The sequence below is a fragment of the Streptomyces tanashiensis genome (assembly GCF_014648895.1).
GTDB classification, from domain to species: domain Bacteria; phylum Actinomycetota; class Actinomycetes; order Streptomycetales; family Streptomycetaceae; genus Streptomyces; species Streptomyces tanashiensis.
In genome coordinates, this window is the sequence record NZ_BMRZ01000006.1 from 57398 (window position 1) to 111244 (window position 53847).

The following is a 53847-nucleotide window of genomic DNA, read 5'->3' on the forward strand; positions in this document are numbered from 1 at the left end:
ACGGGCACGGTGGCGCGGGGGTGACGGTGGCCTGGGGCTGCGCGGCGGCCGCGGCGGATCTGGTCGTCGGCTGACGCCGGAACGACCGCGGGGCGGTCGCCGTCCTTTCGGATGGCAACCGCCCCGCGTGACGTACTACTTCCAGAGCGGCGGCTTGCTGTTGTTGTCCGCGTCGGCGCACGCCTTGGCCTGGCGCTCCAGCGCGTCGGCGCGGGCGAAGGCCTTGCGGGCCTCCGTCGTGGCGCCGAGGCGCTTGAGCTGGTTGCCGCGGTCGCGCTCCTTGTGGGCGTCGGCCCGCAGCTTGCCGACGTTGCAGGTGATCGTCCTGGCGGCGGCCGGCTCGGCCGTCACCGTCTGTCCGAGCAGCACGCCCCCGGCGAGCAGCGTCGTGGCGAGCAGAGCCGTCAGGGTTCGGCGTGCGGGCTTGGTGTGGCGCATGGTGGTTCTCCAACTTCAAGGCCTTGTGGGCCTGTTCGAGGCATGGTCAGTACCAGCAAGTAACTTTACCTCGGCAAACATCGGAATCACGCCACGCCTGGCCGGGAGCACCCGATCGTCAACACCTCTCCACAGGACTCCCACTGACGAGGTGATAGCTCGCACGCGCGTCCAGGAGCAGCGGGACCAGCGCGCGCTGCGACTGGCGCAGCGGCACGAGGGCTCCGGCGCCCTCCGCCCGTACGGTCACGCCGTGCAGGGCGAGTTCGTCGCCCACTTCGGCGTACTGCGCGGCGTCCAGGCGGTAGCCGCAGGGCGGGTCGGCGAGGATCTCCGCCGGCTCGGCCGGGTCGTTGTCGGCGCCGCCGAGGTAGACCGGGCCCCGGTCGGCGAAGCCGGTGCGCCGGGCGAGGGAGGTGGCCGCCGTGAGCGGCCCGCGCCGCTCGTCGAGGTAGGCGAAGGCTCCCTTCAGGGCGGCGTGCTGGGTGGCGACGCGACGCCGGTGGTTGCGGGCCGGGTCGTCCTTCTCGGCCTGGTCGAGGGCGTCCACCCGGGTCTCGACGAGCAGGCCGGCGGAGTGCTTGATGCCGGCCGTGTTGCGCAGGATCCGCTCCTGGCCGTCACCGGCGACCTGCTTGATCGGCTCCCCGGTGAGGGGGTCGGTCCAGATGCCGTAGATGCCGCTGCTGTAGCCGGCGAGCCCGGCGGTGGGCCGGACGTAGGACTCGGAGAGCGTCCGGGACTCGTCGTGGACGTGCGGGTCGGCGTCGAGGCTGCGCGGCCAGAGGGCGAGCAGGTCCTTGTCGTAGTAGCGGGGGGTGGCACCGTACTCGTGGAGGTCGTAGACGAGCGCGGGCCGCCGGTCGCGGACGACGGCGGCGATCGCTCGCGCCTCTGCGGTCCGCAGGGCGAGGTGGTCGCGGTTGACGTCGACGCCGTCGCCGTTGCCCCGGGTGTCGGCCTCCCGGCCGTCGGGGTTCGCGGTGGGGACGACGAGGAGGGTGGTGCGCGCGAGGAAGCGCCGCGTCTCCGCGTCCCGGGCGTACGCGAGGTCGCGCACGGTGCTCAGACAGGCCTCGCGGCCGGCCGGCTCGTCGCCGTGCTGACTGCACACGAGCAGGACGGTCGTGCCGCCGTGGCCCGCGCCGAGCGTGGCGAGCCGCAGCGGGCGGCCCTGCCCGGTGGTGCCGATCTCGCGCAGCGACACCCGGTCGCTCCCCCGGTCGACCGCCGCGAGGAAGTCCCCCTCCTCGGCCTCGGTGGTCCACCGGGCGCCCCCGCTCTCCTCGAAGCCGGTGCGCGGCAGGGGCCGCGCGGGCGCGCTGTCCGCCGCCTTGGCGGGGACGGTGACGAGCGGCAGGGCGAGCGCGGCGGCACCCACCGCGAGGGCGAGTGTCCGCCGGGAACCGCGGCGCACGGTACGGCTGTTCATCGGCGGCTCCCGATCCTGACCGACGGGGTACGGGGGTTCATCGGGCGGCTCCCGGAGGGACGGCGTCCGCCGCGCCGGGCAGGCGCGGTCCGCTGACGGCGACCGGCGGGGCGCTGCCGGTCAGGGACGGGGCGTAGGGGGGCGACGGCACGGCCGGGGCCGGTCCCGTCGTCGCCCGGTCGAAGGCCCCGGCACCGCCGACGAGGGGCAGCCTCGCCCAGGTGCGGGAGAGGTCGAGGATGACGGTCGGGGTGGTCGACGGAGGGTCGAGGAGGTCCTTGTCGGTGCCGCCGACGATCAGGGCGAGCCGGTGACCGGCCGGGACGACGTGGTCGGTCGCGGCGAGGTCGAGGGTGAGGGTGTACGCCCTTCCGGGGGTCAGCGGGCGCTCCTCGCGCGGGTCGGCCCAGGTGCCGAGGTCGGCCCAGCCCCGGCTGACGACCGTGGACGCGACGTCGGTGGTCCGGGCGGCCGTCTCCCTGAAGCAGGCGCTGTCGCCCGGGGTGCTCGCGCCCCAGCAGGTGCGGTCGGTGAGCGTGGTGATGCCCTCGCCGGTCGCGGCGTAGTCCCGGATCGTGTCGGGCCCGAGGTCGACGAGGACGGCGGAGAGGTGCGCGGTGGAGGTGGTGGGGGTCGCGGTGACGGTCACCTTCGAGGAGCCGGAGATCCGCAGGTCCCGGGAGAGCGGCCGGGTGACGAACCCGGCCTTCTCGGGGGTCGGGGCGTCGATCCGCGCGGCCCAGTCCAGCTCGCCCAGGCCCGGGTCGTCGGTGAAGACCGCGGTGGAGCCGGGAGCGGCGGGCGCACGGCCGAGGACGCCCGGACCGGAGACGGCACCGGGGGCGGGGCGCAGGGTCGTGGTCGCGGTGGCGCGCGGCGGCCACTGCCGGTCGGTCGTCCAGACGTCCGGGGCGCGCTCGATGTCGGCGACGGGCTCGCGGTCGATGCCGTTGTCGTAGCCGAGGAGGTAGTGGTCGAACCAGCGGTGCAGGGTGCGGACCCAGTCGGCGCGCCGGAAGTCGAAGGGGTCGACGTGGCCGGTCTGGGAGAGCCAGATCTTCCGCTCGACGCCGTGGGAGGCGAGCGCGTCCCACCAGCGGCCGAACTGGCCGGCGCGGACGTTGAGGTCCTGCTGCCCGTGGACGACGAAGACGCTGGCCCTGACCTTGCCGGCGTCCTTCACGTGGTCGCGCTCGGTCCAGGCCGGGGTCCAGTCGCCGCTGTAGGGGGTGCCTGCGGTGATCCGGTCCTGGACGGCGCCGCAGCGGCCCTGTGCCTCGGGGCTGTTCACGTACTCGGAGAGCCAGCTGGGGTTGGCGTTGTAGAGCGGTGCCCCCTGCGAGTGGAAGTAGTCGTACCAGGAGGAGATGGCCCCGATCGGAACGATCGTTTTCAGCCCTTCCACGCCGGTGGCGGCGACGCCGTTGGCGATGGTGCCGTCCCAGCTCTTGCCGATCATGCCGACGTTCCCGGTGCTCCAGGCGGTGGCGCGGGCCGGCGTCCCTCCGGTGCGGGAGGTGTAGCCGCGGGCGCGGCCGTTCAGCCAGTCGACGACGGCCCTGGCCGACCGGACGTCGGAGCGCCCGCCGACGTCGTCGCAGCCGTCGGAGCGGTTGGTGCCGGCGAGGTCGACGGCGACGAAGGCGTAGCCGCGCGGGACGAAGTAGTTGTCGTAGAAGAGCGGGAGCTGGACGGGGTTCCCGTCGGCGTCGTAGGTCTTCTTCTGGCCCTCGTTGCCCCGTCCGCAGCAGGCGTAGTAGGGGCTGGCGTCCATGATGACCGGGATCTTCCGGCCGGCCGCCGCGGGCTCGCGGGGGCGCACGATGTCGACGGCGACCCGGTCGGCGCGTCCGTCGCCGTCGCCGTCGAGGCCGGTGTCGACCCAGACGGACTCGCGGACGGCGTCGGCGTACGAGTGGACCGGCCGGGACTCGCGCACGAAGGACGCCGCGGGCGCGGTGGGCTCCGGCCGTGCCCCGGCGGGCGTCACCAGGGTCGCGAACAGGGCGGCCGTGGCCGCGGACACGAGGGTTCCGTACGTCAGTCGGGCTCCGCGGGTTCTCCGCTTTCGCATCGGCATGCGCCGGAACGTACCCCGGTCAACTCCCGGGCAAAAGAGTGCCGGAGGGAATCGGACGGGATTCAGGGGCATTCCGGTGACGGACGGGTTCATGTCGGCCGAATGGCGATCGTGTGACGGGGCGTCCTCTGGACGTGACGGTGCGTCGGGGGGCTGAATAAGGTCCGAACTAAGGACCGACGACCACCCGCGCGTCTTACGTTTCTTATGACTTGGGGAGCACCTGTGCACCGCAGAATCATCGTTCCGAGCGCCCTCGCGGCCTCCCTGCTGCTGGCGATCCCGGCATCGGCGGCCGACTTCACGCCTGGCGCCCCGGGCATCGGCGACTCCTACTACCCCGCCAGCGGCAACGGCGGCTACGACGTCTCCCACTACGACCTGCGCCTGACGTACCAGCCCGCCACGGACCTCCTGGAGGGCACGGCGACGATCCTCGCCACCGCCAAGCAGAACCTGTCCCGCTTCAACCTGGACCTCGGTCTGAAGGTCAGTGAGATCCGGGTCAACGGCCGCGTCGCGAAGTTCACCGCCTCGGGCGACCACGAGCTGGAGGTCACCCCGGCGAGCCCGCTGGCGAGGAACACCCCCCTCACGGTGGTCGTCCGCTACGCGGGCAAGCCCTCCGAGTTCAAGATCGACGGCTGGTCCGCCTGGGCCCGCACCCCGGACGGCGGCGTCGCCGCGCAGGAGCCGGACTCGGCCGTCTGGTGGTTCCCGTCCAACGACCACCCGCTGGACAAGGCCACCTTCGACGTGTCGGTCTCGGTGCCGGACGGCACCCAGGCCATCAGCAACGGCGTGCTGCAGTCGCAGTCCTCACGCCTCGGCTGGACCCGCTTCAACTGGCGCTCCAACAAGCCGCAGGCGACCTATCTGGCGACGCTGGCCGTCGGCAAGTTCGACATCACGACGGACAGGACCGCGAACGGGCTGCCCGTCCTCAACGCGTACAGCAAGGACCTCGGCGACAACGCGGGCGCGGCGCGCGCCTCGATCGAGCGCACGACCGAGGTGGCCGAGTGGCTGGAGTCGGTCTTCGGGCCGTACCCCTTCAACTCCCTCGGCGGCTACGTGCCGAACGTGACCAGCGGTTTCGCCCTGGAGACGCAGACCCGCCCGTTCTACAGCCCGCGGCAGTTCGCCAACGGCGCGAACGTCTCGGTGGTCGTCCACGAGCTGGCGCACCAGTGGTACGGCGACAGCGTGTCCGTCCGCGACTGGAAGGACATCTGGGTCAACGAGGGCTTCGCCCGCTACAGCCAGTGGCTGTGGTCGGAGAAGGAGGGCGAGGGCACGGCCCAGGAGCTGGCGGACTACGTGTACGCCACGCGGACGGCCGACGACCCGTTCTGGACGGTGAAGCCCGGCGACCCGGGCGCCGAGAACCAGTTCCACATCGCCGTCTACGACCGGGGCGCGCTGGCGCTCCAGGCGCTGCGCAACGAGATCGGCGACGAGGACTTCTTCGCGATCCTGAAGGGCTGGCCGCAGGAGTTCGCCTACGGCAACGCGCGGGTCGCCGACTTCGTGCGGTACGCGGAGCGGGTCTCCGGCAAGCCGCTGGCCGGGCTCTTCGACACCTGGCTGTACCAGCCGGTGAAGCCTGCCGCTCCGGTGGCGACCGCGGCGGGCCTCTCCGCCCCCGCCGCCGCGCCGTCGGCCCGCTCGGCCGCGAAGCCGGCGAAGCCGGTGCAGCCGAAGTCGTGGAAGAAGATCGCGGCGACGAACACGATCCACGAGAACGAGGCGCACGAGGGCCACGCCGGGCGCTGATCCCGAGCGTCCGGTCCCGCGGGGCCGTCCGTCAGCGCTGCGCGCGGCGGGCGGCCTCGCGGGCCTTTCGGGCGAGCGGCAGATAGCGCAGGCGCTCGGGGAGGACCGGGACCACGGCCCTCACGACCCGGGCGAACCGGCGCAGGGCGCGCTCCTGCGCGTCCGTCCACTCCAGGCCGATGGCCTCCCGGGCGTCCGGCGGCATCAGGCCGACGGTGAGGAAGGCGCGCGCCCGGAGGAAGGGGCGGCGGAGGACGGGCCAGAGGAGGCGGAGGGCGAGCCGGAGCGGCAGCGGGCCCCGGTCGGGGGCGGGCAGCGGCAGGTCGGTGTCGAGCAGCTCGCGTACGACGGCGGTGGCCTCGATCTCCTCGGCGAGGACCTTCCGGTAGTACGGCCAGAACGCCTCGATCGTCTGCGGCATGTCCCGGTCGTGGATGCCGAGGATCCGGCCGACCTGGAGCCACTCGGCGTACAGCTGCCGTTCCTGCGCCTCGGTGAGCGGGCGGGCGAGGAGACGGAGCCCGTGCCGGTAGACGGGGAAGCCGGTCGCGTGCACCCAGGAGTAGTAGGCCGGGGTGAGGGCGTGGTAGCGGCGGCCGTGGGCGTCGGTGCCCTGGATGGTCCGGTGCAGCTCCCGGAGCCGGCGGCCTTCCCTGGCGGCCTCCTCGCCACCGTAGATCCACAGCTGGAGCGAGCGCAGCGAGCGCTCGCCGCGGCCCCAGGGGTCGGTGCGGAAGACGGAGTGGTCGTCGACGCCGGCGCCGATCGCCGGATGGGCGACCTGCAGGGTGAGGGCGGCGGGCAGCATCAGCAGCGCGCGGACGTCTCCCGCGACGCTCCAGAGCACTCCGCCGACGGGCGGCGGCACGGGGTCGTGGCCCGCCGGGGCCCGGTCGAGCGGCTTCACACGGTCCATCGCCTTCTCCTCACGTGTCCAGGCTGCACCCATGACGAAGGGGCCGTCACCCTGGCACTGCGGCCCGGGTGACGGCCCCTTCCGGGGAGTGCGGGGTCAGGCGCGGTCGGCGCCGACCGGCTCGCCGACGATACGGGCGGCGAGGGCGTGGGCCCAGGCGTCGACGTCGGCGTTGAGCTCGCGCTCGGCGGCGGCGCGCTCCTCGGCGATCTTGGCGGTGCCGGCGGCGAGGATCGCGTCGCGCTCGGCGACGCCCTCGGCGCGGGCGGCGGCGATGGCGGCCGAGCCCTGCTCGGTGGCCTGGGAGCGGATCCGCGCGGCCTCGTGGCGGGCCTCGGCGAGCTCCGCCTCGTACTGCTCGCGGATCGCGGTGGCCTCGGAGCGCAGGTCGTCGGCGCGCCCGGTGCCGCCCTCGATGGCGTCGTCACGCTCGTCGAGCGTGCGCTTGATCTTCGGAAGGATGGCCTTCGCCATGATGAGGAAGGTGAGCCCGAACAACACCAGGCCGAGGATGAGCTCGGCCCAGACGGGGTTGAGCGGACCGAGGTCCATCTTGAAGACAGTGGAGTTCGCGAGGGTCATGCGCGCATTCTACCTGCTCCAAAAAGTGACAAATCAGACACCGGGACGAGAGTTGGCGTGATCTTGCGAGCTCGGCAAGATTCCCGGCACCCAGAGGCTACCGGAAGGTAACCACGGCTGATTGTATGTGCGGCGCCAGTCCAACCCCCCACACAATCATGGGAGTTCACGTGTCGTTCGCCGCGCTCCGCCGCGCCCCCGGCGCCGCCCTTTCGCTCGCGCTCGCCGCCGCCACCCTGGCGACGGCCGCCCCGGCCGCGTCCGCCGCCTCCACCGAGGCCCCGCGGCTGAAGGTGCTCACGTACAACACGTTCCTGTTCTCCAAGACCCTGTACCCGAACTGGGGCCAGGACCACCGGGCCAAGGCGATCCCCGCCGCCTCCTTCTTCCAGGGGCAGGACGTCGTCGTGCTCCAGGAGACCTTCGACAACTCCTCCTCGGACGCCCTCAAGGCGAACGCCGCCGCGCAGTACCCGTACCAGACCCCCGTCGTGGGCCGCAGCAAGTCCGGCTGGGACGCCACCGGCGGGTCCTACTCCTCGACCACGCCCGAGGACGGCGGGGTGACGATCCTCAGCAAGTGGCCGATCGTCCGCAAGGAGCAGTACGTCTACAAGGACGCCTGCGGCGCCGACTGGTACTCGAACAAGGGCTTCGCCTACACCGTCCTGAACGTCAACGGCAGCCTCGTCCACGTCGTCGGCACGCACGCCCAGTCGACCGACCCGGGCTGCTCGGCGGGCGAGGCCGCGCAGATGCGCAGCCGCCAGTTCAAGGCGATCGACGCCTTCCTGGACGCCAAGAACATCCCGGCGAACGAGCAGGTGATCGTCGCCGGCGACATGAACGTCGACTCGCACACCCCCGAGTACGGCACGATGCTCGCCGACGCGGGCCTGGCGGGGGCCGACGCCCGCACCGGCCACCCGTACTCCTTCGACACCGAGCTGAACTCGATCGCCTCCGAGCGCTACCCGGACGACCCGCGCGAGGACCTCGACTACGTCCTCTACCGCTCCGGGAACGCCCGGCCCGCCGGCTGGACCAACCACGTGGTCCTGGAGCAGAGCGCGCCGTGGACGGTCTCCAGCTGGGGCAAGCAGTACACCTACTCCAACCTCTCCGACCACTACCCCGTCACCGGCTTCTGACCGGAGCGTCCCCTCAGTAGGGGTAACCGCCGAAGAGGCTGTACAGCCAGGCACCGAGCACCCCGGCGACACACAGCAGGACGAACCAGGAACCGGGACTGGTGTGCCGCTCCCTACGGGGGCGGCGGCCGGGACGGGCGGCACGCGCCGCCCGTCCCGGCTTCTCCTGCTTCCCGGGCCTCCCGGCGCGGGACGGACCCGGAGCGGTCTCGGCGGCCGCGGCGACGTCGGCGAGCAGGCCGCGGCAGACGGCCGCGAGCTCCGCGGTCCCGGCCGTCAGGTCGACCACCACCTCCGTACGGGCCGGGGCGGTCGTCCCGCCGTCCAGGATCCGCCCGGCCCGCAGCAGCGCCCTGTCCTTGCCCCCGGTCGGCGCGAGGCTGATCCAGCGGCGCACGTGCTCGCCCCGGATCACCACACCGCCGCCCCGCTCCCGGTAGACGGTGTGCTCCCGCCACAGGACCCCGGCCAACTCGTCGGCCGTCTCCCTGAGTTGCGCGTACATCTGAACCCCCTGCTTCCGTGCCCCCGATTCGAACAGCCGCCGACTCTAGCCCGCACCGCCGCACGCCCCCACGACACCCCGCCCCCGCGTCCCTTAGGCGCCGAAGTCGTACACGGTGACCGGTATCCCCCGCTCCACGAGCCGCCGGAGCACCAGGGGCTCGACCTTCGCCCAGGAACCACCGGCGAGCCCGCAGCCGATGCGCGGCATGTGCACGGACGCACCGAGCTCGACCGCCTTGTCCGCGAGCGGTCCGAGGGCGGCGTCGATCGCCTCGTACCGCACGGGCGCGCCGGTGCTCCGCGCCGTCCGTATCCCCCGCTGCCCCACCAGGTTGGCCACCCAGACGTACGGCTCGACCTGGACGAACTGGGCCGCGCCGAGTCCGAAGTCGTTGCCCGCCCGCTCGCGGTGCCAGCGCCGGAAGGCCGCCTCCGGCTCCGGCCAGCGCCGCGACAGCGCGAGGACGAAGCCCTTGCCCCAGCCCCCGAGGTCGTTGCAGACGTGCGCCACGATCTTGACGCCCTTGGCCTGGGGCGCGGTGGCGTCCCCCCGTACGTACGCGATCTCGGTCATGGAGTCACCGTAGGAGGCGGCACTGACAGCGGGGGCGGCAGGCAGGGCGTCAACCAAGGTTGACACCCTTCCGTCTGTCAACCTACATTGACAGCATGACCGATGCGACCGATCTCGCCGCACGGGCCGGCGACCGCGACCCCCGGGTCGGACTGCGGGCCGTGTCCGCGCTGCGGCGACTGCTGGAACAGCTGGAGGCCGTCCAGGTGCGCAGCGCGCGCAACCACGGGTGGTCGTGGCAGGAGATCGCGACCGAGCTGGGTGTCAGCCGGCAGGCCGTCCACAAGAAGTACGGGAGGCAGTGATGTTCGAACGGTTCACGAAGGCCGCGCGCGCCACGGTGAAGGGCGCGGCCGCGCACGCGGAGCGCGGCGGCGCGGCCGTCGTCACCCCGGAGCACCTCCTCCTGGCCCTGCTCGACCGCGAGGACACCCGCGCGGCGGCGGTGCTCGGGCGGCTCTGCCCGCCGGAGCGCCGCCCGTCCCTGCTCACCGCGCTCTCCGACGCGCGGCGCCGGGCGGGGCTCTCCCGGGCGGACGCGGAGGCCCTGGCCGGCCTCGGCATCGACGTCGGCGCGATCGTCGAGCGCGTCGAGGAGACCCACGGCGCGGGCGCGCTGGCCGGCGACCGCAAGGACGCCGGGTGGTGGTCGGGCCGCCTCACCTTCTCCCGCGAGGCGAAGACCGTCCTGGAGAAGTCGCTCCGCGTGGCCCTGGCCCGCAAGGACCGCGAGATCGGCGACGAGCACCTCCTGCTGGCCCTCACCGCCCTCGGCGGCGTCGTCGCCGAGGCGCTGGCCGACCACGGCGTCACCTTCGCCTCCGTCGACACGGCACTCTCCTCGCCCGCGCCCCTCTGATCCCCCGAACCCCGCTGAGGGGCCGACCGGTGAGACGAGCCCTTCGGGGGCTTTTACAGCAGTGGTGAGACAGCAATACTGTCCAACATGGAGCAGCTGAGCGACGGACAGGCGCCCGTGTACACCGTGGACGAGCTGGCCGCCCGGGCCGGGGTCACGGTGCGGACCGTACGGTTCTACGGGACCCGGGGGCTGCTGCCGCCGCCCGTCATCGGCGCGCGCCGGGTGGGGCACTACGGGCAGGACCATCTGTCGCGGCTCGCGCTGATCGAGGAGCTCCAGCGGCAGGGGATGACGCTGGCGGCGATCGAGCGGTACCTGGAGCAGCTGCCGCCGGACCTCAGCGCGCAGGACCTCGCGATCCACCGGGCCCTGGTGGCCTCCTGGGCGCCCGAGTCCGCCGAGACGATCACCCGGCGCGAGCTGGAGCGGCGGGCCGGGCGGACGCTCACCGAGCAGGACGTGGACCGGCTGGCCGCGATGGGCGTGCTCGACCGCACCGACGACGCCGACACGTACCGGCTCGACGGGGCGCTGCTGCGCCTCGGTGTGGAACTGCTCGACGTGCCCATCGAGCACGAGACGATCCTCGCCTCCCGGACCGTGCTCCTGGAGCACGCGCGCGCGGCGGCGCAGGAGCTGTCCCGGCTCTTCCGGGACGAGGTGTGGAGCCCGTACCGGGAGAGCGGGGAGGACCCGGACCACCTGAGCGCGATGAAGTCGCTCTCGGCGCACATGCAGCCGATGGTGGTCCAGGCCCTCCTCACCGCTTTTCAGCGCTCACTGAGCGAGGAGCTGCGGAGCGCCTTCAGGAGTCGCTGAAGGTCTCGCCGCGCTCGGCCTTCTCCACCAGGAGGGCCGGCGGGGCGAACCGCTCGCCGTACGTCTCCGCCAGCTCGCGCGCCCGGGCGACGAAGCCCGCGACGCCGCCCTCGTAGCCGTTGATGTACTGGAGGATTCCGCCGGTCCAGGCCGGGAAGCCGATGCCCATGATGGAGCCGATGTTGGCGTCGGCGACCGAGGTCAGGACGCCCTCCTCCAGGAGCCGGACGGTGTCCAGCGCCTCGGAGAACAGCATCCGCTCCTGCATGTCGCGGAACGGGATCTCGTACCCCGGCTTGGCGAAGTGCTCGCGCAGCCCCGGCCAGAGCTTGCCGCGCCTGCCGTCCTCGCCGTACTCGTAGAAGCCGGCGCCGCCGCTGCGGCCGGGGCGGCCGAACTCGTCGACCATGCGGTCGATGACGGCCTCGCCCGGGTGCGTGACCCAGGTCCCGCCGGCCTCCTCGACGGCCTTCCTCGTCTCGTTGCGGATCTTGCGCGGCAGGGTGAGGGTCAGCTCGTCCATGAGGGAGAGGACCTTCGCCGGGTAGCCGGCCTGGGCGGCGGCCTGCTCGATCGAGGCGGGCTCGATGCCCTCGCCGACCATGGCGACGCCCTCGTTGATGAAGTGGCCGATCACCCGGGAGGTGAAGAAGCCGCGCGAGTCGTTGACGACGATCGGCGTCTTGTTGATCTGGCGGACCAGGTCGAAGGCGCGGGCGAGGGCCTCGTCGCCGGTCCGCTCGCCCTTGATGATCTCGACGAGCGGCATCTTGTCGACCGGCGAGAAGAAGTGCAGGCCGATGAAGTCGGTCTGGCGCTCGACGCCCTCGGCGAGGACGGAGATCGGCAGGGTCGAGGTGTTGGAGCAGAGCAGCGCGTCGGGCTCGACGACGTGCTGGATCTCCTGGAAGACCTTGTGCTTGAGCGAGGTGTCCTCGAAGACCGCCTCGATGACCGCGTCGCAGCCGGCCAGGTCCGCCACCTCGGCGGTGGGCGTGATGCGGGCGAGGAGGGCGTCCGCCTTCTCCTGCGTGGTGCGGCCCCGGGAGACGGCCTTGGCGCAGAGCTTCTCGGAGTACGCCTTGCCCTTCGCCGCGGACTCGGCGGAGACGTCCTTGAGGACGACCTCGATGCCGGCGCGGGCGCAGGAGTACGCGATGCCGGCGCCCATCATGCCCGCGCCGAGCACGGCGACCTTGCGGACCTGCCTCTTCGCCACGTCCTTCGGGCGGCTCGCGCCCGAGTTCACGGCCTGGAGGTCGAAGAAGAACGCCTGGATCATGTTCTTCGCGGTCTGGCCGATGACCAGCTCGGTGAAGTAGCGGCTCTCGATGACGAGCGCGGTCTCGAAGTCGACCTGGGAGCCCTCGACGGCGGCGGCCATGATGGCGCGGGGCGCCGGGTAGGGCGCGCCGTTCAGCTGCTTGCGCAGGTTGGCCGGGAAGGCGGGCAGGTTCGCGGCGAACTTCGGGTTCGACGGAGTGCCGCCGGGGATGCGGTGGCCGGGGACGTCCCAGGGCTGGTGGGACTCCGGGTGGGCGTCGATGAAGGCGATGGCCTTGGCCATCATCTCCTCGGGGGTGGCGGCCACCTCGTGGACGAGCCCGCTGTCCAGGGCGCGCTTCGGGGCGTACTGGGTGCCCTGGAGCAGCACCTTGAGGAGGGCGTCGGTGATGCCCATGAGGCGGACGGTGCGGGCGACGCCGCCACCGCCCGGCAGCAGGCCGAGGGTGACCTCGGGCAGGCCGATCTTGGAGCCGGGGGCGTCGAGCGCGACGCGGTGGTGCGAGGCGAGGGCGATCTCGTAGCCGCCGCCGAGCGCGGCGCCGTTGATGGCGGCGACGACGGGCTTGCCGAGGGTCTCGATGCGGCGCAGCGCCGTCTTGATCTCGATGGCCGAGTCGAAGATGTCCTGGGCGTGCTCGGGGCCCGCCTTGACCATGTCCTTGAGGTCTCCGCCCGCGAAGAAGGTCTTCTTCGCGGAGGTGTAGATGATGCCGCGGATGGAGTCCTTCTCGGCCTCCACGCGGTCGGCGATCGCCTTGATCGAGGCCCGGAAGGCCTGGTTCATGGTGTTGGCGGACTGGTTGGGGTCGTCGAGGACGAGGGTGACGATCCCGGTCTCGTCCTGTTCCCAGCGGATGGTGGTGCTCTCGCTCATGACTGCTGCTTCTCCGTAAGAAAAGGGGTGCGGACGGGACGGTCAGACGCGCTCGACGACGGTGGCGATGCCCATGCCGCCGCCCACGCAGAGGGTGGCGAGGCCGTAGCGCTTGTCCTGGCGCTCCAGCTCGTCGACGAGGGTGCCGAGGATCATCGCGCCGGTGGCGCCGAGCGGGTGGCCGAGCGCGATGGCGCCGCCGTTGACGTTGACCTTGTCCAGGGAGACGCCCATGTCCTTGACGAACCGCAGGACGACGGCGGCGAAGGCCTCGTTGATCTCGATGAGGTCGATGTCGTCGATGGTGAGGCCGGCCTTGGCGAGGGCCTTGCGGGTGGCCGGGGCGGGGCCGGTGAGCATGATGGTCGGCTCCGAGCCGGAGACGGCGGCCGAGACGATCCGGGCGCGGGGCCTCAGCCCGTACCGCTCGCCGACCTCCTTGGAGCCGATGGCGACGAGGGAGGCGCCGTCGACGATGCCGGAGGAGTTGCCGGCGTGGTGGACGTGGTTGATCTCCTCGACCCAGTGGTACTTCTGCAGGGCGACCGCGTCGAAGCCGCCGAGCTCGCCGATGTCGGCGAAGGAGGGCTTGAGGCGGGCGAGGGAGTCGGCGGTGGTGCCTGGGCGCAGGAACTCGTCGTGGTCGAGGACGGTGAGCCCGGCGCGGTCCTTGACGGGGACGATCGAGCGGGAGAAGCGGCCGTCCTTGACGGCGGCCGCGGCGCGCTCCTGGGAGAGCGCGGCGTACTCGTCGACGTCGCGGCGGGAGAAGCCCTCGATGGTGGCGATGAGGTCGGCGCCGATGCCCTGGGGGACGAAGTTGGTCTCCAGGTTGGTCATCGGGTCGGCGAACCAGGCGCCGCCGTCGGAGGCCATCGGGACGCGGGACATGGACTCGACGCCGCCGGCGAGGACGAGGTCCTCCCAGCCGGAGCGGACCTTCATCGCGGCCATGTTGACCGCTTCGAGGCCGGAGGCGCAGAAGCGGTTCTCCTGGACGCCGGCGACGGTGTCGGGGAGGCCGGCGGCGATGCCGGCGATCCGGGCGATGTCGGAGCCCTGGTCGCCGACCGGGCCGACGACGCCGAGGACGATGTCGTCGATGGCGGCCGGGTCGAGTTCCGGGTTGCGGGCCTGGATCTCCCGGATGAGGCCGACGACCAGGTCGATGGGCTTGGTGCCGTGCAGGGAGCCGTTGGCCTTGCCGCGTCCGCGCGGGGTGCGGATCGCGTCGTACACGTACGCTTCGGTGCTCACGGAAAGCCTTTCGCGATGAGGGTGGGGAGGAACGGGCGGCGGGAGGTCAGCCGAGGAGGGAACGGCCGATGATCTCCTTCATGATCTCGGTGGTGCCGCCGTAGATGGTCTGGATCCGGCCGTCGGTGAAGGCACGGGCGACCGGGAATTCGCTCATGTAGCCGTACCCGCCGTGCAGTTGCAGGCAGCGGTCGGCGACCCGCTTCTGGAGTTCGGTCGCCCACCACTTGGCCATGGAGGCGTGGACGGCGTCGAGGGCCCCGTTCGCGTGCTCCTCGATGCAGCGGTCGACGAAGGTCCGGGTGACGGCGCACTCGGTGGCCATCTCGGCGATCTCGAAGCGGATGTGCTGGAGCCGGGAGAGCGGGCGGCCGAAGGCCTCGCGCTCCTTGACGTAGGTGGTGGTGAGCTCCAGGAGGTGCTCGGCCCCGGCGATGCCGGCGACGGCGATGGCCAGACGCTCCTGGGCGAGGTTGGTCATGAGGTGGATGAAGGCGCCGTTGAGCTCGCCGAGCAGGTTCTCCTTCGGGACGCGGACGTCGTTGAAGAAGAGTTCCGCGGTGTCCTGGGACTTCTGGCCGATCTTGTCGAGGTTCCGGCCGCGCTCGAAGCCCTCCGCCCCGCGCTCGACCACGAGGAGGGAGAGGCCGTGGGCGCCGCCCTCCGGGGTGGTGCGGGCGACGACGACGACCAGGTCGGCGAGGATGCCGTTGGAGATGAAGGTCTTGGAGCCGTTGAGGATCCAGTGGTCGCCGTGGTCCTCGGCGGTGGTGCGGATGCCCTGGAGGTCGGAGCCGGCGCCGGGTTCCGTCATGGCGATGGCGGTGACGAGCTCGCCGGAGCAGAAGCCGGGCAGCCAGCGCCGCTTCTGCTCCTCGGTGCCGAGCGAGGTCAGGTACGGGCCGATGATGTCGTTGTGCAGGCCGATGGCGAGTCCGGGGGCGCCGGCCCGGGTGAACTCCTCCGCGAGGACGGCGCCGTAGCGGAAGTCGGGGTTGCCGCCGCCTCCGTACTCCTCGTCGACGGCGATCCCGAGCAGCCCCTGCCGTCCGGCGGCGAGCCAGACCTCGCGGGAGACGATGCCGTCCTTCTCCCACTGCGCGTAGTGGGGCAGCACCTCCTTGTCCAGGAAGGTGCGGACGACCGCCCGGAAGGCCTCGTGGTCGGCGGTGTACAGCTGACGCTTCATGCTTCGGGCTCCTGGATCTTCAGGGCGGGGACGGCCCAGTCGCGGGCGACCTCGGCGGTGTCGGCACCGGGCAGGGCGGGGCCCGTGCGGAGGGTGCCGGGGGTGACGGAGAAGCGGGGCGCGGGGGCGGGCTGGGCGATCCCGTCCCGCTCCTCGAAGGTGGCGCGGGCCGCCAGGTGCGGGTGCGAGGGGGCCTCGCGCAGCGAGAGGACGGGGGCGACGCAGGCGTCGGAGCCGTCGAAGACGGCGGTCCATTCTTCGCGGGTACGGCTCCGGAAGCGGTCGGCGACGGCCGTGCGCAGCTCGGGCCAGCGGGCGAGGTCGCGGCGGGCGGGGGCCAGGTCCTCGATGCCGAGGAGGCGGACGAAGTCGGCGTAGAACCGCTCCTCCAGGGCGCCGACCGCCATGTGGCCGCCGTCGGCGGTCTCGTACACGCCGTAGAAGGGGCAGCCCCCGTCGAGCAGGTTGACGCCCCTCCGGTCCTGCCAGCCGCCGGCCGCGAGCATCGCGTGGATCATGGTGGTGAGGTGCGCGGTGCCGTCGACGATGGCGGCGTCGACGACCTGGCCCTCGCCGTGCGTCCGGGCGTGCTGGAGGGCGGCGAGGACGCCGATGACGAGGTAGAGGGAGCCGCCCGCGTAGTCGCCGACGAGGTTGGCGGGGATGGTGGGCGGGCCGTCGGGGTCGGGGCCGATCATGCCGAGGGCGCCGGTGATCGCGATGTACCCGATGTCGTGGCCGGCGGTCGGGGCGAGCGGTCCGTCCTGGCCCCAGCCGGTCATCCGGCCGTAGACGAGGCGCGGGTTGCGGGCGAGGCAGGCCTCGGGGCCGACGCCGAGGCGTTCGGCGACGCCGGGACGGTAGCCCTCGACCAGGATGTCGGCCCGCTCGACGAGGTCGAGCACGGTGGCGGGGCCGTCCTCGGCCTTGAGGTCCACGAGGACGGAGCGCTTGTTGCGGTTGGTGAGGTCGCGGGCGGGGTCGATGCCGAGGCCGGCGCCGCCGGGGCGGTCGACGCGGACGACGTCGGCGCCGAGGTCGGCGAGGAGCATGGTGGCGAACGGGCCGGGTCCGATGCCGGCGAGTTCGACCACGCGCACCCCTGTGAGCGGGCCGTTGCGGGCGGTGTGCGTCGTGCTCATCGAGCCCCCAGGCATGTGTGACACCAATGATGTAACACCGGAGATGCTAGGAACGTGTTCCATTCGGCACAAGCCCCCCGGCCGAGCAAGCGCTTGGAAATTGCGGAGGCCGGGCTCCGGGCGGGAGCGCGCCCGGGGGCGGGGAGGCCGGGGCCGCCGGGGTCCGGGCGGGAGCCCCGCCCGGTTCCGCTATCCTCCGCCGACGACAACCGCGCGCGGCGGCGCGGTACGGCCGAGACGAGGGTCTTGATGGAGACAGGGGCGGGCGTGGGGCGCGAGACCGGAGCCAGACCGTACGACGTGGTCCTCTTCGGGGCGACCGGCTTCGTGGGCGAGCTCACCGCGGAGTATCTGGCCGAGCACGCCCCCGCGGAGTGCCGCTGGGCGCTCGCCGGGCGCAGCCTCGGAAAGCTGGAGGCGCTGCGGGACCGGCTCGCCGCCGGGCGACCCCGACTGGCCGGCCTGCCGCTGGTGGTCGCCGACTCGGCAGACGCGGGCTCGCTGCGGGAACTCGCCGAGTCCGCTCGGGTGGTGGCGACGACGGTCGGCCCGTACGTCTGGTACGGAGAGGGGCTCGTCGCGGCCTGCGCGGAGGCGGGCACGGACTATCTCGACCTGACGGGCGAGTCCGAGTTCGTGGACCTCATGTTCGTACGGCACGACGCGCGGGCCCGGGAGACCGGCGCCCGGATCGTGCACGCCTGCGGTTTCGACTCCGTCCCGCACGACCTGGGCGTGTACTTCACCGTGCGGCAGCTGCCCGAGGACGTGCCCCTGCGGGTCGACGGCTTCGTCCGGGCCGGGGCCACGTTCTCCGGCGGCACCTTCGCCTCGGCGCTGACCGCGTTCGGCCGGGGCCGGGAGATCCTGCGGGCGGCGCACGAACGCCGCCTGCACGAGCCGCGCCTGGTGGGCCGCAGGGCCCGCGCACCGTTGGGCGGACCGCGGTTCAGCCCGCAGACGGGCACCTGGGCGCTGCCGCTGCCGACGCTCGACCCGCAGGTCGTGGCGCGCTCGGCGGCGGCGCTGGAACGCTACGGACCGGACTTCCGCTACCGGCACTACGCCTCCGTGAAGACGCTCCCGATGGCCCTCGGGGGCGCCGCCGTCGTCGGTGCGGGCGTGGCCGCCGCCCAACTCCCGCCGGTCCGCTCCTGGCTGATGGAGCGTTACTCGTCGGGCCAGGGACCTTCGGCCGAGCGGCGCGCCCGCAGCTGGTTCTCGGTCCGGTTCGTCGGCGAGGGCGGCGGACGACGGGTCTTCACCGAGGTCTCGGGCGGCGACCCGGGCTACGACGAGACGGCGCGGATGCTCGCCGAGTCGGCGCTCTGCCTCGCCTTCGACCCCCTGCCGAAGACCGCCGGCCAGGTGACGACGGCGGTGGCGATGGGCGACGCCCTGACCGAGCGCCTGCGGGCGGCGGGCATCCGCTTCCGGGTGGCGCACCGGGGCTGAGACCCGCTGTTCGGGCGTCGTCAGAGCCGTACGAGCCGGAAGGGGTGGCCGGCCGGGTCCGCGTAGACGCGCCAGGGGACGTCGCCGGTCTCCCCGTCGAGCGGCACGGCTCCGAGGGCGAGGACGGCCTCGTGGGCGCCGGACAGGTCGTCGACCCGCACGTCGAGGAGGAACTGCTGCTCGGGCGCCCCCCAGACGGGCGGGCGGTGGTCGGCGACGCCCTGGAAGGCGAGGACCGGGCCGCCGCCGTCGCCGCGCAGGACGGCGGAGCCCTCGCCGACGGCCCACCGCGGATCGGGGCTCTCGACCTCGCCGCCGATCAGCCGCCGGTAGAACTCCGCCAGTTCGAGGGCGTCGGGGCAGTCGAGGACGACGCACCGGAGCCGCCCGATCACCCGAGCGTCCAGCTGGTGAGGACGTACAGGATGGCGCAGGTCCAGGCCAGGGCGAGCACACCGGCGCCGGCGAGGACCAGAGTCAGGCCGCGTCCGGTCGAACGCGGCGGAACGGAAAGGGGAGTTGTCATGAGCCCCACTCTGCCGGGCCGGGCGGCGGACCGGAATCCGTACGCGTACTCAGACCTCCCCGTGGCACCTCACGGCCCGGCCGGGTGTCTTCGCTCAGTCCTCCCCGAGCGCACCTCACGGCCCGGCCGGGTGTCTCCTCTCAGTCCTCCCCGAGCGCTTCCTTCAGGGCCCGGCGGCAGAGCGAGTCCGCGCGGCGCGTGGTCTCGGGGATCCGGTAGCGCGGGGCGAGATGGAGGGTCTGGGCGCAGGCGTTGGCGAGGGAGACGCGGTGGCCCACCGAGACGAACACCGGCTTCACACGGGCCTGGGTGCGCACGGCCCGGCCCACCTCCTCGCCCTCGGCGAGCAGCGGGGCCGCGTCGCCGCGGGCGGGGCCCGGCTCCGCGTAGGTGAAGGTGAACGGGTTCTTGGCGACGCCGATGGACGCCCGCCCGGTGAGCACCCCGAGGTGGCTGGCGAGCCCGAAGCGGCGGGGGTGGGCGAGGCCGTAGCCGTCGCAGACCAGGAGGCCCGGGTCCGCGGTCAGGGCGTCGAGCGCGGCGAGCACGGTCGGGATCTCCCGGAAGGCGAGGAGCCCGGGGACGTACGGGAAGGAGACCCGGCCGACCGCCGTGGCCTCCTCCACCACCTCCAGGGTCCGGGCGTCGAGCACGACGGCCGCCGCGGCGACGAGGTCCCGCTCGTCGTCGTAGGCCACGTCGAGGCCGGTGACGTGGCCCTCACCGACCGCCGGGCCCTCCTCGTCGCGCACCAGCCGTCCGCGCAGCTCCCGCTGGACGGCCCGGGCGGTGGTCTCGTCGGCGGGCCAGCCCGCCGGAATCTCGATGATCGTCATGATGCGGGCCACCCTACGGCCGGCGGGGCGGCCGTTCCGAGGGCTGGGACGTCCCGGCCCCGGCCGGGTGGCGGCCGGTAGCCTGGCGATCATGTTCGTACTGGAATTGACCTACACCGCACCCGTCGAGCGGGTGGACGCGCTGCTCGACGCGCACGTCGAGTGGCTCGACGCGCAGTACGCCGAGGGCGTGTTCCTGGCGTCGGGGCGGAAGAACCCGCGGGACGGCGGGGTGATCCTGGCCGCCGGGGTCGACCGCGCGGAGATCGAGAGGATCGCGGCGGCCGACCCGTTCAGCGTCGAGGGCGTGTGCGCCTACCGGATCACGGAGTTCTACGCGACCAAGACGGCCGACGGGATCGCCGCGTACCGGGAGGAGCTGCCCGCCTAGGGCCTGGTGGCCAGCCGGGCTATGCGGCCCTTCTCGCCCGAGGCCCAGCAGGAGCCGTCCGAGGTGCAGTCGACCGTGTCGTACGAGCCGGTGTCGACCGTGCGCCAGGTGCGTCCGCCGTCCGTCGTGAGGTCGGTGCCGGTCGGGCCGACGGCGAGCGCGGCGGTCCTGCTGTGCGGGAGCCAGGCGACGCCGGAGCGGTAGGCGGGCGGCGGCGTGGCCGAGGGGCGCCAGGTGCGGCCCCCGTCGGTGCTGACCGCGCCGGCCTGCGGGGACGGCTGGTCCTTGCGGTAGTCGCCGCCGACGGCGATGCCGTGCGTCCGGTCGCGGAAGGCGAGCCCGAAGACGCCGCGGGCCGGGTCGCCGGCCGGGACGGGCGTGTCGGTGGCGGTCCAGGTCAGGCCGCGGTCGGCGGAGTGCAGCACGCGCGCGGTGGCCCCGCCGCCCGTGGCGAGCCACACGTCCCGGGGCCCGGCCGAGACCAGGCACTGGCCGCTCGCGGCGAAGCCCGCCTCGCCGGGGAGCGCGTCGGGCATGCCGGCGCTCGGCAGGACCTGCCAGGACCGGCCGCCGTCGCGGGTGGAGAGGATGCGGTACTTGCCGTCGACCGGGTCGCTCATGGCGAGTCCGTGCCGTCGGTCGAAGAAGGTCATGCAGTCGTAGAAGGCCCGCGCGTCGGTGTTGCGGAAGGACTCGGTCCAGGTGGCGCCGCCGTCCTCGGTGCGCAGCACCCGGGAGGCCTCGCCCTCCCCGATGGCGAGGACGACGGCCCGGCGGGCGTCGAAGGCCTCGACATCACGGAACTCCAGGTCGCCCGCGCCGGCCGGCGACACGTTCCGCCAGCTCCGGCCGCCGTCGGTGGTGCGCAGCACCGTGCCCTTCGAACCCGCGGCCCACGCGGTCCCGCGGTCGACCGGGGCGAGCCCCCGGAAGCGGGCGTCGGTGCCGGTCGGTGTCACCTGCCAGCCGGCCGCTGCCGTGGGGGTCTCCCCGGCCCGCGCCGGGGCGGCCAGGGTCAGCGCGAGCGCCGCCCCGATCAGCCCCACCGACATCATTCGTCTCGTCTTCCCCATGGACGTCATGGCGCCGGAAGCTAGTGCCCCGGGCCGCTCCGCGTCCAGGGTGCGTCCCCGGCCGGGCGTTCCTAGGCTGGTCACATGAGCGACCGTGCGACCGACCCGACGAGCGAGCGGGCGGGCGACGAGAAGCCGAGGCTCAAGGAGTACGAGGGCGAGGGCATCACCGTCACCTTCGAGCCGCGCCGTTGTCTGCACGCGGCGGAGTGCGTCCACGGCCTGCCGGAGGTCTTCGACCTGTCCCGGCGCCCGTGGGTGCTGCCCGACGCCGCCGAACCGGCCCGGGTCGCGGAGGTCGTCCGGCGCTGCCCCTCGGGAGCCCTCCAGTACCACCACCGCCCCGAGGACGCCGTGGCCGAGCCCCCGGACTCCCCCACCACGGTGCGCCGCAACCCCGCCGGCCAGCTGGTGGTCCGCGGCGACCTGGTCGTGACGGGCGCGTACGGTGACCGCCACGAGACCCGGGCGATGCTCTGCGGGTGCGGGGCCTCGGGAAATCAGCCGTACTGCGACCACTCCGGCCCCTGCGCGGAACCGGAGGACGACGACGTCCCGGAGCAACGCTGACGCCCGGCTCGGCCGGGTGCGCGCATCGACCCCAGCCGGCCCGCACACACCCGCCCACCCCGGCCACGCGCGCGAGCACGCCCGACGGCATCAGCCCACCACCGCCCTCGCACCGGACGCGCTTCGGGACCCCCGGTGACACAGGTCACGTAGGGGCCGAGTGCACGTTCCCGCCGTCCCGCTCGTCTAGAGGGGTGTCAGGTGCCCTGGTGTCGGGGAGACGCACAGGATCCGAAGCCCGCGTGAGAGGAGCCGGTCTTGTCCGCCGTCATCGAGCAGGCCGTGCAGGCCCGTCTGGTCGCGTCCGCGCCCCGGATGGAGACCGTCCCCGCCACCCTTCGGTACGACCGCGGGGATCCGTACGCCGTGAGCATGGCCTTCCCCCCGCCGGCGACCCTGGAGGGCGTGGAGGTCTCCTGGGCCTTCGCGCGCGAGCTGCTCGTCCAGGGGGTCGAGCGCCCGGCCGGGGTCGGGGACGTGCGGCTGCGTCCGTACGGGTACGACCGCACGGTGGTCGAGTTCCACGCCCCGGAGGGGGTGGCGATGGTCCATGTCCGGACCTCCGAGCTGCGCCGCTTCCTGGAGCGCTCGCAGCACCTCGTCCCGGCGGGGCGCGAGCACCAGTACCTGGACTGGGACCAGGACCTGGCGGAGCTGCTCCGCGACCACCCGTAGGCGGACCGCGTTAAATCGTTTGCCGCCCCTCCGATGCGAGGCGTACGGTCGTTCCTGACCTTGTCGTCACCCGATCGGAGAAGGACGTTGCTCGTCTGAGGTTGCGAGACACCGAGCCGCGCGTGCCCCCTGTGCCGCGTGTGCCGTTCTCGACCTCGGCGTACGAGCCGTTCTCCACACTGCCCGCGCCCCGGTGTCTCTCGCGTTGCTCCCTTTCCACGCTCGCGCGACCCGGAGGCCTGCATGGCGCATCACCCCACTTTCATCACCTGTTCCTCCCTCTCCTTCTCCTGGCCGGACGGCACCACCGTCCTGGACGACTTCCGCCTCTCGGTCGGCCCCGGCCGCACCGGGCTCGTCGGGCTCAACGGCTCCGGCAAGTCCACGCTCCTGAAGCTGATCGCGGGTGAACTGACCCCGCAGGACGGCACGGTCCGGGTCACCGGTGAGCTCGGGTACCTCCCGCAGAACCTGGTCCTGGACACCTCACGGCGGGTGGACGAGATCCTCGGCATCGCCGACGCGCGGGCCGCCCTGCACGCCATCGAGGCGGGCGACCCCTCGGAGGAGCACTTCACCACCATCGGCGACGACTGGGACGTGGAGGAGCGGGCCCGGGCGGTCCTCGACCAGCTCGGCCTCGACCACGTCGGCCTGGACCGGACCGTGGGCGAGATCTCGGGCGGCGAGTCCGTGCTGCTGCGCCTCGCCGCGCTGCTGCTCGCCCGACCTGACGTACTCCTGCTCGACGAGCCCACCAACAATCTGGATCTGCACGCCCGCGCGCGCCTCTACGAAGCGGTGGAGAAGTGGTCCGGCGTCCTGGTCGTCGTCAGCCACGACCGTGAACTCCTGGAGCGGGTCGACCAGATCGCCGACCTGCGCGACGGCGAGGTCGAGTGGTACGGGGGCAACTGGTCCGCGTACGAGACGGCGCTCGCCGCCGAACAGGAGGCCGCCGAGCGGATGGTGCGGGTCGCCGAGGCCGACGTGCAGCGCCAGAAGCGCGAACTCGCCGACACCCAGATGAAGCTGGCGCGCCGCAAGCGCTACGGCCAGAAGAGCTTCGACAACAAGGTCGCCTCCAAGATCGTGGCGAACGGGCGCAAGCGCGACGCGCAGGTCACGGCCGGCAAGCAGCGCACGCTGCACGCGGAGCGCCTCTCGGAGGCCCGGGAGCGGCTCGACGCGGCGGTGGAGGCGGTACGGGACGACGACGAGATCCGCATCGAGCTGCCCCGTACCTCCGTGCCGCCGGGCCGCGAGGTCCTGCACCTGCGGGACCTGGAGCTGCGCCACGGGTCCCGGGTCGACGGCGCCTTCGAGCTGCGCGGCCCGGAGCGGATCGCCCTGGTCGGCCGGAACGGCGCCGGCAAGACGACGCTGCTCCGGACGATCGCCGGGGAGCTGGAGCCGCTGTCGGGCGAGACGGACGCACGGGTGCCGCTGCGCTTCCTGCCGCAGCGGCTCGACGTGCTCGACGACGGGCTGAGCGTGGTGGAGAACGTGGCCCGCTTCGCGCCCACGGCGACGGGCAACGCGATCAGGGCGCGGCTCGCCCGGTTCCTGTTCCGAGGGGCGCGGGCCGATCAGCCCGTCGGGACCCTGTCGGGCGGGGAGCGGTTCCGGGCGACGCTGGCCGCGCTGCTCCTCGCGGAGCCGGCTCCGCAGCTGCTGATGCTGGACGAGCCGACGAACAACCTGGACATGGCGTCGGTACGGAAGCTGACCGCGGCCCTCGACGCCTACGAGGGGGCGCTGATCGTGGCGAGCCACGACGTGACGTTCCTGGAGTCGCTGGGGATCACCCGCTGGCTGCTGCTCGACGGTGAGCTGCGGCCGACGACCGCGGAGGAGGTCAGGGACATGACCCCGAGCCCTCGCCGGAGTGAAGCCGGCATCTAGGCGGAGGGGTCCGGGGTCCGGGCGCCGGAGTTCGGGCCCGGGGTCTGGGCCCGGGAGTCTTGGCACCGAGAAGGGGTCTGGTGCCGGGAGTCCGGCTCCGCGTTCTAGCGGTGGAGTAAGGCCCAGGACTTGGTGCCCCCGCCGGGGGTGAGGACGGGGGCCAGTCCCCAGTCCCCGCCGTGCGCGTCGACCGCCGCGGCCAGCAGCCACATGCTGCGGCTGCGGCGGTCGCGGCATTCCTCGGCCGCGTGGGGCGAGGAATGGGCCGGGTGCTGGTCGTAGAGGACGATCCGCAGGGCCTCGAACTGCCAGCGGACGCGGAGGATCATCTCCTGGTCGGGGGTGAACCGGTAGGCGGCCGAGACGAGTTCGGAGGCGGCGAGCGCGGCGGTCTCGCAGAGGTCGGAGAGGCCGTGCCGGTCGAGGAGCGAGCGGACCGCCTCGCGCGCGAGTCTCGCGCAGTAGGCGCCGCCGGGGAGCAGCATCGAGTAGCTGAGGTTCTCCGCGGCGGGAGGTATGGGCCCGGCCGCGGCGGCGGTCGGGAGGCAACGCAGGGCGCCCTTCATCGGTTTGCTCACATTTCCTGGTGCATGGGGGGGTACCTGCACACGGTCACGGTAGCCCCGTGTGAGACTGGCGCTACCGACCGTAGCGCACGACCGGAGCACAGTGCTACTACTTGCGGGTAGTCATGCCATTCCGGCCAAAACGGCGGCTCACGGGGAGTCGCGGCGTCACGGAGCGAAAGGGAGACAGAGCGTGCCACCCAGGAGCAGCCCGACCGCGCGACAGCAGCGCCTCGGGAGCGAACTGCGCAAACTGCGCGAACAATCGGGGATGTCGGCCCAGCAGGCCGCCGCCCTCCTGGGCGTCGACCGCACCCGCATCCCGAACATCGAGTCGGGCCGCTTCGGGATCAGCGCCGAACGCGTCCGCACCCTCGCGTTCAACTACGGCTGTCCGGACGCCGGACTCGTCGACCTCCTCGCCGGCATGGCCCGGGAGCGGGACCGGGGCTGGTGGGAGGAGCACCGCGGAATGCTGCCGCCCGCGCTCCTCGACATCGCCGAACTGGAGTTCCACGCCACGGAGTTGGAGACCTCCGTGACCACCCACATCCCGGGTCTCCTGCAGACCGAGGAGCACGCCCGGGCGGTCTTCGACACGGCCGTCCCCGCACTGCCCGAACCCGACCTGGAGGCCCGGCTCGCCCTGCGGCTGCGTCGCCGGCAGGTCCTGGAGCGGGAGAGGCCGGTGCGGTACGAGGCGGTGATCCACGAGGCGGCGCTGCGCATGCAGTTCGGCGGACCGAAGGTCGCGCGGGCCCAGCTGGAGCACATCCTGACGCACACCGAGCGGGACACCGTCTCCGTACGCGTGATCCCCTTCGCCGCGGGGGGTTTCCCCGGGGCGGGCCAGTCGTTCACCTATGTGTCCGCGCCGGTGCCGCAGCTCGATACCGTGCAGCTCGATTCCTCACACGGCTCGCTCCTCCTCGACACCGACATGCAACTGCGCCGGTACCGCGGCCTGCTGGACCGGCTGCGGGGGCTCGCCCTGCCGGCGGCCGAATCCCGCGCGTTCGTCCGCGCCATATCCCAGGATCTGTGAAGGACCCCCACCATGAACGTCACGACCGGCGCCCCCGCCGCCCCGTCCGCCCCCGCCGCCGTCGCGATCGACTGGAACGAGGCCTTCTGCAGCGAGGGCGCGAACTGCTTCCGCTTCGGTCTCGACGACGCCGGCCGGGCCTACATCGGCTCGACGCTCTCCCCCGACGTGTACGTCAGCGACTCCGTCGAGGCGCTCCGGGCGCTGATCTCGGCCGTGAAGGCCGGAGCGGCCGATCACCTGCTCTGACTCACCTGCCCTGGATCACCCGCTCCGGTCACCCGCCCCGATCGCCTGCTCCGATCACCCACTCCGAGCCGCCGGGTGTCTCCGCTGCGTAGTCGGCCGCATGGCCGACAACCGCCGCCGAGGACGTGACCTGCGTCTCCGGCACCACGCCGGAGCAGCGCACATAACGGAACGTAACCGGACATCGCCGGGACGGGCTTGGCCGACGCCTTACGGAGCCTTAACCTACGGTTTCGTAACCTACGAATCCGTAGGTATGCCCGTATGCCCTTCTCCGTCCCCAGGAGTTCCCGTGACGCTCACCTCTCCCCACCTCGGCAGCTCGGCGGAGTGGACCGACGCGCGCCTGCTCTACGCGCTGGAAGAGGTCGTCGAGAAGGAGCTCAACCGGCACCTCAAGGTCACCAAGGACTGGATGCCGCACGAGTACGTGCCGTGGTCCGACGGCCGCAACTTCCCCGGCTTCTTCGAGGACGGCGAGGCCTGGGAGCCGTCGCAGTCCAAGGTGACCGACATCGGCAAGATCGCCCTCGTGGTCAACCTGCTCACCGAGGACAACCTCCCGAGCTACCACCACGAGATCGCCAGCCTCTTCGGCCGCGACGGCGCCTGGGGCACCTGGGTGCACCGCTGGACCGCCGAGGAGGGCCGTCACGGCATCGTGATGCGCGACTACCTGCTCGCCTCGCGCGCCGTCGACCCGGACAAGCTGGAGCAGTTCCGGATGGCCCACATGAGCGAGGGCTTCGAGTCCGACAACCGGCACTCGATGCTGCACTCCGTCGCGTACGTGGCCTTCCAGGAGCTCGCCACCCGCATCTCGCACCGCAACACCGGCCACCAGTCCGGCGACCCGGTCTGCGACCGGATGCTGAGCCGCATCGCGCTCGACGAGAACCTCCACATGATCTTCTACCGCAACCTGCTGGGCGCGGCCTTCGAGCTCGCCCCCGACCTGACCATGCAGGCCGTGCGCGACGTGGTGGTCAACTTCCGGATGCCCGGACACGGCATGCCTGGCTTCGAGCGGGCGGCCGCGCAGATGGCGATCGGCGAGATCTACAACATGCGCATCCACCACGACGACGTCCTCCAGCCCGTCCTGCGCTTCCTCAAGGTCCTCCAGATCGAGGGCCTCGGCCCGGACGGCCTGCGCGCCCAGGAGGAGCTGGGGCTCTACATGAACGGCCTGGACAGCGAGGCGAGCAAGTTCGACGAGAAGCTCGCCGCCCGCAAGGCCCGGATGGCCTCCCGCGCGGCCGGCTGACCCACCGACCCGTCGCCGGGCGGCTCAGCGGCTCTGCCGCTTGAGCCGCCCGCGCTCCTTCTCGGAGAGCCCGCCCCACACCCCGAACCTCTCGTCGTGGGTCAGCGCGTACTCGAGGCACGCCACGCGCCCCTCGCACGCCCCGCACAACTGCTTCGCCTCGCGCGTCGACGAGCCGGGCGCCGGGAAGAAGAACTCGGGGCCGGCCTGGGCGCACAGGGCGTTCTCGCGCCAGGAGAGGTCGGGGGCGGTCAGCACGTCGGTATCCGTCTGCATGAAGGACAGCCTGCCGGGGTGCCGTAAACACGCCATCAACGTTCGATCAATGGCGGATACCCAGTGCCGGGAGCACTGTTTCGGCGACCCGGTACGCCTCCTCCAGGAGCGGGTTGCCCGACAGGATGAAGGTGTCCACTCCCAGGTCCTGGTACTCCTTGAGCCGTTCCACGACCTGGGCCGTGGAGCCCACGACGGCCGTGCCGGGGCCGGGCCGGAACAGGCTCATGCCGGGCCAGAGGTTCGGGTGCGTCTCCAGTTCGCGTGCCCGCGCCGGGACCTTGCCGCCGTGCTGGCGGAACTGGCGCTGCCAGCCGACGCCGTCCTCGCCCGCGCGGTCGCCGAGCTGCCGGGCGTACGTCGCCTCGCTGGTGACGTCCAGGAGCCGGTCGGCGGCGGCCCAGGCCTCGTCCTCGGTGTCGCGGACGATCAGGTGGAGCCGCAGCCCGATCCGGAGGGTGCGGCCGTGGGCGGCTGCCCTGGCCCGGACGTGGTCGAGCTTCTCCTTCAGCAGGTGCGGGGGTTCGCCCCAGGTGAGGTAGACGTCGACGTGCTCGGCGGCCATCTCGATGCCGGGCGCCGAGGAGCCGCCGAACCAGAGCGGAACGTGCGGGGCCTGGACGGGGCGCAGGTCGCCGAAGGAGGCGCCGGCGCCCTTGAGGTCGTAGAACTTCCCCTTGTGGTCGAAGACCTCGCCGGCCGTGAGCCGCTTGACGATCGACCAGTACTCGGCGCTCAGCTCGTACCGCTCGTCGTGCTCGACGTGCAGGCCGTACTCCCGCAGGGAGTTCGTCGAGCCGTTGACGACGTTGAACCGGAGCCGGCCGCCGAAGAGGTTGTCGAAGCTGAGCGCCATCTTGGCCAGGAGCGTCGGCGAGATCAGGCCCGGGTGGACGGCGAGCAGCGGCTTGAAGCGCGTGCTGGTGGAGGCGGCGAGCGCGGAGCCGAGCGGCCACACGTCGTAGAGGTCGGTGGCGAGCAGCGCACCGGTGTAGCCGAGGCGTTCGACCGTGCCGGCGAGCTGGGTGAGATAGCCGAGATCGACGGGGCGGCGCCCGTCCGGCTCCCACGGGTAGGCGCCTTCGCGCGGGATCACGTACCAGAGGACTTCGGGGGCCTGGTGCGTCATCGGTTCAGGCCTTCCGGGGCAGGGCGTCGGCGACGGTGATCGCGCGGTCGACGAATCCGGTCCGGTGGAAGATGTCCGCCGCCCGCTGCTGCTCGGCGATGAACTCCTCGGTGACCGCCTCGATGGTCCAGGGCAGGGCGCGCAGGGCCGTCTCCCAGTCCTCGACCGTGCCGCCCTGGTCGGCGGCGGCGATCTCGGCGGCCTCGCGCGGGTGCGCGGCGGCCCACGCGTCGGCCCGCCGCAGCGCACGGGTGAGCGCCTCGACGAGCTCGGGCCGCCGCTCGGCCAGGTCGCGGCGGGTGAAGAAGACGGACCGGTCGCTGATGACGTCGCCGGTGCGGATCAGGGTCCGCAGGCCGCCGGTGCGGCGGGCGGCGGCGAGCTCCGCGCCCTGCGCGACCCAGGCGGTGATCTCGCCGGCGCGGAGCTTCGCCTCGCTGCCGGAGTCCCCGCGTACGGGGGTGATGTCGGTGGCGTACGAGAGGCCGGCGTCGTCGAGCGCCTTGGCGACGAGGTGCGTCTGCCAGGAGCCGACGGCGAGGTGGACGGTGCCGCCCTTGAGGTCGGCGACGGTGCGGACCGGGCTGTCCTCGGGGACGAGGAGGGCGCCGTGGTCGGGGCGGGGCGCGGAGACGGACGTGTAGACGATGTCGTGGCCCGCGGCCTGCGCGGTGACGGGCGGCGTGGAGCCGGTGCCGCCGAAGTCGATGGTGCCGTCGGCGAGGTGGGCGCCGGTGCGGACTCCGTCGGTGTACGGGTGCCAGGTCACGGTCTCGCCGAGGGCGGCGAGCTCCTCCTCCGCGTAGCCGAGGCGGGAGAGGTGGTAGAGGGAGGGGTTGCTGCGGTGGACGCCGATGACGACGGTCATGCCGGGGCTCCTTCGAGAGAGGGGGTCGGGGATGCTTCGGGCGCGTGGACGCCGAGGTCGGCGAGGAGGCGGCGGCGCAGGGCCACGAAGGCCGGGTCGCCGGGGTCGCGGGGACGGGCGACGGTCACGGGTTCGTCGGTGACGAGCCGGCCGTCGCGCAGCACGGCGACCCGGTCGGCGAGGCGCACGGCCTCGTCGACGTCGTGGGTGACGAGCAGGACGGCGGGCCGGTGGATCCGGCGCAGTTCGCCCACCAGGTCCTGCATGCGGAGCCGGGTCAGCGCGTCGAGCGCGGCGAACGGTTCGTCGAGCAGGAGGAGTTCGGGCTCGCGGACCAGGGCCCGGGCCAGTGCGACGCGCTGGGCCTCGCCGCCGGAGAGCGTGGCGGGCCAGGCCTCGGCGTGCCGCTCCAGGCCGACCTCGGCGAGCGCCCGCAGCCCGGTCGCCCGCGTCGCCGCGCCGCGCGGCAGTCCGACGGTGACGTTGGCGAGGACCTTCTTGGAGGGGATGAGCCGGGGCTCCTGGAAGACGACGGTGCGGGCGGCGGGGACGAGGGCCTCTCCCCCGTCGGCCCCGTCGAGGGCGCCGAGGATGCGCAGCAGGGTGGTCTTGCCGCTGCCGCTGGCGCCGAGCAGGGCGACGAACTCGCCGCGCCCGATGGTCAGGTCGAGGCCGTCGAGGACGGCGCGGTCGCCGAAGACCCGGCGCAGTCCCCTGACCCGTACGGCGGTCATGTCGTGCCTCCCGGTCCGGCGGTGCGCCAGGGCATGAGGATCCGCTCCAGGCCGCGGACGAGGACGTCGGCGGTGAGGCCGAGGAGTCCGTAGACGAGGATGCAGACGGCGAGGATGTCGGTGCGGGCGTAGCTCTGGGCCTGGGACATCAGATAGCCGATGCCCTCGGTGGCGTTGATCTCCTCGGCGGCGATCAGCGCGATGACGCTGAGCGTCATGGAGAGCCGCAGTCCGGCGAGGAGCGAGGGAAGGGCGCCGGGCAGGACGACCTGGCGGACGATCGCGAGCCGGCCGAGCCCGAAACTGCGCATGGCCTCGACGAGTTTGCGGTCGGTGTTGCGGACGCCCCCGGTGGTGGAGACGTACATCGGGAAGGTGGTGGCGACCGCGATGAGCAGGATCTTCGCGGCCTCGTTGATCCCGAACCAGACCATGAAGAGGGGGACGAGGGAGAGGAAGGGGATGGTGCGCAGGGTCTGGAGGGAGGAGTCGAGGAGTTCGTCGCCGAGGCGGGTGAAGCCGGTGGTGATGCCCAGGGCGAGTCCGGCGGCGAGGCCGATGACGAGGCCGAGTCCGGAGCGGGTGAGGGAGGTGGCGAGCGCGTCGGGCAGTTGCCCGTTGCCCCACAACTCGCCCACCGCGTCGATCACTTGGGTGGGTGAGGCGAGGACATCGGGGGTGAGGAGACCGGTGGCCGAGGAGGTCCACCACAGGGCGAGCAGGGCGACCGGGCCGAGGGCGCGGACGGTGACGGCGTACGGACGGGAACGGGCGCGGCGGACCGGTGGGCGCGGCGCGACGAGCCCGTCCGGGTGCGTCTCCTCCGTACCGGCGGCCGTCATGACAGCTTCTCGACGTCGAGGAGGTGGGCGGTGATGTCGACCTTGCCCGGGGTGACCTTCTGGTCGGCGTAGAACCGGGCGACGGTCTCGAAGCGCTCGATGTCCTCGGGGCCGATGGGGTCGACGGTGCCTCCCTTGCCGGTGAAGGCGATCTGGACGTCCTTGGCCTTGCCGTTGACGGCGGTCGGGCCGGCGTCCGTGAAGACGTTGAGGTAGGCGGCCGGGTCCTTCCTCTCCTTGGCGCTGTGCTCGTGGAGGTAGGCGTAGAGCGCCTTGACGATCTCGGGGTGCTCCTTCGCGAAGTCCGAACGGACGGCGTTGAGGCTGTAGTTGTCGGAGCCGATGGCGGCTCCGTCGGCGACGAAGCGGGCCTTGCCCGTGCCGATCTCGGCGACGGCGTAGGTGGACCAGACGGCCCAGGCGTCGACCTGTCCCGCGTTGAAGACGGCGGCGGTCTGGTCGGGGCGCAGATAGACGCGCTCGACCTTGTCGGCGGGGATCCCGGCCTTCGCGAGGGCCTTGAGGAGCAGGTACTCGCCGGTGCCGCCCTTGTTGACGGCGACCTTGCGGCCGACGAGGTCCTGGACGGAGGTGATGTCCGAGCCCTCGCGGACGAGGATGCCCTCGCCGACGGGGTCGGGATCGGTGGCGGTGAAGAAGGCGAAGCCGGGGCTCTGGGAGAGGGAGGTGATGCCGGAGGTGATGGAGCCGGTCGCGATGTCGAGTTGGTCGGCGTTCATCGCCTGGGCGGCCGGGGCGAAGGGTCCGGCGCTGCCGGTCCAGGCCACCTTGGCACCGACGGCGGCGAGGGCCTTGTCGAGGCTGCCGTCCTTCTTGCCGCGGGCGAGGACGCCGGCGTTTCCGGGGTCGGGGATGCGGACGGTGACCGTCCCCTGTCCGCTCTTGCCCTTCGGGTCGCCGTCGCCGTCCGCGCCGCCGCAGGCGGTGACGGTGGAGAGGGCGGCGAGGGCCGCCAGAGCGGCGAGCGGGGTCAGTGGGCGCATGGCGGTCTTCCTCCGGGGAGCGGGAGATGGCGGGACGGGGGGTGCGGGGCGGCTGTCACGGGACGGGCCGGGTGGGGGGTTCCTGCGTGAGCCGTTACGGGACGGGCGGGCGGTTCCGGCGCGGGCCGCTACCGGACGGGCGGTTCTGGCGTGAGCCGTTACGGGACGGGTGGACGGTTCCGGCGCGGGCCGCTACCGGACGGGCGGTTCTGGCGTGAGCCGTTACCGGACGGGTGGACGGTTCCGGCGCGGGCCCTTACGGCACGGGCCGGGCGAGCGGTTCCGGCGTGCCGGTGGCCGCGATCCGGTGGGCGCGGCGCAGGGGCTCCGGGTCGGCCCAGGCGCGTACGTCCACCGCCTCGGGCAGGAAGCCGTGGGCGCGCAGGGCCCGCTCCTGCCGGGCGAGCAGGTCGAGCCGGGTCTCGGACAGGTCGGGGTGGAGGGTGCGGTGGGTGCCGGGCCGGTAGGCGCCCGCGACGCCCTCGGCGCCCGCCCCGGTCTCGGCGCCGAGGATGCGGGCGACCTCGGCGGGCTCGCCGGCGGCCCAGTCGGCGGCGCGGAGCAGTACGGCGAGGAAGCGCGCCACGAGCTCGGGGTGTTCGTCCAGGAGGTCCTGGTGGACGGTGAGGGGGCGCGGGGTGCCGTTGTTGACGCGGTGCGCGGGGTCGGGCAGGTCGTCGAGCTCGACGGCCACCTCGGCACCGGCGCGTCGGGCCGCCTCGACGGCGAGGGCCCCCTTCACGTAGACCGCGTCGACCTCGCCCCGGCGCAGGGCGTCGAGCTCGGCGGCCCACTGCCCCCGATGACCGTCGGCCGGTACGTCGACGAGGACGGCGTCGCCGAGTCCGTACCCCGCAGAGGCGAGGGCGCCCTCGAAGCCGCGCAGGGCCATCGCCCGCCAGAAGTCGATGGGCACGGAGTGGCGCGGGACGGCGAGCCGGAGTCCGCGCAGGGCGGCGGCTCCGCGCACCGGGGAGCCGGGGGCGACGAGCACCGCCTGGCGCTCCTCGATCCAGGTCAGCCCCACGAGCCGGGTGCGCTCGCCCCGCGAACGGGCCCACAGGGCGGGCACGTTGCCGCCCTCGCGGAAGAGCCCGGGCAGGGCGTGGGTGAAGTGGGTGGCGCGGTCGGCGCCTGGTTCGGCGTCCTGGAGCGAGCGGACGGCGATGTCGTCGGGGGCGAACTCCCCGGCCAGCCAGCCCCGGTCGGCGGCGACGCCGGTGGCGGTGGGGACGGGGCAGCGGGTGAACCAGAGCGTGTCGGGAACGCGGGCGTACGGCATGGAGGGCATCCCGGGGTGTGAAGGGTCGGGAGACGGCGGCGGGGCACGGCCGCCCGTGAAGGAGGGAGGGGTCGGGTCGGCGGGCACGGTGGACCGGCCGCCGGGGAGGACCGGCTGCCACGCAGGACCGGCGGACGACCGGCGGGCGTGGGCACGGGCTCTCAGCGCGTTCGGCGCCGACGGCGTGGCTCGAAAGCTACTGCCGGACGCGTCGGCGAACGCCCGGTGCCGGGCGGAGGGAGCTGTCGGGCGAAGGCCGGGTGTCAGCGACAGCCGGCGCCGGCGAAGCGCGCCAGGTCGATGTGGCGGCGCCGGGTGAGGGCGAGCGGTGCGCGGAGGGCGTCCGGCGCGTGTCGTGCGTTCATCGGCGGCCTGCTCCTTCCGGCTCGGTGCCGCTGTCGGGTGTTGGCCGGAACCTTGCCACGGTTCTTCGACCGCCCACAACTCTGCTCCCACGATGTGGGATTGCTTGTGAACGGAGTGTTTCCGACCTTGCCCCGAGCCTGATTCGGCTCCCGCCATGTGGGAGCGTGGGAGCCCGATCACCCACGGGGAGCGAACCCTATGACGACCGAGGCCGGCATCGTCCGACCCCCGGCGGGCGCCCAGGCGGTCCGCCGCGCACTGGACGTGCTGCACTGTTTCCACGACAACGGGCCCGACCTGAGCGCCTCCGACCTCGCGCGCCGGCTCGGCCTTTCCACCTCGACGGCGCACCGGCTGGCCCGCACCCTGCTCGGTGCGGGCTTCCTGGAGCAGGACGCCCGGACCGCGCGCTACCGGCTGGGTCCGGCGATGACGGAGCTGGGCCGTCTCTCGTACCACCAGCGGGGGCTGCACCTGGCCGCGCCCGAGCTGTCCGATCTGGCCGAACGGACCGGCGCCACCGCCGACTTGGCCCTGCGCAGCGGTCCGCACGTGGTGATCGTGGCGGGTGGTTCGGTGACCCCGAAGGTGGGGTTGCGCCGGCCGCTGCACTCGACGGCGCTCGGGAAGGTGCTGCTCGCCTGGCCCCGGGCGGGCGAGGGCGGCCCGCGCTCCCTGCCGCCGCTGTACGCGTTCACGGAGCGGACCATCGTCGAACCTCCCGCCCTGGCCGCCGAGTTGGCACGCGTACGGGAGGCGGGGTACGCCCTCAACGACGGCGAGTCGGCCCTCGGGGTGCGGACGGTGGCCGTGCCGGTCCTGGAGCGCGCGGGGCACGCGCGGTTCGCGCTCGCCGTCCGCGCGACGCCCGAGCTGATCACCGACGCGCGGCTCGACTGGTACGTGGCGCAGGCGCGGTCCTGCGCGCGGGCCCTGGAGGTGCTCCTGCTGGCCCCGGCGGAGCGGCGGGACCCGGGAGAGCGGGCCGGGTAGCCCCGGCGGGCGCCAAGATGTCCGCACGGTCGTGCGTTCAGTACGATGGGGGCATGAGCGGCAGCACCGGAAGCGGCACCGGCACCAAGACGGACGGACGCGTCGAGCGGGGCAACCAGACCCGGCGTCTCGTCCTGGGCCGGACGATGGACATCGCCTCGGTCGAGGGGCTCGAGGGCTTGTCCCTGGGGCGGATCGCGACCGAGCTGGAGCTGAGCAAGAGCGGTGTCTTCGCCCTCTTCGGCTCCAAGGAGGAGCTCCAGCTCGCCACCGTCAGGGCCGCCGTCGCCGTCTTCGCCGACCGCGTCGTCACCCCGCTCAAGGAGCTTCCGCCCGGCGCGCGGCGGGTGCGCGAACTGTGCCGGAACTGGCTCGCGTACTCCTCGGAGCGGGTCTTCGCGGGCGGCTGCTTCTTCTACGCGGTCTCGGCCGAGTTCGACGCCCGCACGGGCCCGGTCCACGACGCCGTCGCCGGAACCCGCCGCGACTGGACCACGTACGTGGAGGGGGCCCTGACCGAGGCGCGTGCCGTCGGGGAGTTCGCCGAGGACCTGGACGTGGAGCAGCTGGCCTTCGAGGTGATCGCCCTCATGGAGGCGGCCAACGCCCGGTCGGTGCTGTTCGGCGACCCCGGCTCGTACGCCCGCGCCGAGCGGGGCATCACGGCCCGCCTGCTCTCCTCGGTCACCGACAAGGGCCGCGAAGCCCTTGCCGATCCGGCCTGACCCGCACGCGTCCAAGGCTCCTTCCTCTCACGCCCCCGTGCTCCCCGCATCCCGGGCCACCCGCCCGGTTACGGCGCTCTCGCCGATCGAGTGAGGGCGGGGTGTCGCCCGCGCGCACGCCCGGGCGCCGCCGCAGGGTGAGCGCGTCGGACGGAATCGTCGGCAACCCGCCCCCGGTCCGGTCCGGCCCGTGAGAGGAGCGCGTATGTCCGACTCGGACGCCCCGCCGGGCACCCGCCGCAGACCCGCCCTGCGAAGAACGCTCGGGACGGCCGCCGCCCTGGCCACCGCCCTGCTGCTGCCCGGCCTCGGCCTGTCCGCCCCGTCCCCCGCGCACGCCGACGGCGCGGTGGCACGGGACATCCGTACGGCTCCGCCGGGCACCGCCCTCACCTGGGGGAACAACGCGGGCGGTCAGCTCGGCGACGGCAGCACCGCCGGGTCGAGCAGCGTCCCCGGGCGGGCCTGCGGGAACGCGATCTGCACCACGCCGCTCGGCAAGGCCGTGCAGGTCGCGGGCGGTGACGACCACAGCATCGCCCTCCTCGAGGACGGTTCCGTCGTCGCCTGGGGCGCCAACCTCAGCGGCCAGCTCGGCGACGGCACGAACACCGCCCGCACCACGCCCGTCAAGGTGTGCGCCGTCGGCGAGACCGCGCCGTGCGCGTCCTTCCTGAAGGGCGTCGTCGCCGTCGCGGCCGGCGACGTCCACAGCCTCGCGCTGCTCACCGACGGGACCGTCGTGTCCTGGGGCAACAACGGCTTCGGCCAGCTCGGCGAGGGCAGCGCGGTCAACCACGAGACGACGCCGGTCCGGGTCTGCGCCGTGGGTGGGACCGCCCCGTGCACGTCGTACCTGAGCAATGTCACCAGCATCGCGGGCGGTTACCAGCACAGCCTCGCGCTGCTGTCGGACGGCCACGTCCGCTCCTGGGGCCTCAACGACACCGGCCAGCTCGGCGACGGCACCACCGACTTCCGCATCTCCCCCGTGGCGGTCGGGAGCCTGTCCGACGTGGTCTCCATCGCGGCCGGCACCACCCACAGCGTCGCGTCGCGGAGCGACGGCTCCGCCTTCACCTGGGGCTCGGGAGAGGCTCTGGGCGACGGCAGCGGCGCGTTGGCCACGAACCCCGTACAGGTCTGCGCGATCGGGCAGGTCGCGCCCTGCGGTGCCTTCCTCTCGGGGGTGAGGTCCGTGGGGGCCGGTGCCTACCACAGCCTGGCGGCCCGCAGCGACGGCACCGCCGTCGCCTGGGGGTACAACGCCGACGGCCAGCTCGGCGTCGGGGACACCTTCAACAGATCCGTCCCTGTCCAGGTGTGCGCCCCCGGCGGCTGCGCGGGCGTCCTGACGGGCGTCACCGCCGTCGCCGGAGGCCCGAACGGCCTGCACAGCCTCGCGCTGCGGTCCGACGGCTCCGTCCGGGCCTGGGGCGCCAACGACCAGGGGCAGCTCGGTGACGGGACCAGGACCGACCGCCACACGCCCATCCGGGTCTGCGCCCTCGGCCAGACCTCGCCCTGCCTCCAGTACCTCGAGGGCGTCACCTCGCTCTCGGCCGGCAACACGCACAGCATCGCCGTGACCCGGCCGCTCGCCGACCTGGCCGCCTCGATCGCGGCCAGCCCCGAGCCGGTGGCCAACGGGGGGACCCTCACCTACACCATCCGGGTGAGGAACCAGGGCCCGACGGCGGCGGAGGACGTGGTCCTCACCGACAACCTCCCGGCGAACGTCCGCTTCACCACGGCCACGCCGTCCACCGGCACGTGCGACACCCCGCCGGCGGGCAGTACGGACACCGTGACCTGCCACTTCGGCAGTCTGGCCAACGGCGGGACGGCCACCCTCACGCTCAAGGTGATGGTCCGCTCGACGGGGGCCGTCACGAACGGGGCCTCCGCGACCGGCTCGACCCCGGATCCCCGGTCCGGCAACAACTCGGCGGCGATCACCACGCCGTTGAACTGACTCCGTCGCGTGCCCTGACCGCCGGTTCCGCGTCGGAGCCGGCGGTCGCGAACGCCACCGCCTCGGCCACGACGTCCGGATCCGTGAGGATGCGGCGGTGGCCGAGGCCCCGGGTGACGACGAGCCGGGCCCTGTCTCCGTGGGCCCGGGCGAGGAACCGCGCCTGGGCCAGGGGCACCATGTCGTCGCCCTCGTCGTGGAACAGCAGGACGGGCGCACCGAGTTCGTCCGGCGCGTGGTCGGCGCCGAAGCGGTCCCAGACGCCCGGCTCGCCCGGGACGAGGCGCCGCTCGACGTACCCGCGCATGGCCCGCACCACCCGCTCGTCCAGACGGAGTCCGGCCCGGAAGCCCTCCAGGAGCATGGTGAAGGAGCCGACGCCGCCGAGGCCCACGAAGCGGGCCGTGCGGACGCCGTCGCGGAGGGCGAAGAGGGAGGCGAGGACGCCGAAGGAGTGGGCGACGACGGCCTCGAAGTCGCCGTGCCGGGCGTGCAACTCCCGGATGATCTCCCGGTATTCGGCGATGTTGCTCGCCTTGCCCGAGGAATCGCCGTGGCCGGGTGCGTCGAAGGCGACCGGACTGTACCCGCGCGCGAGGAGCTCCTCGGCGAAGGCGCCGAGCCGTGAGGCGCGGGAGGACCAGCCGTGGACGAGCAGGACGGGCCGCCGGCCGTCGCCCCAGGCGTACGTGACGACCTCCTGGCCCCGGACGTGGAGGGTGCCGGTACGGGCGGCGGCGAGGAGCGTCCGTTCTCCGGGTTTCACCTTCGCTCTGCCGAGCGGGCGGACGAAGAGCCGGAAGGCCCACCGGCCGGCCGGGCCCGGGGCGACGCGCGCGGCGGTGTTCAGGGCGGTGCGGATGAGCGGAGCCATCGGGTACATGCCGGATCTCCTCGGTCGTCCTGGGTACGGAAAAATGCTAGCACGACCGTTCGTGTTGTTTTAGGGTGACGATCGAGGGCCGGTGACGCCCACCCGGAGGCGCCCCGGCCCTCGGCCCCTACCCCTCTTCGGGCTCCTTCTTCGCCCGGCTCGGCTGCACCCTCTTCGGCTCGCCCGGCATCTTGGGGTACTCCGGCGGATACGGAAGGTCACCGAGGCCGTGCTCCGCCTCGTCGCGCCGGGCCAGTTCGAGCAGCGACTCCAGGCTGAACCGCTCGTCGTCCATGTCCGCGTGGACGTCGCCGGCCTGCGCGTACCGGGCGGGCATCGTCCTGATGTCGAAATCCCGCGGCACGGCGTCGTCGATCTCCTCCCAGCGCAGCGGCGCCGAGACGGGGGCGTGCGGGCGGGGGCGTACGGAGTAGGCGGAGGCGATGGTGCGGTCCCGGGCCGTCTGGTTGTAGTCGACGAAGATCCGCTCGCCGCGCTCCTCCTTCCACCACTTGATGGTGACCCGGTCCGGCATCCGCCGCTCCAGCTCCCGGCCACAGGCGATCGCCGCCCGTCTGACCTGCGTGAACGTCCACTCGGGGACGATCGGCACGAAGACATGGAGGCCTCGGCCGCCCGAGGTCTTCGGCCAGCCGCGCAGCCCGTGCTCGTCGAGGACCGCGCGCAGCTCGTGGGCGGCGCGGACGGCGTCGGCGTAGTCCGTGCCGGGCTGCGGGTCGAGGTCGATGCGCAGTTCGTCGGGATGATCGGTGTCGTCCCGGCGTACCGGCCAGGGGTGGAAGGTGACCGCGCCGAGGTTGGCCGCCCAGAGCACGGCCGCCGGCTCGGTGGGACACATCTCGTCGGCCGACCGGCCGCTGGGGAAGGTGATGTGGGCCGTGGGGATCCAGTCGGGCAGGTACTTCGGGGCGCGCTTCTGGAAGAAGGACTCGCCGGTCACCCCGTCGGGGTAGCGCTCCAGGGTGGTGGGCCGGTTCCGCAGGGCGCGCGTGACGCCGTCGCCCACGGCCAGGTAGTACTGGACCATGTCCATCTTGGTGTAGCCGGGTTCGGGGAAGTAGACCTTGTCGGGGTTGGAGACCCGTACGGTCCGGTCGCCGACTTCCAGTTCCACCGCTGCCGCCTTGCCTGCCATGCCGGTCAGCCTAGGGCTCGCCGACACCTCGCGCATACCGGACAATCACCCCATGGATCTTCCGGTGATGCCGCCCGTGAAACCGATGCTCGCCAAGGCCGTGAAGCGGATCCCGCCCGGCATGCAGTACGAGGCGAAGTGGGACGGCTTCCGCGCGATCGTGCACCGGGACGGGCCGGAGCTCGTCATCGGCAGCCGTACGGGCAAGCCGCTCACCCGCTACTTCCCCGAGCTGGTCGAGGCGCTCGCGGCCCGGCTGCCGGAGCGCTGCGTCGTCGACGGGGAGATCGTGATCGAGCACGCCGGGCGGCTCGACTTCGACCGGCTCTCCGAGCGGATCCATCCGGCCGACTCCCGGGTCCGGATGCTGGCCGGGACCACCCCGGCCCGGTTCATCGCCTTCGACGTGCTCGCCCTCGGGGACGACTCGCTGCTCGACACCCCGCTGAGCGAGCGCCGGGCGGCCCTGGAGCGGATCCTCGACGGGGTCGACGCGCCGGTCCACCTCGCGCCCGCGACCCGGGACCCCGAGCTCGCCGCCCGCTGGTTCGAGCAGTACGAGGGCGCCGGCCTCGACGGGGTGATCGCCAAGCCGCTCGACCTGCCGTACCGGCCGGACGCCCGCCTCATGTACAAGATCAAGCACGAGCGGACGGCCGACGTCGTCGTGGCCGGATACCGCTTCCACAAGAGCGGGCCGGTGGTCGGCTCGCTGCTGCTCGGCCTGTACGACGACGGGGGCGTCCTCCAGCACGTCGGGGTGTGCGCGGCCTTCACCGCCGTCCGCCGCGCGGAGCTCGTCGAGGAGCTGGAGCCGCTCCGGATGGATCCCCCGGACGGTCACCCGTGGGCGGCGTGGACGGACGAGGCGGCGCACGAGGGCGCCAGGCTGCCGGGTGCCCCGAGCCGCTGGTCGGGCAAGAAGGACCTGTCGTGGGTGGCGCTGCGGCCGGAGCGCGTGTGCGAGGTCGGATACGACCACATGGAGGGCGACCGCTTCCGCCACACCGCCCAGTTCAAGCGGTGGCGCCCGGACCGGACGCCGGAGTCCTGCGGCTACGGACAGCTGGACGAGCCCGTCTCGTACGACCTGGCCGAGATCCTCACCTAGCCGCGGGAGACGGCCCGGGAGCCGCCCGACCGCAACGTGAGATGCCACACATTCCGCGAACGGAAGACCCGCCCCTGGCACCCCGCTCCGACAGCACGTTCGACGAACTCCCGAGCGAAACGCAAGGACGGTGCGCAATGCGGCGCCGGCCACCCGCCCCCGTACCTGCGGGAACGCGTCCGGCCGCGGCCGGCGCCCGCGCACGGTCCGCGCCCCGGGGGCCCGCGCACGCCTTCGAGGGCGCGCTCCGTCGTTGCCCGCCCGGGACATCGCCGTACCGGAACCCGCACGGCGATCCGGTACGTATGGAGAGGAGACCCTTCCGTACCCTCCCCGGACCGACTAGGACTGACCCGTGATCACCTCGCCCTCGCGCCTCGTTCCCGTCCCGATCCCCGACAGCGTGGCCGCGATGATCGGCGCCTGCCTGCCGCTGCACGTCCTCCAGGCCGAGGTCGACGCGGACTGCGCGGCACGCGAGGTGTACCGCTTCCGGGGGCCGCTCTGCGCGGAGGACCGGGCGGACCGCGAGCACTCGCTCGCCGCCCTCGCGCGGGCCAACAAGATCCTCGCCAAGCACCACCCCCGACTGCCCGTCACCCCCTGACGGGGTACACCGGTTCGGCCGTCCCCCGCATGCGTGAGGGCGGTGGCGATGTGACGCTGCGAGAGTGACCACGACCAGCGACGCAGCGCCCGCGCCCTCGGCCGCCACCGAGCCACCCGTGCTCGACAGCCGCCGCCGCAACATCGTCTTCGGCACGATCATGCTGGGCGTCCTCCTCGCCGCCCTCGACCAGACGATCGTCGGCACCGCGCTGCCCACGATCGTCTCGGACCTCGGCGGCGCCGCCCACATGTCGTGGGTGGTCACCTCGTACCTGCTCGCGGAGACCGTCGCGACCGTCCTCGTCGGCAAGTTCGGCGACCTGTTCGGCCGCAAGGTGATCTTCCAGATCTCCGCGATCGTCTTCATCACCGGCTCGTTCCTCTGCGGACTCGCCACCAACATGACGCTGCTGATCGTCTGGCGTGGTCTCCAGGGCATCGGCGCCGGCGGTCTGATGGTCACCTCGATGGCGCTCATCGCCGATGTGATCCCGCTGCGCGAACGCGGTAAGTACCAGGGCGCGATCGGAGCCGTGTTCGGTGTCTCGACCGTCATCGGCCCGCTCCTCGGCGGTCTCTTCACCGACCACCTCAGCTGGCGCTGGGCCTTCTACGTCAACGTCCCCATCGCGATCCTGGTCGTCATCGCCGCCGCCCGCACGATCCCCTCCGTACGCTCCGCGAGCCGGCCGGTCATCGACTACGCGGGCATCGCGCTCGTCGCCGTCGGATCCAGCGCCCTGATCCTGGCGACCAGTTGGGGCGGCAACGAGTACGCCTGGGGATCCGGCGTCATCATCGGGCTCTTCGTCGGCGGTATCGTCGCCCTGGCCCTGTTCTGCTGGGTGGAGACCCGGGCGCCCGAACCCATGCTGCCCATGCGGCTGTTCGGGAACCCCGTCTTCACGGTCTGCTCCGTGCTCAGCTTCGTCGTCGGCTTCGCCATGCTCGGCGCGATGACCTTCCTGCCGACCTATCTGCAGTACGTCGACGGGGAGTCGGCGACCATGTCCGGCATCCGCACCCTGCCCATGGTCGTCGGCCTGCTCATCGCCTCCATCTTCAGCGGCAACGTCGTCAGCAAGACCGGCCACTACCGGATCTTCCCGATCGTCGGCAGTCTCGTGATGGGCGTCGGCCTCTTCCTGCTCTCCCTCATGGGGCCGGAGACCAGCACCTGGCTGGAGTCGCTGTACATGTTCGTCCTCGGCACCGGCATCGGCCTGTGCATGCAGGTCCTCACCATCGCCGTGCAGAACACCGTCGACTACGCCGACCTCGGCACCGCCACCTCCGGCGTCACCTTCTTCCGCACCCTCGGCAGCTCCTTCGGCACCGCCGTCTTCGGCACGATCTACGCCAACTCCCTCAAGCCCAACCTCGCGGCCGGCGTCGGAGAGGCCGCCGCCGTCGCCGGGAGTCTCGGCATCGACCCGGCCGGCCTGGCGCAGGCCGCGCAGAGCCCGGCCGGGCTGCACGCACTGCCCGACCGGGTGGCGGAGCCGATCGTCCAGGCCTACGCCGACACCCTCCACACCGTCTTCCTCTGGACCGTGCCCGTCGCCGCCGTCGGCTTCGTGGTGGCCCTCTTCTTGAAGCAGGTGACGCTCCGCGACTCGGCCCGCGCGGCAGCCCCCGACATGGGCGAGGGCTTCGGCTCCCCCACCACGTCCGGCGACTCCGAGAAGCTCCTCGAACTGTCCGTCGGCCGCATCCTGCGCCGCACCGACTACGAGACCGCGCGGACGATCGTCGCCGCGTCCGACACCCGGCTCGACACGGCCGGCGCCTGGGCCGTGATGCAGGTCGAACTCTTCACGCGGACCGTCGGGCACGCGAGCCTCGGCCTGATCTCGGCCGGCCGGCGGGTGCCGCCCGAGGTGCTGCTTCCGGTCTTCGACCGGATGGTCGACGAGGGCTTCCTCACCCGCGACGGCAACCTGCTGTCCCACACGACGGCCGGCAAGCGCGAGGCCGACGTCATCACGCACGCCTGGGGCGACTGGCTCTCCGACGTCGTCGCACAGGAACGCGGCCGGCCCAGCGGCCCCGAGCTGCGCGTGGCGACGGACGCCATCGCCAAGAAGATCGTCGCCGAGGACCTCGCGAGCGGCCTCCCGAGGGGACGGGTCACCGCGGGCACGAGCGTGCGCTGAGGTGCGCCCTGCCCGATGAAGGCGTGCACCGTGTCCGATGCAGGCGTGCGGCCCTGTCGGATGAAGGCGTGCACCCTGTCGGATGAAGGCGTGCGCCCTGTCCATTGAAGGCGTGCGCCCCGACGCTGAAAGCCGGGCGCCCTACTCGATGAAGTCGCCGTCCACGTACACCCACGCGCCCTCTTGGCGGGCGAAGCGGCTCCGCTCGTGCAGGGCGCCGGGTTCGCCGCCGTGGACGTACCGGGCCGTGAAGGTGACGGTGCCGTGTCGGTGGAAGGCGGTGCCCTCGCCGGTCTCCTCGATCTCCAGGCCGGCCCAGCGCATCCCCGGGTCGAATTCGACCTCGCCCGGCCGGGTCTCCGGAGCCCAGGTGCGCAGCAGATACGCCTCGTCGCGGACGACGAAGGCGCTGTAGCGGGAGCGCATCAGGAGCTCGGCGGTGGGCGCCGTGCCGCCGCCCGAGTGGAACCGGCCGCAGCACGCGCCGTACTCGGCGTCGAGACCGCAGGGGCAGGGCGAGGCCCCGGTCACGGCCGGTGCGGCGGCGGCACGCGGAGACGTACGGGAGGCCGGGGACGTACGGGGGCGGGTCTTGCGTCGGGACATGACGCCATTCTCCCCCACCCCGCGCGAGGGGCGGACGCCCGGCATGTGGACGCCCGCGTGGACGGAGCGCCGGAATCCCGCTGCTCAGAGGGCCCGTCCGAGTAGCGTACGCACATGAAACTGACGATTCTCGGAGGCGGCGGATTCCGGGTGCCGCTGGTGTACGGCGCTCTCCTCGGCGACCACGCCGAGGGGCGGGTCACCCACGTCACCCTGTACGACCTCGACGAGGGACGGCTCTCGGCCATCGCGCGGGTCCTCGCGGACCAGGCGGAAGGGGTACGGGGCGCGCCGGTGGTGACGGCGACCGCGGACCTGGACGAGGCGCTGCGCGGGGCGGACTTCGTGTTCTCCGCGATCCGGGTCGGCGGCCTGGAGGGCCGGGCCGCCGACGAGCGGATCGCGCTCGCCGAGGGCGTGCTCGGCCAGGAGACGGTGGGCGCCGGCGGCATCGCGTACGGGCTGCGGACCGTGCCCGTCGCGCTGCGCATCGCCCGGAGGATCGCCGAACTCGCCCCGGACGCCTGGGTCATCAACTTCACCAACCCGGCCGGTCTCGTCACGGAGGCGATGTCCCGGGTGCTCGGCGACCGGGTCGTCGGCATCTGCGACTCGCCCGTGGGCCTCGGCCGCCGGGTCGCCCGCATCCTCGGCGCGAACCCCGACGAGGCCTGGATCGACTACGTGGGCCTCAACCACCTGGGCTGGCTGCGCGGGCTGCGGGTCGGCGGCCGGGACGAGCTGCCGCGGCTGCTCGCCGACGAGCAGGCGCTCGGCTCCTTCGAGGAGGGCCGGCTCTTCGGCCCGGAGTGGCTGCGCTCGCTCGGCGCGATCCCCAACGAGTACCTGCACTACTACTACTTCAACCGGGAGGCGGTCCACGCCTACCGGACGGCCGAGCGGACGCGCGGCGCGTACCTGCGCGACCAGCAGGGCGCCTTCTACGAGGAGATGGGCAAGCCCGACACCCCCGCGCTGGCCGCCTGGCACCGTACGCTCGCCGACCGGGAGGCCACCTACATGGCGGCCAACCGGGAGGCCGCCGGGATCGGGGAACGCGACGAGGAGGACCTGGAGTCCGGCGGCTACGAGAAGGTCGCGCTCGCCCTCATGCGGGCGATCGCCCGGGACGAGCGGACCACCCTGATCCTCAACGTGCGCAACGGCACGACGCTCTCGGTGCTCGACGCGGACGCGGTGATCGAGGTGCCGTGCTTCGTGGACGCGAACGGCGCCCACCCGGTGTCGGTGGCCCCGCTGCCCTACCACGCCGTCGGTCTGGTGACCGCCGTGAAGGGGGTCGAGCGCGAGGTCCTCGCGGCGGTGGAGAGCGGCTCACGGGCGACGGCCGTCAAGGCCTTCGCGCTGCATCCGCTGGTGGACTCGGTGGCGGTGGCCCGGCGCCTGGTGGACGGCTACACGGCGGAGCACCCGGGCCTTGCCTGGCTCCGAAGCTGAGGTGGCCGGGCGACGAACGGACGGCTGACGAACACCTTTACGAGGTCGGGGGCGCGGCCTAGGCTCGCGCCCCATGACCTCACAGCGCAAGGGAGTTCGACGTGCGGCGGCCCGCCTCGCCGCGGTCTGTCTGCTGGCCGCCGGCCTGGTGGGAACCACGCCGGCGGCCGCCGGGACACCCACGTCCGGTGAGGGGCCGGCCGTCGTTCCCGTACAGACCACCGGGCCCGCCGACAGACGGTTCAACCTGGTGTTCATGGGCGACGGCTACACCGCGGCGGAGATGCCGGCGTTCCGGGCCGACCTGGAACGGCACCTGAACACCCTGTGGAGCATCGAGCCCTTCGCCTCCTACCGCTCGTACGTCAACGTGTGGGCCGTGGAGGTCCCCTCGGCGGAGTCCGGCGTCGACTGCGACCCGGGCCTCACCGCCCCCGCCCGCGACACGGCGCTCGACATGGGCTTCTGGGGCGGCTGCGATCCGGACAGCGTGCAGCGGCTCCTCACCGTCGACAGCCGCAAGGCCGCCGCGCTCGCCGACCTCGTCCCCGGCACCAGCCGCGCCAACCGCCAGATCGTCGCCCTCGCCCACAGCGACACCTACGGCGGCGCGGGCGGGAGTTACGCCACGGCCTCCGGCGGCAACGCGCTCTCCTCTCTCATCACCCCCCACGAGATAGGGCATTCGCTCGGCGGCCTCCAGGACGAGTACGACTACTACGCGCGCGGGGTCCCGGGCGAGACCTACGAAGGCCCCGAACCCTCCTCCGTCCACCACACGCTCCTGACGGAGCCGCAGATGCGGGAGCAGCGGGCCAAGTGGTGGCGCTGGCTCGGCGAGAAGAGCGAGTCCGGCGGGGTCATCGGCCGCCACGAGGGCGGCATGTACAGCACGAAGGGCGTCTGGCGCCCGAGCCGCCACTCCCTCATGAAGACCCTCGGCTACGCCTTCGACCAGGTGGAGCGCGAGGTGATGGTCCGGGCGATCTCCTCGAAGGTGAACCTGGTCCAGGACCACACCCCGAACACGACACCGATCGGGGCGGACCGCACGGTGTGGGTGGACACCCTGCACCCGGTGGGCGGCGCGCTCGCCGTCACCTGGAAGCTCGACGGGCGCGGCCTCGACACCCGCGGCGCCCGCACCGTCGACCTGCGGAGGCTGCGGGTCTCCCCCGGGACGCACACCCTGACGGCCACGGTCACGGACCCGACGCCCTTCGTCCGCGACCCGGCGGTCCGCGCCTCGGCGGCGCTCACCCGGACCGTCGCCTGGACGGTGGACACCTCGCTGACCACGGTGCGGGGCCCGGAGACTCCCGGCTTCACCGGGCACACCCCGACCGGGTCGCCCGTCGGCGCCCGCAGCGTCGTCCACGCGGACACCACCCACGCGGTGGACGGCACCCCCGCCGTGCGCTGGCTTCTGGACGGACGGCCGGTCTCGACGTACGGCCGCGACGACCGTGACCTGGACCTGGGCGCCCTGCGGATCGCGCCGGGCACCCACACGCTCACGGCCCGTCTCGCGGGCACGGACGAGGAGCTGAGCTGGACGGTGGACGCCCGCCCGGCCACCGCAGCGTACGAACTCTCCGAGCCGCTGCGTACGGTACGGCGTCCCGGGCGCCCGGTGGAGTACGTCTACGACGGCGCGTTCACGATGCGGCTGACCGCGCGGGACGACCGGGACGGTGCCGTGGTCGGCCAGTTCCGGGTCGACGGCGACGGCTGGTACACGTACTACGGCTGGCCGACGGACGCCGACGCGCCGTTCCGCTTCTCTCCGGGCGGCACGGTGATCGACGACCTCGTGTACGGGAAGCTGGGCCGGAGCCGGGCGGTGCCGTGGGACGACGCGACCCCGGACTACGGCACGCACACCGTCGAGTACCGGACGATCGACGCGGCCGGCAACATCAGCCGGCCCGGGAGCTTCCTGGTGACGCTGGTGAAGCCGTAGAAGCGGAAGGGGCCCGCTCGGCGTCGCCGAGCGGGCCCCTCCTTCCAGAGGTCCTCGCGGGTCAGGGCTTGCGGGCCACCGCGGCCCACCCCGGGATGGGGTCGTCGCCCTGGACGGGGACGGGCTCGCCCAGCTCCGGGTGCCACTCGGCGGTGAGCGAGACCCCGGGCTCGACGAACTCCAGGCCGTCGAAGAACGCGGCCAGCTCGTCGCGCGAGCGGGGCCGCAGGGTCAGCCCGCGCGCCCTGTACATGGCACTCGCCTTCGCCGCGCCCTCGGGGTCGAAGTCCCCGGTGACATGGGAGAGGACGAGATAGCTGCCCGGCGCGAGCTTCTCGACGATCTTGGAGACCAGTTCGTACGCACCGTCCTCGTCCCCCACGAAGTGCAGCAGGGCGAGCATCGACAGGGCGATGGGCTGGTCGAAATCAAGGACCTTTCCGGCCCTTTCGAGGATGACCTCGGGCTCGCGGGCGTCCGCCTGGATGTACTCGGTGGCCCCCTCCGGGGTCGAGCGCAGCAGGGCGGCCGCGTGCGCGAGCACGATCGGGTCGTTGTCGCAGTAGACAATGCGGGACTCCGGCGCGGCCTCCTGCGCGATCTGGTGCAGGTTGGGCTCGGTCGGGATGCCCGTGCCGACGTCCAGGTACTGCCGGACGCCGTGGGCGCTGAGCCAGCGGATGGCGCGGTGCATGAAGGCCCGGTTGACGCGGGCCATGTCCCGGCCCCGGGCGTCGACGGTGAGCAGCTGACGTGCCATCGCCTCGTCGACCGGGTAGTTGTCCTTGCCGCCCAGGAACCAGTCGTACATCCGCGCGGGATGCGGCTTGCTGGTGTCGATGCTCTGTCCGCTCTTTGGGGCTGCGGGGTCCTGGGTCATCGGCTCTCCTGGTCGGGATGAACGGGCGGCACTGCAACAAGAGTTACGCGATGGTAGGGGCGGGACGGAAGGGGTCAGGTGAGCAGAAAGTCAGCCTGGCCGGATTTGGCGCCCTGGATGAAAGCGGCGATCTCCCCGTGGGTGTAGATGAGCGCTGGTCCTTCAGGGTCTGCGGACTGTCGCACGGCGACTCTGCCGTCGGCCAGCTTCATGGCCTCCACGCAGTTGCCCCCGTTCCCGCCGCTCCAGGGCTTGTGCCAACCCTCGGCACCGAGCTCAGCGGCGGGCATGCCGTTGTATATGCGATCCATTCACAGCTCCTTGCGGAGATCCCGGAGAATCTCCTTCGTGCGTTGTGCAGTCGCGGCCTGCGCCGCCATGCGGTCCATGACCTCCAGGTGGGACGCCACCTCGGGACGCGCGTCGAGGTAGACCGCGCCGGTCAGGTACTCGCTGTAGACCATGTCCGGGAGTTCGGGCATGGCGAAGCGGAAGAGGACGAACGGCCCGTAGGTACCGGGATGGTGGCCGGACGCGAACTCCGCGATCTGCAGGGTGACGTTCGGCAGCTCCGACGCCTCGAGCAGCCGGTCGAGCTGGTCGCGCATCACTTCGGGCCCGTCACCGACCGGTCGGCGGAACACCGTCTCGTCCATGATCACCCAGAGCTTCGGAGCGTCGTCCCTGGTCAGCAGGGACTGGCGCTCCATCCACAGGGCTACATGCCGCTCGGCGTCCTCGTCCTTGCCGGCATCGCTGCCGCCACCGACCGCCCCGCTGCGCAGAATGGCGCGGGCGTAGTCCTCGGTCTGGAGCAGACCGGGAACGAACTGGGGTTCATAGGCCCGGATGAGGCTGGCCGCCCCCTCCAGGCTGACGTACATGGAGAACCAGCCGGGCAGCACGTCGTGGAACCGCTGCCACCAGCCGGGGAGGTTGGCCTCCTCCGCGAGGGCGACGAAGCCCTCGGCCTCGGAGTCCGTGATCCCGTACTCCTTCAACAGGAGCTGCACGTACGGAATCTTCAGCGCGACCTCGGCGGTCTCCATCCGCCGGACGGTGGCCGGGGCCACCCGGAGGATCTTCGCGGCCTCTTCCCGCTTCATGCCGGCCCGCTCGCGCAGGTCCTGCAGACGCCTTCCGAGGACGACCTGTCCCACCGTGGGGGCGGACCGCGGCTCGCTCACTCTCAGACCTCCCCGACGCACTGTTTCGACGAGTGTGCCACGAAGCACGGCCAGAGAGAACACAGCACTCTGCAATTTTCAGAGTGCCACTTGCCAAGTGTCCGAACCAGGAGGACAGTGTTCCGGTGAACCAGTACACGCTGCCGCCGTGCGCCACCGCGCCACGGCGACAGCGCCGTACGGCAGTCCTGCCCACTGTTGTGAGGAACCGGTCGTGGCTTCTGGTAACGCGCAGCCCTCAGGTCTCATGAGCCCTCGAGCCCCTCGGGTCATGGCCCAGCGCCCACAGCAGCACACCGATCCCGTCCGCCGCTTCGCCTTCGAGCTCCCGGCCCGCACCTCCTCCGTCGCCCGCGCCCGCAGACTCGCCGAGGAACGCCTCATCCTCTGGGGCTGCGGCCCCGACATACGTGACACCGTCGCCCTCGTCGTCTCCGAACTCGTCACCAACGCCGTCGTGCACACCGCGAGCGACCGCGTCGTCTGCGAACTCCGCGAGGGCGAGGAGACCCTGCGCATAGCCGTACGCGACGAGGGCGGCCCCGCCGACCCCCGGATACGCGACTGCGGCGAGGAGGAACGCGGCCGCGGACTCCTCATCGTCGACGCGCTCTGCACCGCCTGGGGAGCCGACCGCACCGGCCACGGCACGGCACAGATCGTCTGGGCGGAACTCGCCCACGGCACGGGGGAACCATGCTGAGGTCGATCCGCATCTTCCCGCGCATCCTCAGAACCCCCGAGGCCCCCTCCGTACCGCCCCAGCGCCGCTCACCCGAATCCCTCGTCACCCCGCACCCCCGCGGTGCGTCGGGCCCGGCCCACCCGCGCGAGCTCGGCGCCACCCGCCTCGCCGTCCCCGTCGGACTCCACACCGGCCTCGGCTGCGACGCCGTCGGCGTCCCCGCCCGCTTCGGCTTCAAGATCCTCTCCCGGCTCCCCTCCAAGGGCTGCGTCTACGCCGACTCCGACTGGTGGTGGTGGCTCGTCCCCGCCGGCTCCGACCTCGACCTCACCTGGCCGCTGCCCGCCTGCTACGCCCCCGGCGCCGAGATCCCCGACCGCCACCCGCGCCTCATCCACCACCCCGACGGCACCTCCCCCTACACCCCGCCGATCCCCCTCTACCTCCTCGTCTGCCAGCTGACCGGCATCGCCCCGTCCTGGCCGGCACCCCCGGTACGCAGCGCGCTCTGACCCGTACGACCCGTGACAACTCAGGGGTGTCCTCCCCCCGAGTTCCACCCCACCGGCAGGGCACCCCCTAGGCTCGGAGCCATGTTCACCCCGCAGGGCCCCAGCCTCCGCGAGCTGACCGTCCAGGCCCTCTCCTCCGTCGAGCACGGCTACGACCTGCTCGCGAGCAAGTTCGACGCGACCCCCTTCCGCACCTCCGACCGTCTCCTCACCGCGGTCACCAGCACCCTGGAGACCCTCGGCCCCTTCGACTCCGGCCTCGACGTCTGCTGCGGCACCGGCGCCGGCCTCGGCGTCCTCCGCTCCGTCTGCGCGGGCCGCATCACGGGCGTCGACTTCAGTACGGGCATGCTGACCCGGGCCCGGAACGCCCACCCGACCGCCGACCTGGTCCGCGCCGACGCCCTGGCCCTCCCCTTCGCCCCGGCCTTCGACCTCGCGGTCAGTTTCGGCGCCTTCGGCCACTTCCTCCCGGCCGACCAGCGCACCCTCTTCGCCCAGGTCCACGCCGCCCTGCGCCCGGGCGGCACCTTCGCCTTCCCGCTCCCCGCCCCACCACCGGTCGGCTCCCGCCTCTACTGGACGCTGTGGGGCTTCGACGCGGCGATGCGCGTCAGGAACGCCGTCTGGCGCCCGCCGTTCGTCATGTACTACCGCACCTTCCGCCTCGCGGACGTCCGCACCCGCCTGGAGGCGACCGGCTTCGAGGTCTCCCTCACCGCGATCGAGCCCCTGGGCCGCCGGGAGGACGGCAGCCCGCACTGCCGGCTGGTCGTGGCGCGCAGGAAGTAGGCGAGCGATGTCGTGTCGATCCGGCCCGGCAGCTCGGGGAGCCGGGATCTGGTCTCGGTGTGCTGGGACCTGGTCTCAGGGTGCTGGGACCTGGTCTCGGGGCGACGGGACCTTGTCTCGGGGCGCCGAGACCCGAGCCCAGGGTGCCGAGACCCGAGCTCAGGGCGCCTGAACCCGGCCGATCCAGAAGGCGGAGGGACGGTCGAAGCCGACCTTCACCTCGACCTCGAGCGCCGCCCTACCGGAAGGCGGAACGTCGAAGCCGTAGACGGCGACGGCGCTCCGACCGGGCAGGACGCTCCCGGTGAGGCCCGGTCCGACGTGGTGCTCGTCATCGAAGACCCGCGTCACCTCCCGGCCGTCGCCGTCCCGCGCCGTCACCGTCACGAGCGCCAGGTCCAGCCGCGCATCGGTCCCGTTGCGCACGGTGACCTGGATCGTCACCGCCGTGTTCCCGGCCTCGTGCCCGGCCGCGCCCCGGGACGGAGTGAACGGGACGGGCGCGCCGACGCCGACCTCGACGCCGTCCCCGTACCGCTGCGTGTCACCGAAGGCGTGCAGACCGTCGGCGGAGGAGGGGTCGGTCGACGCGGGAGGGGTGGTGGTCCCGGCGGTCCGGGGTGCGGGCGGCGGGAGCGTCGCCGCTCCGGCGCTCTGCCCCGTCCCCCGCCCACCGTCGTCAAAGGCTCCCGCGCCCATCAGGACGCCCACGACACCCACGACGAGGACGATCCCGCCGATCAGCGCGAGGAGGAGGCGCTGTCCCCGTCTTCGCGGGGGTCTTTCCGGGGGCGGGCCGCTCAGGGGCCCGGAGGGCGGGCCGGCAGGAGGGGGTCCGGATGAGGTGTTGCCGTCGGTGCCGTCGACCATGGGATACCTCCGCCGCTCGGTGCGCGACGTACGAACACCTCAGCGTAGGACGACGACCGGGCACCCCGCGCGGCGAACCCCGGCAGCGCCCGCGGACCCGCGTCAGGCCTTCTTGACCACGCTGGACTTGAGCTGCATGGCGCCGAAGCCGTCGATGCGGCAGTCGATGTCGTGTCCGTCGACGCCGTCGACGAGACGTATGTTGCGCACCTTGGTACCGGCCTTGATACCGGACGGGTTGCCCTTGACCTTCAGCGCCTTCACGACGGTCACGGTGTCGCCGTCGCTGAGCACGTTGCCGACGGCGTCCTTGATCACACGCTCCCCGGCGGTGTCGGCGGAGCTCGTGGCGTCCTCGGTGGCCGGGACCCACTCGTGGCCGCACTCCGGGCACACCAGCAGCTCGTTCATCGGGTACGTGTACTCGCCGGCACACTGCGGGCAGGGAGGAAGGTTCTCGTTCACTCCCCCAGGATAGGCGGCGTGCACCCTCTGTGATCGCGGGCGAAGCCCGCCTGTGGATAACGCGAAAGTGCCGGTCGATACGAGATTGACCGGCACTTTCGTGTGGTGTCCGAGGGGGGACTTGAACCCCCACGCCCGATAAAGGGCACTAGCACCTCAAGCTAGCGCGTCTGCCATTCCGCCACCCGGACAAGGTGTCTGTCGCTCCGGGGTTTCCCCCGCGGCGACAGAGATAACTCTACCAGGGGTTCGAGGTGCCTTTCACCAGCGTTTTCCATGGTCAGTGGGGTGGGACGGCCCTGTCCGCCCCGATCGGACCGGGACCGCCCCACCCCCCGTACGGGGTGCTCACCCCCGTGCGCGCAGGGTGACGGAGAGAGCCGCCGGGTCAGCGGCCCTTCTCGCGCAGGGAGTGGAGGTGCTCGCTGGACCTGCGGGCGAAGGAGAGGGAGTCGACGGGGTTGTCACGCTCGGTCTGCCAGTGATGGGCGTTCCTCCCGTGCCGGGTACGGTTCACCGCGGAGATGAACCGCCGGTAGTCGATGTCCCCGTCCCCGACGTCCGTCATGCGGTAGCCGTAGGGGACCGCCGAGTCGTCACGGTCGCCGTCCTTCACGTGGAAGAGCGGATAGCGGTGGGGCTGGGCGAGGACGTAGTCGAGGGGGTCGAAGGGCGCGGGGGTCCCGTCCGGACGGACGGAGTAGCGGTACTGGCCGACGTACGCCCAGAAGATGTCCATCTCCAGGTGCACGAGCTCGGGGTCGGTCTCGGCGAGGAGGACGTCGTAGAGCCGGACGTCGGGGCGGTCGGTGGCGAAGGAGAACTCCTCCGAGTGGTTGTGCTGGTAGAACTTCATGCCGCGCTTGCGCGCCTCGGCGCCGAAAT

Annotated in this window: 58 protein-coding genes and 1 tRNA gene (2 of these 59 only partly in view); 25 read left to right on the forward strand and 34 right to left on the reverse strand. The window is 72.7% G+C overall.

The features are described 5' to 3' along the window. On the forward strand, nucleotides 1-74 hold the end of the coding sequence (locus tag IE237_RS20085; protein WP_189803423.1) for an FAD-dependent oxidoreductase. It extends 883 nt beyond the left edge of the window; only the last 74 of its 957 coding nucleotides appear in the window; its start codon lies off the left edge, out of view; the stop codon is at nucleotides 72-74. A gap of 61 nt (nucleotides 75-135) precedes the next feature. Here the strand turns inward: IE237_RS20085 and IE237_RS20090 are convergent, their stop codons facing one another. The 3 genes from IE237_RS20090 to IE237_RS20100 form a co-directional block, all read right to left on the reverse strand. Further along, on the reverse strand, nucleotides 136-438 hold the full coding sequence (locus IE237_RS20090) for a hypothetical protein (protein WP_189803424.1): 303 nt from the start codon (nucleotides 436-438) through the stop codon (nucleotides 136-138). A 118-nt stretch (nucleotides 439-556) separates the two neighbouring features. Continuing rightward, the gene (locus IE237_RS20095; protein ID WP_189803425.1) at nucleotides 557-1870 is read right to left on the reverse strand and encodes a M14 family metallopeptidase; all 1314 of its coding nucleotides are present in this window, start codon (nucleotides 1868-1870) and stop codon (nucleotides 557-559) included. A gap of 37 nt (nucleotides 1871-1907) precedes the next feature. Next, entirely contained in the window at nucleotides 1908-3950 is a 2043-nt protein-coding gene (locus tag IE237_RS20100) for a Xaa-Pro dipeptidyl-peptidase (protein ID WP_189803426.1), read from the reverse strand. A 225-nt stretch (nucleotides 3951-4175) separates the two neighbouring features. On the opposite strand from IE237_RS20100, the gene IE237_RS20105 reads away from it, so the two are divergent. After that, the gene (locus IE237_RS20105) at nucleotides 4176-5726 is read left to right on the forward strand and encodes a M1 family metallopeptidase (protein ID WP_189803427.1); all 1551 of its coding nucleotides are present in this window, start codon (nucleotides 4176-4178) and stop codon (nucleotides 5724-5726) included. 31 nt (nucleotides 5727-5757) lie between these two features. Here IE237_RS20105 and IE237_RS20110 read toward each other — a convergent pair whose 3' ends face one another. Both IE237_RS20110 and IE237_RS20115 read right to left on the reverse strand, forming a co-directional pair. Beyond that, complete coding sequence (locus tag IE237_RS20110) at nucleotides 5758-6642, reverse strand: oxygenase MpaB family protein (protein WP_189803428.1); 885 nt, start codon at nucleotides 6640-6642, stop codon at nucleotides 5758-5760. Nucleotides 6643-6738: 96 nt separating this feature from the next. Continuing rightward, the gene (locus tag IE237_RS20115) at nucleotides 6739-7224 is read right to left on the reverse strand and encodes a F0F1 ATP synthase subunit B family protein (RefSeq protein ID WP_189803429.1); all 486 of its coding nucleotides are present in this window, start codon (nucleotides 7222-7224) and stop codon (nucleotides 6739-6741) included. Between the two features lie 158 nt (nucleotides 7225-7382). On the opposite strand from IE237_RS20115, the gene sph reads away from it, so the two are divergent. Next, entirely contained in the window at nucleotides 7383-8375 is a 993-nt protein-coding gene (gene sph / locus IE237_RS20120; RefSeq protein WP_189803430.1) for a sphingomyelin phosphodiesterase, read from the forward strand. Nucleotides 8376-8388: 13 nt separating this feature from the next. Here the strand turns inward: sph and IE237_RS20125 are convergent, their stop codons facing one another. Next, complete coding sequence (locus tag IE237_RS20125; protein ID WP_189803431.1) at nucleotides 8389-8880, reverse strand: hypothetical protein; 492 nt, start codon at nucleotides 8878-8880, stop codon at nucleotides 8389-8391. Nucleotides 8881-8973: 93 nt separating this feature from the next. Beyond that, nucleotides 8974-9456, reverse strand: a complete 483-nt coding sequence (locus IE237_RS20130) for a macro domain-containing protein (protein WP_189803432.1) — start codon at nucleotides 9454-9456, stop codon at nucleotides 8974-8976. Nucleotides 9457-9551: 95 nt separating this feature from the next. Here IE237_RS20130 and IE237_RS20135 point away from each other — a divergent pair, with 95 nt between their 5' ends. From IE237_RS20135 to IE237_RS20145, 3 genes are all read left to right on the forward strand, one after another. Next, a complete protein-coding gene (locus IE237_RS20135; protein WP_116165222.1) occupies nucleotides 9552-9761 on the forward strand; it encodes an HTH domain-containing protein in 210 nt (69 codons plus the stop codon). Continuing rightward, a complete protein-coding gene (locus IE237_RS20140) occupies nucleotides 9761-10315 on the forward strand; it encodes a Clp protease N-terminal domain-containing protein (RefSeq protein ID WP_189803433.1) in 555 nt (184 codons plus the stop codon). The genes IE237_RS20135 and IE237_RS20140 overlap by 1 nt, the downstream gene beginning before the upstream one ends. An 87-nt stretch (nucleotides 10316-10402) precedes the next feature. Further along, a complete protein-coding gene (locus tag IE237_RS20145) occupies nucleotides 10403-11137 on the forward strand; it encodes a MerR family transcriptional regulator (RefSeq protein ID WP_189803434.1) in 735 nt (244 codons plus the stop codon). Here the strand turns inward: IE237_RS20145 and IE237_RS20150 are convergent. From IE237_RS20150 to IE237_RS20165, 4 genes are read right to left on the reverse strand one after another with little or no spacing between them, the layout of a single operon-like run. Beyond that, nucleotides 11124-13298 carry a 3-hydroxyacyl-CoA dehydrogenase NAD-binding domain-containing protein gene (locus tag IE237_RS20150; RefSeq protein WP_189803435.1) on the reverse strand — a complete coding sequence of 725 codons (2175 nt, stop codon included), beginning with the start codon at nucleotides 13296-13298 and terminating at the stop codon, nucleotides 11124-11126. The genes IE237_RS20145 and IE237_RS20150 overlap by 14 nt on opposite strands. 42 nt (nucleotides 13299-13340) lie before the next feature. Further along, nucleotides 13341-14555, reverse strand: a complete 1215-nt coding sequence (locus tag IE237_RS20155; protein ID WP_189803436.1) for an acetyl-CoA C-acetyltransferase — start codon at nucleotides 14553-14555, stop codon at nucleotides 13341-13343. Between the two features lie 46 nt (nucleotides 14556-14601). Continuing rightward, nucleotides 14602-15744: an acyl-CoA dehydrogenase family protein gene (locus IE237_RS20160; protein ID WP_189803437.1), complete on the reverse strand. Its 1143-nt coding sequence runs from the start codon at nucleotides 15742-15744 to the stop codon at nucleotides 14602-14604. After that, the gene (locus IE237_RS20165; RefSeq protein WP_189803438.1) at nucleotides 15741-16886 is read right to left on the reverse strand and encodes a CaiB/BaiF CoA transferase family protein; all 1146 of its coding nucleotides are present in this window, start codon (nucleotides 16884-16886) and stop codon (nucleotides 15741-15743) included. The genes IE237_RS20160 and IE237_RS20165 overlap by 4 nt, the downstream gene beginning before the upstream one ends. A gap of 249 nt (nucleotides 16887-17135) precedes the next feature. Here IE237_RS20165 and IE237_RS20170 point away from each other — a divergent pair, with 249 nt between their 5' ends. Continuing rightward, nucleotides 17136-18341: a saccharopine dehydrogenase family protein gene (locus IE237_RS20170; RefSeq protein WP_370468226.1), complete on the forward strand. Its 1206-nt coding sequence runs from the start codon at nucleotides 17136-17138 to the stop codon at nucleotides 18339-18341. A gap of 20 nt (nucleotides 18342-18361) precedes the next feature. Here IE237_RS20170 and IE237_RS20175 read toward each other — a convergent pair whose 3' ends face one another. The 3 genes from IE237_RS20175 to IE237_RS20180 all read right to left on the reverse strand — a co-directional run bounded on the left by IE237_RS20175 (nucleotide 18362) and on the right by IE237_RS20180 (nucleotide 19703). After that, a complete protein-coding gene (locus IE237_RS20175; protein WP_189803440.1) occupies nucleotides 18362-18736 on the reverse strand; it encodes a VOC family protein in 375 nt (124 codons plus the stop codon). Next, complete coding sequence (gene mmpA / locus IE237_RS41370; protein WP_268253707.1) at nucleotides 18733-18867, reverse strand: morphogenic membrane protein MmpA; 135 nt, start codon at nucleotides 18865-18867, stop codon at nucleotides 18733-18735. Before mmpA ends, IE237_RS20175 begins: the two co-directional genes overlap by 4 nt. A gap of 140 nt (nucleotides 18868-19007) precedes the next feature. Then, a complete protein-coding gene (locus IE237_RS20180) occupies nucleotides 19008-19703 on the reverse strand; it encodes an endonuclease V (protein WP_189803441.1) in 696 nt (231 codons plus the stop codon). A 91-nt stretch (nucleotides 19704-19794) separates the two neighbouring features. Here IE237_RS20180 and IE237_RS20185 point away from each other — a divergent pair, with 91 nt between their 5' ends. After that, nucleotides 19795-20094 carry a YciI family protein gene (locus tag IE237_RS20185; protein WP_189803442.1) on the forward strand — a complete coding sequence of 100 codons (300 nt, stop codon included), beginning with the start codon at nucleotides 19795-19797 and terminating at the stop codon, nucleotides 20092-20094. Here the strand turns inward: IE237_RS20185 and IE237_RS20190 are convergent. Continuing rightward, nucleotides 20091-21167, reverse strand: a complete 1077-nt coding sequence (locus IE237_RS20190; protein ID WP_229842801.1) for a WD40/YVTN/BNR-like repeat-containing protein — start codon at nucleotides 21165-21167, stop codon at nucleotides 20091-20093. The two genes, IE237_RS20185 and IE237_RS20190, sit on opposite strands and share 4 nt — an antisense overlap. Before the next feature lie 84 nt (nucleotides 21168-21251). Between IE237_RS20190 and IE237_RS20195 the strand changes: the two genes are divergently transcribed. The 3 genes from IE237_RS20195 to IE237_RS20205 all read left to right on the forward strand — a co-directional run bounded on the left by IE237_RS20195 (nucleotide 21252) and on the right by IE237_RS20205 (nucleotide 24317). Continuing rightward, on the forward strand, nucleotides 21252-21737 hold the full coding sequence (locus IE237_RS20195) for a (4Fe-4S)-binding protein (RefSeq protein WP_189803443.1): 486 nt from the start codon (nucleotides 21252-21254) through the stop codon (nucleotides 21735-21737). A 258-nt stretch (nucleotides 21738-21995) separates the two neighbouring features. Beyond that, nucleotides 21996-22412 carry a spore wall synthesis regulator SsgD gene (ssgD, locus tag IE237_RS20200; RefSeq protein ID WP_189803444.1) on the forward strand — a complete coding sequence of 139 codons (417 nt, stop codon included), beginning with the start codon at nucleotides 21996-21998 and terminating at the stop codon, nucleotides 22410-22412. 243 nt (nucleotides 22413-22655) lie between these two features. Beyond that, nucleotides 22656-24317 carry an ABC-F family ATP-binding cassette domain-containing protein gene (locus tag IE237_RS20205; RefSeq protein ID WP_189803445.1) on the forward strand — a complete coding sequence of 554 codons (1662 nt, stop codon included), beginning with the start codon at nucleotides 22656-22658 and terminating at the stop codon, nucleotides 24315-24317. A gap of 104 nt (nucleotides 24318-24421) precedes the next feature. Here the strand turns inward: IE237_RS20205 and IE237_RS20210 are convergent, their stop codons facing one another. Next, nucleotides 24422-24895 carry an ATP-binding protein gene (locus tag IE237_RS20210; RefSeq protein ID WP_229842785.1) on the reverse strand — a complete coding sequence of 158 codons (474 nt, stop codon included), beginning with the start codon at nucleotides 24893-24895 and terminating at the stop codon, nucleotides 24422-24424. Nucleotides 24896-25076: 181 nt separating this feature from the next. On the opposite strand from IE237_RS20210, the gene IE237_RS20215 reads away from it, so the two are divergent. From IE237_RS20215 to IE237_RS20225, 3 genes are all read left to right on the forward strand, one after another. Then, complete coding sequence (locus IE237_RS20215; RefSeq protein WP_189803446.1) at nucleotides 25077-25928, forward strand: helix-turn-helix domain-containing protein; 852 nt, start codon at nucleotides 25077-25079, stop codon at nucleotides 25926-25928. Between the two features lie 12 nt (nucleotides 25929-25940). Continuing rightward, on the forward strand, nucleotides 25941-26177 hold the full coding sequence (locus IE237_RS20220; protein WP_189803447.1) for a hypothetical protein: 237 nt from the start codon (nucleotides 25941-25943) through the stop codon (nucleotides 26175-26177). Between the two features lie 292 nt (nucleotides 26178-26469). Continuing rightward, nucleotides 26470-27444, forward strand: coding sequence for an acyl-ACP desaturase (locus IE237_RS20225; RefSeq protein ID WP_189803448.1), 975 nt, complete (start codon nucleotides 26470-26472; stop codon nucleotides 27442-27444). Between the two features lie 24 nt (nucleotides 27445-27468). On the opposite strand, the gene IE237_RS20230 is transcribed toward IE237_RS20225, so the two are convergent. The 8 genes from IE237_RS20230 to IE237_RS41620 all read right to left on the reverse strand — a co-directional run bounded on the left by IE237_RS20230 (nucleotide 27469) and on the right by IE237_RS41620 (nucleotide 33944). Beyond that, a complete protein-coding gene (locus tag IE237_RS20230; protein WP_189803449.1) occupies nucleotides 27469-27720 on the reverse strand; it encodes a WhiB family transcriptional regulator in 252 nt (83 codons plus the stop codon). A gap of 46 nt (nucleotides 27721-27766) precedes the next feature. Next, the gene (locus IE237_RS20235; protein ID WP_189803450.1) at nucleotides 27767-28849 is read right to left on the reverse strand and encodes an LLM class flavin-dependent oxidoreductase; all 1083 of its coding nucleotides are present in this window, start codon (nucleotides 28847-28849) and stop codon (nucleotides 27767-27769) included. A gap of 4 nt (nucleotides 28850-28853) precedes the next feature. Beyond that, nucleotides 28854-29717 (reverse strand): ABC transporter substrate-binding protein, encoded by an 864-nt coding sequence (locus IE237_RS20240; protein ID WP_189803451.1) that lies wholly within the window; start codon nucleotides 29715-29717, stop codon nucleotides 28854-28856. After that, a complete protein-coding gene (locus IE237_RS20245; RefSeq protein WP_189803452.1) occupies nucleotides 29714-30451 on the reverse strand; it encodes an ABC transporter ATP-binding protein in 738 nt (245 codons plus the stop codon). The genes IE237_RS20240 and IE237_RS20245 overlap by 4 nt, the downstream gene beginning before the upstream one ends. Beyond that, the gene (locus tag IE237_RS20250; protein ID WP_189803453.1) at nucleotides 30448-31293 is read right to left on the reverse strand and encodes an ABC transporter permease; all 846 of its coding nucleotides are present in this window, start codon (nucleotides 31291-31293) and stop codon (nucleotides 30448-30450) included. Before IE237_RS20250 ends, IE237_RS20245 begins: the two co-directional genes overlap by 4 nt. After that, nucleotides 31290-32297 (reverse strand): ABC transporter substrate-binding protein, encoded by a 1008-nt coding sequence (locus IE237_RS20255; protein ID WP_189803454.1) that lies wholly within the window; start codon nucleotides 32295-32297, stop codon nucleotides 31290-31292. The genes IE237_RS20250 and IE237_RS20255 overlap by 4 nt, the downstream gene beginning before the upstream one ends. 256 nt (nucleotides 32298-32553) lie before the next feature. Beyond that, entirely contained in the window at nucleotides 32554-33579 is a 1026-nt protein-coding gene (locus IE237_RS20260) for an ABC transporter substrate-binding protein (RefSeq protein ID WP_370468227.1), read from the reverse strand. Between the two features lie 263 nt (nucleotides 33580-33842). Further along, on the reverse strand, nucleotides 33843-33944 hold the full coding sequence (locus IE237_RS41620) for a putative leader peptide (protein ID WP_323809261.1): 102 nt from the start codon (nucleotides 33942-33944) through the stop codon (nucleotides 33843-33845). 199 nt (nucleotides 33945-34143) lie between these two features. On the opposite strand from IE237_RS41620, the gene IE237_RS20265 reads away from it, so the two are divergent. From IE237_RS20265 to IE237_RS20275, 3 genes are all read left to right on the forward strand, one after another. Then, nucleotides 34144-34938, forward strand: a complete 795-nt coding sequence (locus IE237_RS20265; protein ID WP_189803456.1) for an IclR family transcriptional regulator — start codon at nucleotides 34144-34146, stop codon at nucleotides 34936-34938. A 53-nt stretch (nucleotides 34939-34991) separates the two neighbouring features. Beyond that, entirely contained in the window at nucleotides 34992-35663 is a 672-nt protein-coding gene (locus IE237_RS20270; protein WP_189803457.1) for a TetR/AcrR family transcriptional regulator, read from the forward strand. 205 nt (nucleotides 35664-35868) lie between these two features. Then, nucleotides 35869-37638 (forward strand): RCC1 domain-containing protein, encoded by a 1770-nt coding sequence (locus IE237_RS20275; protein ID WP_189803458.1) that lies wholly within the window; start codon nucleotides 35869-35871, stop codon nucleotides 37636-37638. Here the strand turns inward: IE237_RS20275 and IE237_RS20280 are convergent. Further along, on the reverse strand, nucleotides 37619-38521 hold the full coding sequence (locus IE237_RS20280) for an alpha/beta fold hydrolase (RefSeq protein ID WP_189803459.1): 903 nt from the start codon (nucleotides 38519-38521) through the stop codon (nucleotides 37619-37621). The genes IE237_RS20275 and IE237_RS20280 overlap by 20 nt on opposite strands. A gap of 118 nt (nucleotides 38522-38639) precedes the next feature. Beyond that, nucleotides 38640-39668, reverse strand: a complete 1029-nt coding sequence (ligD, locus tag IE237_RS20285) for a non-homologous end-joining DNA ligase (RefSeq protein ID WP_189803460.1) — start codon at nucleotides 39666-39668, stop codon at nucleotides 38640-38642. A gap of 52 nt (nucleotides 39669-39720) precedes the next feature. Here ligD and IE237_RS20290 point away from each other — a divergent pair, with 52 nt between their 5' ends. The 3 genes from IE237_RS20290 to IE237_RS20300 all read left to right on the forward strand — a co-directional run bounded on the left by IE237_RS20290 (nucleotide 39721) and on the right by IE237_RS20300 (nucleotide 43544). After that, on the forward strand, nucleotides 39721-40779 hold the full coding sequence (locus IE237_RS20290; protein WP_189803461.1) for an ATP-dependent DNA ligase: 1059 nt from the start codon (nucleotides 39721-39723) through the stop codon (nucleotides 40777-40779). Between the two features lie 412 nt (nucleotides 40780-41191). Then, nucleotides 41192-41386: a hypothetical protein gene (locus IE237_RS20295; RefSeq protein ID WP_370468236.1), complete on the forward strand. Its 195-nt coding sequence runs from the start codon at nucleotides 41192-41194 to the stop codon at nucleotides 41384-41386. 64 nt (nucleotides 41387-41450) lie between these two features. Continuing rightward, on the forward strand, nucleotides 41451-43544 hold the full coding sequence (locus tag IE237_RS20300) for an MDR family MFS transporter (RefSeq protein WP_189803462.1): 2094 nt from the start codon (nucleotides 41451-41453) through the stop codon (nucleotides 43542-43544). Between the two features lie 141 nt (nucleotides 43545-43685). On the opposite strand, the gene IE237_RS20305 is transcribed toward IE237_RS20300, so the two are convergent. Further along, a complete protein-coding gene (locus IE237_RS20305) occupies nucleotides 43686-44150 on the reverse strand; it encodes a YchJ family protein (RefSeq protein WP_189803463.1) in 465 nt (154 codons plus the stop codon). A 114-nt stretch (nucleotides 44151-44264) separates the two neighbouring features. On the opposite strand from IE237_RS20305, the gene IE237_RS20310 reads away from it, so the two are divergent. Next, entirely contained in the window at nucleotides 44265-45608 is a 1344-nt protein-coding gene (locus IE237_RS20310) for a 6-phospho-beta-glucosidase (RefSeq protein WP_189803464.1), read from the forward strand. Nucleotides 45609-45681: 73 nt separating this feature from the next. Beyond that, a complete protein-coding gene (locus IE237_RS20315) occupies nucleotides 45682-47571 on the forward strand; it encodes a M64 family metallopeptidase (protein ID WP_189803465.1) in 1890 nt (629 codons plus the stop codon). A gap of 61 nt (nucleotides 47572-47632) precedes the next feature. Here the strand turns inward: IE237_RS20315 and IE237_RS20320 are convergent, their stop codons facing one another. The 3 genes from IE237_RS20320 to IE237_RS20330 all read right to left on the reverse strand — a co-directional run bounded on the left by IE237_RS20320 (nucleotide 47633) and on the right by IE237_RS20330 (nucleotide 49638). Beyond that, nucleotides 47633-48451: an SAM-dependent methyltransferase gene (locus IE237_RS20320; protein ID WP_189803466.1), complete on the reverse strand. Its 819-nt coding sequence runs from the start codon at nucleotides 48449-48451 to the stop codon at nucleotides 47633-47635. Between the two features lie 74 nt (nucleotides 48452-48525). Next, nucleotides 48526-48762 (reverse strand): DUF397 domain-containing protein, encoded by a 237-nt coding sequence (locus IE237_RS20325; protein WP_015037566.1) that lies wholly within the window; start codon nucleotides 48760-48762, stop codon nucleotides 48526-48528. Next, a complete protein-coding gene (locus IE237_RS20330; RefSeq protein ID WP_189803467.1) occupies nucleotides 48763-49638 on the reverse strand; it encodes a Sco1979 family transcriptional regulator in 876 nt (291 codons plus the stop codon). Nucleotides 49639-49909: 271 nt separating this feature from the next. Between IE237_RS20330 and IE237_RS20335 the strand changes: the two genes are divergently transcribed. The 3 genes from IE237_RS20335 to IE237_RS20345 all read left to right on the forward strand — a co-directional run bounded on the left by IE237_RS20335 (nucleotide 49910) and on the right by IE237_RS20345 (nucleotide 51627). Further along, the gene (locus IE237_RS20335; protein ID WP_189803468.1) at nucleotides 49910-50341 is read left to right on the forward strand and encodes an ATP-binding protein; all 432 of its coding nucleotides are present in this window, start codon (nucleotides 49910-49912) and stop codon (nucleotides 50339-50341) included. After that, on the forward strand, nucleotides 50335-50835 hold the full coding sequence (locus IE237_RS20340) for a hypothetical protein (protein WP_189803469.1): 501 nt from the start codon (nucleotides 50335-50337) through the stop codon (nucleotides 50833-50835). Before IE237_RS20335 ends, IE237_RS20340 begins: the two co-directional genes overlap by 7 nt. Before the next feature lie 81 nt (nucleotides 50836-50916). After that, entirely contained in the window at nucleotides 50917-51627 is a 711-nt protein-coding gene (locus tag IE237_RS20345) for a class I SAM-dependent methyltransferase (RefSeq protein ID WP_189803470.1), read from the forward strand. 159 nt (nucleotides 51628-51786) lie between these two features. On the opposite strand, the gene IE237_RS20350 is transcribed toward IE237_RS20345, so the two are convergent. The 4 genes from IE237_RS20350 to IE237_RS20365 form a co-directional block, all read right to left on the reverse strand. After that, nucleotides 51787-52497 carry a DUF4352 domain-containing protein gene (locus tag IE237_RS20350; protein WP_189803471.1) on the reverse strand — a complete coding sequence of 237 codons (711 nt, stop codon included), beginning with the start codon at nucleotides 52495-52497 and terminating at the stop codon, nucleotides 51787-51789. 102 nt (nucleotides 52498-52599) lie between these two features. Next, on the reverse strand, nucleotides 52600-52962 hold the full coding sequence (locus tag IE237_RS20355) for a zinc ribbon domain-containing protein YjdM (protein ID WP_189803472.1): 363 nt from the start codon (nucleotides 52960-52962) through the stop codon (nucleotides 52600-52602). A gap of 103 nt (nucleotides 52963-53065) precedes the next feature. Then, nucleotides 53066-53153: transfer RNA gene (locus IE237_RS20360), tRNA-Leu, on the reverse strand. Between the two features lie 197 nt (nucleotides 53154-53350). After that, a protein-coding gene (locus tag IE237_RS20365; protein ID WP_189803473.1) for a sugar phosphate isomerase/epimerase family protein crosses the window boundary here: on the reverse strand, nucleotides 53351-53847 show its 3' portion. Its footprint extends 574 nt past the window's final position; 497 of the gene's 1071 nt are visible here — the last part of the coding sequence; the start codon falls outside the window, past its right edge; its stop codon occupies nucleotides 53351-53353.

Bases quoted from the DNA above. Each gene is read 5' to 3' on its own strand.
- IE237_RS20090 (WP_189803424.1), bottom strand. From the start codon at position 438: ATGCGCCACACCAAGCCCGCACGCCGAACCCTGACGGCTCTGCTCGCC.
- IE237_RS20095 (WP_189803425.1), bottom strand. From the start codon at position 1,870: ATGAACAGCCGTACCGTGCGCCGCGGTTCCCGGCGGACACTCGCCCTC.
- IE237_RS20100 (WP_189803426.1), bottom strand. From the start codon at position 3,950: ATGCCGATGCGAAAGCGGAGAACCCGCGGAGCCCGACTGACGTACGGA.
- IE237_RS20110 (WP_189803428.1), bottom strand. From the start codon at position 6,642: ATGGACCGTGTGAAGCCGCTCGACCGGGCCCCGGCGGGCCACGACCCC.
- IE237_RS20115 (WP_189803429.1), bottom strand. From the start codon at position 7,224: ATGACCCTCGCGAACTCCACTGTCTTCAAGATGGACCTCGGTCCGCTC.
- sph (WP_189803430.1), top strand. From the start codon at position 7,383: ATGGGAGTTCACGTGTCGTTCGCCGCGCTCCGCCGCGCCCCCGGCGCC.
- IE237_RS20125 (WP_189803431.1), bottom strand. From the start codon at position 8,880: ATGTACGCGCAACTCAGGGAGACGGCCGACGAGTTGGCCGGGGTCCTG.
- IE237_RS20130 (WP_189803432.1), bottom strand. From the start codon at position 9,456: ATGACCGAGATCGCGTACGTACGGGGGGACGCCACCGCGCCCCAGGCC.
- IE237_RS20135 (WP_116165222.1), top strand. From the start codon at position 9,552: ATGACCGATGCGACCGATCTCGCCGCACGGGCCGGCGACCGCGACCCC.
- IE237_RS20140 (WP_189803433.1), top strand. From the start codon at position 9,761: ATGTTCGAACGGTTCACGAAGGCCGCGCGCGCCACGGTGAAGGGCGCG.
- IE237_RS20145 (WP_189803434.1), top strand. From the start codon at position 10,403: ATGGAGCAGCTGAGCGACGGACAGGCGCCCGTGTACACCGTGGACGAG.
- IE237_RS20150 (WP_189803435.1), bottom strand. From the start codon at position 13,298: ATGAGCGAGAGCACCACCATCCGCTGGGAACAGGACGAGACCGGGATC.
- IE237_RS20160 (WP_189803437.1), bottom strand. From the start codon at position 15,744: ATGAAGCGTCAGCTGTACACCGCCGACCACGAGGCCTTCCGGGCGGTC.
- IE237_RS20165 (WP_189803438.1), bottom strand. From the start codon at position 16,886: ATGAGCACGACGCACACCGCCCGCAACGGCCCGCTCACAGGGGTGCGC.
- IE237_RS20170 (WP_370468226.1), top strand. From the start codon at position 17,136: ATGGAGACAGGGGCGGGCGTGGGGCGCGAGACCGGAGCCAGACCGTAC.
- mmpA (WP_268253707.1), bottom strand. From the start codon at position 18,867: ATGACAACTCCCCTTTCCGTTCCGCCGCGTTCGACCGGACGCGGCCTG.
- IE237_RS20180 (WP_189803441.1), bottom strand. From the start codon at position 19,703: ATGACGATCATCGAGATTCCGGCGGGCTGGCCCGCCGACGAGACCACC.
- IE237_RS20185 (WP_189803442.1), top strand. From the start codon at position 19,795: ATGTTCGTACTGGAATTGACCTACACCGCACCCGTCGAGCGGGTGGAC.
- IE237_RS20190 (WP_229842801.1), bottom strand. From the start codon at position 21,167: ATGGGGAAGACGAGACGAATGATGTCGGTGGGGCTGATCGGGGCGGCG.
- IE237_RS20195 (WP_189803443.1), top strand. From the start codon at position 21,252: ATGAGCGACCGTGCGACCGACCCGACGAGCGAGCGGGCGGGCGACGAG.
- IE237_RS20205 (WP_189803445.1), top strand. From the start codon at position 22,656: ATGGCGCATCACCCCACTTTCATCACCTGTTCCTCCCTCTCCTTCTCC.
- IE237_RS20220 (WP_189803447.1), top strand. From the start codon at position 25,941: ATGAACGTCACGACCGGCGCCCCCGCCGCCCCGTCCGCCCCCGCCGCC.
- IE237_RS20230 (WP_189803449.1), bottom strand. From the start codon at position 27,720: ATGCAGACGGATACCGACGTGCTGACCGCCCCCGACCTCTCCTGGCGC.
- IE237_RS20235 (WP_189803450.1), bottom strand. From the start codon at position 28,849: ATGACGCACCAGGCCCCCGAAGTCCTCTGGTACGTGATCCCGCGCGAA.
- IE237_RS20240 (WP_189803451.1), bottom strand. From the start codon at position 29,717: ATGACCGTCGTCATCGGCGTCCACCGCAGCAACCCCTCCCTCTACCAC.
- IE237_RS20245 (WP_189803452.1), bottom strand. From the start codon at position 30,451: ATGACCGCCGTACGGGTCAGGGGACTGCGCCGGGTCTTCGGCGACCGC.
- IE237_RS20250 (WP_189803453.1), bottom strand. From the start codon at position 31,293: ATGACGGCCGCCGGTACGGAGGAGACGCACCCGGACGGGCTCGTCGCG.
- IE237_RS20255 (WP_189803454.1), bottom strand. From the start codon at position 32,297: ATGCGCCCACTGACCCCGCTCGCCGCTCTGGCGGCCCTCGCCGCCCTC.
- IE237_RS20260 (WP_370468227.1), bottom strand. From the start codon at position 33,579: ATGCCGTACGCCCGCGTTCCCGACACGCTCTGGTTCACCCGCTGCCCC.
- IE237_RS41620 (WP_323809261.1), bottom strand. From the start codon at position 33,944: ATGAACGCACGACACGCGCCGGACGCCCTCCGCGCACCGCTCGCCCTC.
- IE237_RS20265 (WP_189803456.1), top strand. From the start codon at position 34,144: ATGACGACCGAGGCCGGCATCGTCCGACCCCCGGCGGGCGCCCAGGCG.
- IE237_RS20270 (WP_189803457.1), top strand. From the start codon at position 34,992: ATGAGCGGCAGCACCGGAAGCGGCACCGGCACCAAGACGGACGGACGC.
- IE237_RS20275 (WP_189803458.1), top strand. From the start codon at position 35,869: ATGTCCGACTCGGACGCCCCGCCGGGCACCCGCCGCAGACCCGCCCTG.
- IE237_RS20280 (WP_189803459.1), bottom strand. From the start codon at position 38,521: ATGTACCCGATGGCTCCGCTCATCCGCACCGCCCTGAACACCGCCGCG.
- ligD (WP_189803460.1), bottom strand. From the start codon at position 39,668: ATGGCAGGCAAGGCGGCAGCGGTGGAACTGGAAGTCGGCGACCGGACC.
- IE237_RS20290 (WP_189803461.1), top strand. From the start codon at position 39,721: ATGGATCTTCCGGTGATGCCGCCCGTGAAACCGATGCTCGCCAAGGCC.
- IE237_RS20295 (WP_370468236.1), top strand. From the start codon at position 41,192: ATGATCGGCGCCTGCCTGCCGCTGCACGTCCTCCAGGCCGAGGTCGAC.
- IE237_RS20305 (WP_189803463.1), bottom strand. From the start codon at position 44,150: ATGTCCCGACGCAAGACCCGCCCCCGTACGTCCCCGGCCTCCCGTACG.
- IE237_RS20310 (WP_189803464.1), top strand. From the start codon at position 44,265: ATGAAACTGACGATTCTCGGAGGCGGCGGATTCCGGGTGCCGCTGGTG.
- IE237_RS20315 (WP_189803465.1), top strand. From the start codon at position 45,682: ATGACCTCACAGCGCAAGGGAGTTCGACGTGCGGCGGCCCGCCTCGCC.
- IE237_RS20320 (WP_189803466.1), bottom strand. From the start codon at position 48,451: ATGACCCAGGACCCCGCAGCCCCAAAGAGCGGACAGAGCATCGACACC.
- IE237_RS20325 (WP_015037566.1), bottom strand. From the start codon at position 48,762: ATGGATCGCATATACAACGGCATGCCCGCCGCTGAGCTCGGTGCCGAG.
- IE237_RS20335 (WP_189803468.1), top strand. From the start codon at position 49,910: ATGGCCCAGCGCCCACAGCAGCACACCGATCCCGTCCGCCGCTTCGCC.
- IE237_RS20340 (WP_189803469.1), top strand. From the start codon at position 50,335: ATGCTGAGGTCGATCCGCATCTTCCCGCGCATCCTCAGAACCCCCGAG.
- IE237_RS20345 (WP_189803470.1), top strand. From the start codon at position 50,917: ATGTTCACCCCGCAGGGCCCCAGCCTCCGCGAGCTGACCGTCCAGGCC.
- IE237_RS20350 (WP_189803471.1), bottom strand. From the start codon at position 52,497: ATGGTCGACGGCACCGACGGCAACACCTCATCCGGACCCCCTCCTGCC.